General features: G+C 63.8%; 58 protein-coding genes and 1 tRNA gene (1 of these 59 only partly in view). 34 read left to right on the top strand and 25 right to left on the bottom strand.

Annotated elements, in window-relative coordinates; genetic code table 11:
• The 14 genes from AACZ65_RS15185 to AACZ65_RS15120 all read left to right on the top strand — a co-directional run.
• Window positions 1–574 carry the 3' portion of a sirohydrochlorin chelatase gene (locus tag AACZ65_RS15185; RefSeq protein ID WP_339672239.1) on the top strand. 707 nt of this gene lie to the left of the window's left edge, so the window shows 574 of its 1281 coding nt (coding positions 708–1281); its start codon lies beyond the left edge, outside the window; it ends in the stop codon at window positions 572–574.
• 66 nt (window positions 575–640) lie between these two features.
• Window positions 641–1285, top strand: coding sequence for a precorrin-8X methylmutase (locus AACZ65_RS15180; RefSeq protein ID WP_339672237.1), 645 nt, complete (start codon window positions 641–643; stop codon window positions 1283–1285).
• Entirely contained in the window at window positions 1282–2493 is a 1212-nt protein-coding gene (gene cbiE, locus AACZ65_RS15175) for a precorrin-6y C5,15-methyltransferase (decarboxylating) subunit CbiE (protein ID WP_339672235.1), read from the top strand. Before AACZ65_RS15180 ends, cbiE begins: the two co-directional genes overlap by 4 nt.
• 53 nt (window positions 2494–2546) lie before the next feature.
• Complete coding sequence (cobI, locus tag AACZ65_RS15170) at window positions 2547–3248, top strand: precorrin-2 C(20)-methyltransferase (protein ID WP_339672233.1); 702 nt, start codon at window positions 2547–2549, stop codon at window positions 3246–3248.
• Complete coding sequence (cobJ, locus tag AACZ65_RS15165; protein WP_339672231.1) at window positions 3239–5056, top strand: precorrin-3B C(17)-methyltransferase; 1818 nt, start codon at window positions 3239–3241, stop codon at window positions 5054–5056. The genes cobI and cobJ overlap by 10 nt, the downstream gene beginning before the upstream one ends.
• Entirely contained in the window at window positions 5053–5826 is a 774-nt protein-coding gene (cobM, locus tag AACZ65_RS15160; protein WP_297542848.1) for a precorrin-4 C(11)-methyltransferase, read from the top strand. The genes cobJ and cobM overlap by 4 nt, the downstream gene beginning before the upstream one ends.
• Window positions 5827–6138: 312 nt before the next feature.
• Window positions 6139–6711: an XRE family transcriptional regulator gene (locus AACZ65_RS15155; protein WP_339672229.1), complete on the top strand. Its 573-nt coding sequence runs from the start codon at window positions 6139–6141 to the stop codon at window positions 6709–6711.
• 9 nt (window positions 6712–6720) lie between these two features.
• Complete coding sequence (locus AACZ65_RS15150) at window positions 6721–7341, top strand: LysE family translocator (protein WP_339672227.1); 621 nt, start codon at window positions 6721–6723, stop codon at window positions 7339–7341.
• Entirely contained in the window at window positions 7341–7712 is a 372-nt protein-coding gene (locus AACZ65_RS15145) for a GFA family protein (protein WP_339672225.1), read from the top strand. Before AACZ65_RS15150 ends, AACZ65_RS15145 begins: the two co-directional genes overlap by 1 nt.
• A gap of 11 nt (window positions 7713–7723) precedes the next feature.
• Window positions 7724–10168: an FAD-dependent oxidoreductase gene (locus AACZ65_RS15140; protein WP_339672223.1), complete on the top strand. Its 2445-nt coding sequence runs from the start codon at window positions 7724–7726 to the stop codon at window positions 10166–10168.
• On the top strand, window positions 10165–11235 hold the full coding sequence (locus tag AACZ65_RS15135) for a zinc-binding dehydrogenase (RefSeq protein WP_339672221.1): 1071 nt from the start codon (window positions 10165–10167) through the stop codon (window positions 11233–11235). Before AACZ65_RS15140 ends, AACZ65_RS15135 begins: the two co-directional genes overlap by 4 nt.
• Window positions 11232–12128, top strand: coding sequence for a homocysteine S-methyltransferase family protein (locus AACZ65_RS15130; RefSeq protein ID WP_339672219.1), 897 nt, complete (start codon window positions 11232–11234; stop codon window positions 12126–12128). The genes AACZ65_RS15135 and AACZ65_RS15130 overlap by 4 nt, the downstream gene beginning before the upstream one ends.
• A 30-nt stretch (window positions 12129–12158) precedes the next feature.
• A complete protein-coding gene (locus AACZ65_RS15125; RefSeq protein ID WP_339672217.1) occupies window positions 12159–14606 on the top strand; it encodes an FAD-dependent oxidoreductase in 2448 nt (815 codons plus the stop codon).
• A gap of 98 nt (window positions 14607–14704) precedes the next feature.
• Window positions 14705–15349, top strand: a complete 645-nt coding sequence (locus AACZ65_RS15120; RefSeq protein ID WP_339672216.1) for a pseudouridine synthase — start codon at window positions 14705–14707, stop codon at window positions 15347–15349.
• 175 nt (window positions 15350–15524) lie between these two features.
• Here the strand turns inward: AACZ65_RS15120 and AACZ65_RS15115 are convergent, their stop codons facing one another.
• Window positions 15525–16031: a PRC-barrel domain-containing protein gene (locus AACZ65_RS15115; RefSeq protein ID WP_339672214.1), complete on the bottom strand. Its 507-nt coding sequence runs from the start codon at window positions 16029–16031 to the stop codon at window positions 15525–15527.
• Between the two features lie 228 nt (window positions 16032–16259).
• Between AACZ65_RS15115 and AACZ65_RS15110 the strand changes: the two genes are divergently transcribed.
• Both AACZ65_RS15110 and AACZ65_RS15105 read left to right on the top strand, forming a co-directional pair.
• Window positions 16260–16445, top strand: a complete 186-nt coding sequence (locus AACZ65_RS15110; RefSeq protein WP_037273534.1) for a PLDc N-terminal domain-containing protein — start codon at window positions 16260–16262, stop codon at window positions 16443–16445.
• A 270-nt stretch (window positions 16446–16715) separates the two neighbouring features.
• On the top strand, window positions 16716–18293 hold the full coding sequence (locus AACZ65_RS15105) for a phospholipase D-like domain-containing protein (protein ID WP_339672211.1): 1578 nt from the start codon (window positions 16716–16718) through the stop codon (window positions 18291–18293).
• Here AACZ65_RS15105 and AACZ65_RS15100 read toward each other — a convergent pair.
• Entirely contained in the window at window positions 18290–19345 is a 1056-nt protein-coding gene (locus tag AACZ65_RS15100; protein ID WP_037273539.1) for an AI-2E family transporter, read from the bottom strand. The two genes, AACZ65_RS15105 and AACZ65_RS15100, sit on opposite strands and share 4 nt — an antisense overlap.
• Window positions 19346–19409: 64 nt before the next feature.
• The gene (locus AACZ65_RS15095; RefSeq protein ID WP_339672209.1) at window positions 19410–20141 is read right to left on the bottom strand and encodes a Crp/Fnr family transcriptional regulator; all 732 of its coding nucleotides are present in this window, start codon (window positions 20139–20141) and stop codon (window positions 19410–19412) included.
• Window positions 20142–20223: 82 nt separating this feature from the next.
• Between AACZ65_RS15095 and AACZ65_RS15090 the strand changes: the two genes are divergently transcribed.
• On the top strand, window positions 20224–20619 hold the full coding sequence (locus AACZ65_RS15090) for a hypothetical protein (protein ID WP_339672207.1): 396 nt from the start codon (window positions 20224–20226) through the stop codon (window positions 20617–20619).
• 24 nt (window positions 20620–20643) lie between these two features.
• Here AACZ65_RS15090 and AACZ65_RS15085 read toward each other — a convergent pair whose 3' ends face one another.
• Together AACZ65_RS15085 and AACZ65_RS15080 are read right to left on the bottom strand one after the other, a co-directional pair.
• Complete coding sequence (locus tag AACZ65_RS15085; protein WP_339672205.1) at window positions 20644–20985, bottom strand: phage holin family protein; 342 nt, start codon at window positions 20983–20985, stop codon at window positions 20644–20646.
• 3 nt (window positions 20986–20988) lie between these two features.
• The gene (locus AACZ65_RS15080) at window positions 20989–21318 is read right to left on the bottom strand and encodes a DUF883 family protein (protein WP_037273548.1); all 330 of its coding nucleotides are present in this window, start codon (window positions 21316–21318) and stop codon (window positions 20989–20991) included.
• 171 nt (window positions 21319–21489) lie between these two features.
• Here AACZ65_RS15080 and AACZ65_RS15075 point away from each other — a divergent pair, with 171 nt between their 5' ends.
• Window positions 21490–21660 carry a DUF1328 domain-containing protein gene (locus AACZ65_RS15075; RefSeq protein ID WP_009817562.1) on the top strand — a complete coding sequence of 57 codons (171 nt, stop codon included), beginning with the start codon at window positions 21490–21492 and terminating at the stop codon, window positions 21658–21660.
• A gap of 53 nt (window positions 21661–21713) precedes the next feature.
• On the opposite strand, the gene AACZ65_RS15070 is transcribed toward AACZ65_RS15075, so the two are convergent.
• Window positions 21714–22532: a response regulator gene (locus AACZ65_RS15070; protein WP_339672198.1), complete on the bottom strand. Its 819-nt coding sequence runs from the start codon at window positions 22530–22532 to the stop codon at window positions 21714–21716.
• Between the two features lie 112 nt (window positions 22533–22644).
• Here AACZ65_RS15070 and AACZ65_RS15065 point away from each other — a divergent pair, with 112 nt between their 5' ends.
• The 4 genes from AACZ65_RS15065 to AACZ65_RS15050 all read left to right on the top strand — a co-directional run bounded on the left by AACZ65_RS15065 (window position 22645) and on the right by AACZ65_RS15050 (window position 25356).
• Window positions 22645–22815, top strand: coding sequence for a NepR family anti-sigma factor (locus AACZ65_RS15065; protein WP_339672196.1), 171 nt, complete (start codon window positions 22645–22647; stop codon window positions 22813–22815).
• Complete coding sequence (locus AACZ65_RS15060; RefSeq protein ID WP_052115337.1) at window positions 22815–23378, top strand: RNA polymerase sigma factor; 564 nt, start codon at window positions 22815–22817, stop codon at window positions 23376–23378. Before AACZ65_RS15065 ends, AACZ65_RS15060 begins: the two co-directional genes overlap by 1 nt.
• A complete protein-coding gene (locus AACZ65_RS15055) occupies window positions 23375–25132 on the top strand; it encodes a histidine kinase dimerization/phosphoacceptor domain -containing protein (protein WP_339672193.1) in 1758 nt (585 codons plus the stop codon). Before AACZ65_RS15060 ends, AACZ65_RS15055 begins: the two co-directional genes overlap by 4 nt.
• Before the next feature lie 83 nt (window positions 25133–25215).
• Window positions 25216–25356, top strand: coding sequence for an entericidin A/B family lipoprotein (locus tag AACZ65_RS15050; RefSeq protein WP_008283225.1), 141 nt, complete (start codon window positions 25216–25218; stop codon window positions 25354–25356).
• Window positions 25357–25437: 81 nt separating this feature from the next.
• Here the strand turns inward: AACZ65_RS15050 and AACZ65_RS15045 are convergent, their stop codons facing one another.
• A complete protein-coding gene (locus AACZ65_RS15045; RefSeq protein ID WP_339672191.1) occupies window positions 25438–26034 on the bottom strand; it encodes an exopolysaccharide biosynthesis protein in 597 nt (198 codons plus the stop codon).
• A gap of 271 nt (window positions 26035–26305) precedes the next feature.
• On the opposite strand from AACZ65_RS15045, the gene AACZ65_RS15040 reads away from it, so the two are divergent.
• Entirely contained in the window at window positions 26306–26833 is a 528-nt protein-coding gene (locus AACZ65_RS15040) for a hypothetical protein (RefSeq protein WP_037273562.1), read from the top strand.
• A gap of 177 nt (window positions 26834–27010) precedes the next feature.
• Here AACZ65_RS15040 and AACZ65_RS15035 read toward each other — a convergent pair.
• Window positions 27011–27086, bottom strand: a tRNA-Lys gene (locus AACZ65_RS15035).
• A 108-nt stretch (window positions 27087–27194) separates the two neighbouring features.
• Between AACZ65_RS15035 and dapF the strand changes: the two genes are divergently transcribed.
• The 5 genes from dapF to AACZ65_RS15010 all read left to right on the top strand — a co-directional run bounded on the left by dapF (window position 27195) and on the right by AACZ65_RS15010 (window position 34318).
• On the top strand, window positions 27195–28028 hold the full coding sequence (dapF, locus tag AACZ65_RS15030; protein WP_339672188.1) for a diaminopimelate epimerase: 834 nt from the start codon (window positions 27195–27197) through the stop codon (window positions 28026–28028).
• Complete coding sequence (gene mtaB, locus AACZ65_RS15025) at window positions 28025–29284, top strand: tRNA (N(6)-L-threonylcarbamoyladenosine(37)-C(2))-methylthiotransferase MtaB (protein WP_339672186.1); 1260 nt, start codon at window positions 28025–28027, stop codon at window positions 29282–29284. The genes dapF and mtaB overlap by 4 nt, the downstream gene beginning before the upstream one ends.
• Window positions 29285–29477: 193 nt before the next feature.
• On the top strand, window positions 29478–30656 hold the full coding sequence (locus AACZ65_RS15020; RefSeq protein WP_339672278.1) for an aminotransferase class I/II-fold pyridoxal phosphate-dependent enzyme: 1179 nt from the start codon (window positions 29478–29480) through the stop codon (window positions 30654–30656).
• An 18-nt stretch (window positions 30657–30674) separates the two neighbouring features.
• Window positions 30675–33632: a DNA translocase FtsK 4TM domain-containing protein gene (locus AACZ65_RS15015; protein WP_339672184.1), complete on the top strand. Its 2958-nt coding sequence runs from the start codon at window positions 30675–30677 to the stop codon at window positions 33630–33632.
• 80 nt (window positions 33633–33712) lie between these two features.
• Entirely contained in the window at window positions 33713–34318 is a 606-nt protein-coding gene (locus AACZ65_RS15010; protein WP_339672182.1) for an outer membrane lipoprotein carrier protein LolA, read from the top strand.
• Window positions 34319–34343: 25 nt separating this feature from the next.
• On the opposite strand, the gene AACZ65_RS15005 is transcribed toward AACZ65_RS15010, so the two are convergent.
• Window positions 34344–34946, bottom strand: a complete 603-nt coding sequence (locus AACZ65_RS15005) for a lytic transglycosylase (RefSeq protein WP_339672180.1) — start codon at window positions 34944–34946, stop codon at window positions 34344–34346.
• Between the two features lie 190 nt (window positions 34947–35136).
• Here AACZ65_RS15005 and hspQ point away from each other — a divergent pair, with 190 nt between their 5' ends.
• Complete coding sequence (gene hspQ, locus AACZ65_RS15000; protein ID WP_339672178.1) at window positions 35137–35463, top strand: heat shock protein HspQ; 327 nt, start codon at window positions 35137–35139, stop codon at window positions 35461–35463.
• A 39-nt stretch (window positions 35464–35502) separates the two neighbouring features.
• Here hspQ and AACZ65_RS14995 read toward each other — a convergent pair whose 3' ends face one another.
• From AACZ65_RS14995 to AACZ65_RS14985, 3 genes are all read right to left on the bottom strand, one after another.
• Window positions 35503–37080 (bottom strand): gamma-glutamyltransferase family protein, encoded by a 1578-nt coding sequence (locus AACZ65_RS14995; RefSeq protein WP_339672176.1) that lies wholly within the window; start codon window positions 37078–37080, stop codon window positions 35503–35505.
• 320 nt (window positions 37081–37400) lie between these two features.
• On the bottom strand, window positions 37401–37847 hold the full coding sequence (locus AACZ65_RS14990) for an ATP-binding protein (RefSeq protein WP_245875173.1): 447 nt from the start codon (window positions 37845–37847) through the stop codon (window positions 37401–37403).
• A 47-nt stretch (window positions 37848–37894) separates the two neighbouring features.
• Window positions 37895–38233, bottom strand: coding sequence for an STAS domain-containing protein (locus AACZ65_RS14985; protein WP_339672173.1), 339 nt, complete (start codon window positions 38231–38233; stop codon window positions 37895–37897).
• Window positions 38234–38327: 94 nt separating this feature from the next.
• On the opposite strand from AACZ65_RS14985, the gene AACZ65_RS14980 reads away from it, so the two are divergent.
• A complete protein-coding gene (locus AACZ65_RS14980; protein WP_339672171.1) occupies window positions 38328–39500 on the top strand; it encodes an acetyl-CoA C-acyltransferase in 1173 nt (390 codons plus the stop codon).
• A 6-nt stretch (window positions 39501–39506) separates the two neighbouring features.
• Here the strand turns inward: AACZ65_RS14980 and AACZ65_RS14975 are convergent, their stop codons facing one another.
• Window positions 39507–39971 carry a GNAT family N-acetyltransferase gene (locus AACZ65_RS14975; RefSeq protein WP_339672169.1) on the bottom strand — a complete coding sequence of 155 codons (465 nt, stop codon included), beginning with the start codon at window positions 39969–39971 and terminating at the stop codon, window positions 39507–39509.
• 132 nt (window positions 39972–40103) lie between these two features.
• On the opposite strand from AACZ65_RS14975, the gene AACZ65_RS14970 reads away from it, so the two are divergent.
• Window positions 40104–40559, top strand: a complete 456-nt coding sequence (locus AACZ65_RS14970; protein ID WP_339672276.1) for a GAF domain-containing protein — start codon at window positions 40104–40106, stop codon at window positions 40557–40559.
• A gap of 31 nt (window positions 40560–40590) precedes the next feature.
• Here the strand turns inward: AACZ65_RS14970 and AACZ65_RS14965 are convergent, their stop codons facing one another.
• The 6 genes from AACZ65_RS14965 to AACZ65_RS14940 form a co-directional block, all read right to left on the bottom strand.
• Window positions 40591–41376 carry a carnitinyl-CoA dehydratase gene (locus tag AACZ65_RS14965; protein WP_339672167.1) on the bottom strand — a complete coding sequence of 262 codons (786 nt, stop codon included), beginning with the start codon at window positions 41374–41376 and terminating at the stop codon, window positions 40591–40593.
• Window positions 41373–43421: an acetate--CoA ligase family protein gene (locus AACZ65_RS14960; protein WP_339672165.1), complete on the bottom strand. Its 2049-nt coding sequence runs from the start codon at window positions 43419–43421 to the stop codon at window positions 41373–41375. Before AACZ65_RS14960 ends, AACZ65_RS14965 begins: the two co-directional genes overlap by 4 nt.
• Window positions 43422–43692: 271 nt before the next feature.
• Window positions 43693–44853 (bottom strand): acyl-CoA dehydrogenase family protein, encoded by a 1161-nt coding sequence (locus AACZ65_RS14955; RefSeq protein ID WP_339672163.1) that lies wholly within the window; start codon window positions 44851–44853, stop codon window positions 43693–43695.
• A 1-nt stretch (window position 44854) separates the two neighbouring features.
• Window positions 44855–46264: a carnitine 3-dehydrogenase gene (locus tag AACZ65_RS14950; RefSeq protein ID WP_339672161.1), complete on the bottom strand. Its 1410-nt coding sequence runs from the start codon at window positions 46262–46264 to the stop codon at window positions 44855–44857.
• Window positions 46264–47025 (bottom strand): SDR family oxidoreductase, encoded by a 762-nt coding sequence (locus AACZ65_RS14945; protein ID WP_339672159.1) that lies wholly within the window; start codon window positions 47023–47025, stop codon window positions 46264–46266. Before AACZ65_RS14945 ends, AACZ65_RS14950 begins: the two co-directional genes overlap by 1 nt.
• Window positions 47022–47936: a 3-keto-5-aminohexanoate cleavage protein gene (locus AACZ65_RS14940; protein ID WP_037273596.1), complete on the bottom strand. Its 915-nt coding sequence runs from the start codon at window positions 47934–47936 to the stop codon at window positions 47022–47024. The genes AACZ65_RS14945 and AACZ65_RS14940 overlap by 4 nt, the downstream gene beginning before the upstream one ends.
• A 78-nt stretch (window positions 47937–48014) precedes the next feature.
• Here AACZ65_RS14940 and AACZ65_RS14935 point away from each other — a divergent pair, with 78 nt between their 5' ends.
• On the top strand, window positions 48015–48962 hold the full coding sequence (locus tag AACZ65_RS14935) for a GlxA family transcriptional regulator (RefSeq protein WP_339672155.1): 948 nt from the start codon (window positions 48015–48017) through the stop codon (window positions 48960–48962).
• A gap of 6 nt (window positions 48963–48968) precedes the next feature.
• Here the strand turns inward: AACZ65_RS14935 and AACZ65_RS14930 are convergent, their stop codons facing one another.
• The 4 genes from AACZ65_RS14930 to AACZ65_RS14915 form a co-directional block, all read right to left on the bottom strand.
• The gene (locus AACZ65_RS14930; RefSeq protein WP_245875174.1) at window positions 48969–49454 is read right to left on the bottom strand and encodes a periplasmic heavy metal sensor; all 486 of its coding nucleotides are present in this window, start codon (window positions 49452–49454) and stop codon (window positions 48969–48971) included.
• 17 nt (window positions 49455–49471) lie between these two features.
• A complete protein-coding gene (locus tag AACZ65_RS14925) occupies window positions 49472–49834 on the bottom strand; it encodes a hypothetical protein (protein ID WP_339672153.1) in 363 nt (120 codons plus the stop codon).
• Entirely contained in the window at window positions 49818–50411 is a 594-nt protein-coding gene (locus AACZ65_RS14920; protein ID WP_339672151.1) for an RNA polymerase sigma factor, read from the bottom strand. The genes AACZ65_RS14925 and AACZ65_RS14920 overlap by 17 nt, the downstream gene beginning before the upstream one ends.
• Window positions 50412–50485: 74 nt before the next feature.
• Window positions 50486–50977: an EF-hand domain-containing protein gene (locus AACZ65_RS14915; protein WP_339672149.1), complete on the bottom strand. Its 492-nt coding sequence runs from the start codon at window positions 50975–50977 to the stop codon at window positions 50486–50488.
• Between the two features lie 221 nt (window positions 50978–51198).
• Here AACZ65_RS14915 and AACZ65_RS14910 point away from each other — a divergent pair, with 221 nt between their 5' ends.
• Both AACZ65_RS14910 and AACZ65_RS14905 read left to right on the top strand, forming a co-directional pair.
• Window positions 51199–51588 (top strand): DUF983 domain-containing protein, encoded by a 390-nt coding sequence (locus tag AACZ65_RS14910; RefSeq protein WP_297542996.1) that lies wholly within the window; start codon window positions 51199–51201, stop codon window positions 51586–51588.
• A gap of 21 nt (window positions 51589–51609) precedes the next feature.
• Window positions 51610–52302 (top strand): NUDIX hydrolase, encoded by a 693-nt coding sequence (locus AACZ65_RS14905; protein ID WP_339672147.1) that lies wholly within the window; start codon window positions 51610–51612, stop codon window positions 52300–52302.
• Between the two features lie 154 nt (window positions 52303–52456).
• On the opposite strand, the gene AACZ65_RS14900 is transcribed toward AACZ65_RS14905, so the two are convergent.
• Together AACZ65_RS14900 and AACZ65_RS14895 are read right to left on the bottom strand one after the other, a co-directional pair.
• On the bottom strand, window positions 52457–53359 hold the full coding sequence (locus tag AACZ65_RS14900; RefSeq protein ID WP_339672145.1) for an EamA family transporter: 903 nt from the start codon (window positions 53357–53359) through the stop codon (window positions 52457–52459).
• A gap of 33 nt (window positions 53360–53392) precedes the next feature.
• On the bottom strand, window positions 53393–54123 hold a 731-nt coding region (locus tag AACZ65_RS14895), incomplete at its 5' end, for a ribose-phosphate pyrophosphokinase (protein WP_339672143.1).

Raw genomic sequence — 54123 nt, 5'->3', positions numbered from 1 at the left:
CTATCTCGGGGACCACCCCAAGGTTCTCGAAACCTTTGCCGAACGTGTGACAGAGCAACTGAGCGCCGTGCCGCCGCCCAATTGTGGCACCTGTCAGTATCGCACGCAAATCCTCGCCATTGAAGGCGGGGCGGTGCAACGCATCACGCCCGAACAGCGCGCCGCCTTGGCCGAGGCGCGGGGCACCGGGCATCCGGCGTTTGGTGATGTGCCGCCGCCGACCTGCGTCATGTGCAAATACCGGACCCAGATTCTGGGCTTCGAGGCCGAGGTTGGGGCGGTGCAGGAAAGCCATCATCACCATGTCGAAGGGCAGGGCGCCTCTGCGCCCGGCTCGAACGTGGCCGATTGCATGCTCTGCGATACCTTCTGCACGGGGCTATGCCGGTTGGAGGCGCAGGCCAAGCACCACCATGACCATGATCACGGGCATCACCATCACCACGATCATGATCATGATCATGCACATGACCACGGGCATGATCACCATCATGATCACGACCACCACCACGCGCCCTATCCCCATGCCCGCCATCCGCATGGGCCAGAGAGCGCGCGGCGGACCAAGGCCTAGGCTCGGCTTCTTCTTGGTGAAAATACTCCCGCCGAGGGCTCTTACGCTCCCGGTATTTGCAAAGGCATGACAGTGCGCCCATATGAAAAAAACCCCTCTGCCATCTACGAGATGAGCTTTGCCACAGTGCGCCAAGAGGCGCGGCTCGATCGGTTTGGCCCCGGCATGGAGGCGCTTGCGATCCGGCTCATTCATGCCTGCGGTATGGTCGAGGTGGCGGATCGTCTGGCGTTTTCCAGCGGGGCCTATGCTGCGGGCCATGCCGCCTTGCAGGCCGGTGCGCCGGTGTTTTGCGATTGCGAGATGGTGGGCGCGGGCATCATCCGCCGCTACCTGCCGCAAGACAACGAGGTGATCGTCACGTTGAATGACCCGCGCGTGCCGGGAATCGCTGCGGGGATTGGCAATACGCGCTCGGCGGCGGCGGTGGAGTTGTGGGCGGAACGGCTGGAGGGTGCCGTGGTGGCGATCGGCAATGCGCCGACCGCGCTTTTTCATCTCCTCGAATTGCTCGACGAGGGCGCGCCGCGCCCGGCGCTGATCCTGGGCTTTCCCGTGGGGTTCGTTGGCGCGGCTGAGAGCAAGGCGGAACTGGCGGACAATCCACGCGGCTGCGACTTTGTGACCCTGCGCGGGCGGCGCGGCGGATCGGCGATGGCGAGCGCGGCGGTCAATGCCCTTGCCGCAGGCTTGCCAGAGGTGCGCGCATGACCGGCAACGTGGACACTTGGCTGCATATCGTTGGCATTGGCGAGGATGGGATGGCCGGGCTCTTGCCCGCAACCCGCGCCATTGTCGAGGCCGCAGAGGTGATCGTGGGCGGCGAGCGGCATCACCACTTGTCCGAGGCCGTGACGGCAGAGCGCATCGCCTGGCCCTCGCCGTTTGATGCGCTAACCGGCCTTCTGGCAGGGCTGCGCGGGCGGCGTGTAGTGGTTCTGGCCACGGGCGACCCGCTGTGGTTCTCGGTCGGCGCGCGGATCGGGCGTTCTTTGCCGCCCTCCGAGATTGTCTATCATCCGCAGCTTTCGGCGTTTCAGCTTGCTGCGGCAAGGATGGGCTGGAGCATGGCGGATCTTGAGACGCTGACGGTGCATGGGCGCCCCGTCGAGCAGATGATCGCCTTCATTCAACCCGATGCGCGGCTCTTGATCCTGACCACGGGCGCCGAAACGCCCGGGCAGATCGCCAAGTTTCTGACCGAACGGGGGTTTGGTCAATCGCGGATGACGGTCCTGGCCAATATGGGCGGGGCCGAGGAGGCGCGGTTTGATGGGCTGGCCGAAAGCTGGGCGCATGTGGTGCCGCCGTTCAACACGCTGGCAGTGGACTGTGTGGCCGCCCCCGAGGCCGCGTTGTTGCCCCGCGTGCCGGGACTGGCGGATGATCTCTTTCAACACGACGGCACCATGACCAAACGCGAGGTGCGCGCCGCCACGCTGGCCAAGTTGATGCCGATGCGTGGGGCGCTGTTGTGGGACATCGGCACCGGCTGCGGTTCGGTTGCGGTAGAGTGGATGCGCGGCTCGCGCTATGCTCGCGCGATTGGCATCGAGCCGCGCGCGGATCGCCGCGCGATGGCGGCAGCGAATGCATTGGCGCTTGGTGTGCCGCGACTGGAGTTGATCGAAGGTCGTGTGCCCGAGGCGTTGACCGGGCTTGAGGCCCCGGATGCAGTTTTCATCGGCGGCGGGCTGTCGGAGGCAGTGTTCGAGGCAGCTTGGGGCGCGCTGCGGCCTTTGGGACGTTTGGTGTGCAACGCCGTCACCTTGGAGAGCGAGGCGGTGTTAGTGGCGCTCTACAAGCAACACGGCGGCGAGTTGGTGAAATTGCAGGTCAATCGCGCAGAGCCAGTGGGGGGGCTGACGGGTTGGCGGCCACTCATGCCGGTCACGCAATGGAGCCTGGTGAAGCGATGAGCGGTGGGCGTCGGAATTGAGCATCTTTGGAACGATGAAAGGCGCGCGCGCGCATGGCCGGTAAGCTCTTTGGCGTAGGCCTCGGACCGGGCGACCCCGAGCTGATGACTCTCCGGGCGCATCGGCTGATTTCGGCTGCGCGCGTGGTGGCCTATCCGGCATTGGCGGGAGGTGAGAGTTTTGCCCGCGCGATTGCCGCCGGAGCGATTGCGCCGGGCACGCGCGAGATCGTGATGGATGTGCCGATGACGGTCGAGCGTGCGCCCGCACAAGCGGCCTATGATCGAGGCGCGGCCGAGATTGCCGGGGCCTTGGATGAGGGGCAGGATGTGGTATGCCTCTGTGAAGGGGACCCGTTTTTCTATGGGTCTTTCATGTATCTCTTTGCCCGCCTCAGTGGGCGCTATGAGGTCGAGGTTGTGCCCGGCGTCACCTCGATCGCCGCCTGCGCGGCGCGGGCGGGGCGGCCCTTGGTGGCGCGCAACGAGCGGCTGACAGTGCTGCCGGGCCCGTTGCCCGAGGCGGAGTTGCGGGCGCGGATCGAGGGGGCCGAAAGCGTAGCCATCATGAAAGTGGGGCGGCATCTCTCCAAGATCCGGGCGGTGATCGACGATCTGGGGCTGACCGCGCATGCCGTCTATGTCGAACGCGCGAGCCTGCCCGAAGAGGTGGTCTGCCCGCTGGCGCAAGTGCCTGAAAAGGCGCCATATTTTTCAATGATTCTGCTCACGAAAGGGGCCGATCCATGGCTGTGAGACCTGTTGTTCTGGCGCTGAGCCGCTCTGGTGAGGCGGTGGCACATCGCGTGGCTGATCTGATCGGCGGCGATGTGCATGGCCGCGAGGGGCGTGTGGACCAAGCGGCGGCCTGGTTTCCCAATGCGCTCGATCATGCGCGTGACCTCTTTGCTGCCGGGGTGCCGGTGGTGGGGGTCTGTGCCAGCGGTATCCTGATTCGGGCGGTCGCGCCGATGTTGAGCGACAAGCGGGGAGAGCCGCCTGTGGTTTCGGTGAGCGACGATGGCTCGGTGGTCGTGCCGCTCTTGGGGGGGCACCGCGGGGCAAACCGGCTGGCGGCGGTGATTGCCGAGGGTCTAGGCGCCGTTGCGGCGGTGACGACGGCAGGCGATGTGGCGATGGGCGTGGCCCTCGATGCGCCGCCCATGGGCTACCGTCTGGCCAATACCGAGGATGCCAAGGCGGCGATGGCGGCGATGCTGGCGGGTGAAGGTGTCAGTGTCACTGGAGAAAATATATTTGACATCAAAGAGATGGGTGGCTCTGTCGAATTGGTGGTGACTGAGGCATCGGTTGCGGGCAATGATCGGCGGCTCGTCTATCATCCGCAGCGTTATGCGCTTGGTCTTGGTTGCGCGCGGGGCTGCGAGACCGAGGAACTTTGGGATCTGGTCTGTCGGACCTTGGACGAGGCCAATATTGCGCCGGGGGCGGTGGCCTGTGTGGCGTCGATTGACCTCAAGGCTGACGAAGGTGCCATGAATGCTGTGGCGCGGCGGTTGGGTGTGCCCTTCCGCCTGTTCACTGCGGCGGAGCTGGAGGCCTTTGCAGGGCAGTTGGCGAACCCGTCCGAAGTGGTTTTTGCCGAGGTTGGATGCCATGGCGTGTCCGAGGGTGCGGCACTGGCATGTGGTGGGCAACTTGTTGTAGAAAAACGGAAAACTGCCAATGCAACCTGTGCGCTGAGCCGGTCCGAGGCGGTCATTACCGAGATGCCGGGGCGCGCGCGCGGGCGTTTGAGCGTGCTGGGCATTGGCCCCGGACAGGCAAGTTGGCGGACGCCGGAAGTCTCTCGTCTGGTGGCGGAGGCGGACGAGTTGGTGGGCTATGGCCTCTACATCGACCTCTTGGGTCCATTGGCAGCGGGGAAGAGTCGCAGCGATTTTCCGCTGGGAGGCGAGGAGGCGCGGTGCCGTTATGCGCTGGAACAGGCAGGGCAGGGAAAGAACGTTGCGCTGATTTGTTCAGGAGATGCAGGTATTTACGCGATGGGGGCGCTGGTTTTCGAGCTCTTGGATCGCGGGCCGGAAGCGCAGGGGGTGAGTGACGCGGCGCGGCGGGTGGAGGTTGTGTGCTCGCCCGGTGTGTCGGCGCTGCAGGCTGCGGCGGCGCGGGCGGGGGCCCCTCTTGGGCATGATTTCTGCACGATTTCGCTGAGTGACCTATTGACGCCGCGCGAAGATATCATTCGGCGATTGAATTCTGCGGCAGAGGGCGATTTCGTGATCGCTTTCTACAATCCGGTGTCCAAGACGCGGCGGACTTTATTGTCCGAGGCGCGGGATATTTTGCTCAAACACCGTCCGGCGGATACGCCTGTGCTCTTGGCAAGCTCGCTGGGGCGACCGGAAGAATCCTTGCGATACAGGCGCTTGGCCGATTTGCAGGTGGATGAGGTGGATATGTTAACGGTTGTTCTGGTCGGGTCGTCCAACAGCCGTCTGGCGCAGTTGGGCGAGGGGCCGCGCATGTTCACGCCGCGCGGCTATGCGCGCAAGATTGACGGCGATCTGGCCGAGGTCAGAATAGGGAAGGCATTGAAATGACTGTCTATTTCATCGGTGCAGGGCCGGGCGATCCCGAGCTTTTGACCAAGAAGGCGGAGCGCATCATCGGGCAATGCCCCGTTTGCCTTTATGCCGGGAGCCTTGTGCCGGCCGAGGTTGTGGCCGGGGCACCTGAGGGAGCGCTGGTCATGGACACCGCGCCGATGACGCTGGAGGATACCCACGCGGTCATTTTAGAGAGCCATAACAAGGGTTTGGACGTGGCGCGGGTGCATTCGGGCGATCCGTCACTCTATGGTGCGATTGCGGAACAAATTCGTAAACTCCGGGCTGATGGCATTGATTATCAGATCATTCCGGGGGTTCCGGCCTATGCGGCGGCGGCGGCGGCGCTGGGGCAGGAATTGACCGTGCCAGAAATCGCGCAAAGCATTGTTTTGACGCGGGTTTCCATGAAATCCACGTCGATGCCCGAGGGCGAGACGCTGGAGAATTTCGCGCGGACGGGTGCCACGCTGGCGATTCACCTTGGTATCCGTAACCTACGGGAAATACACAGAATTTTGGCGCCCTACTATGGCGATGACTGCCCCGTGGTGGTGGCCTACCGGGTGGGCTGGCCGGATCAGATGTTTATCCGGGGCACGCTTGCGGACATTCACGCCAAGGTCCGGGCCGAGAAGATTACCCGTACCGCATTGATTCTGGTGGGAAAAGTTCTGGGCGAGATTGCTGATTTCAAGGATAGCGCGCTCTATGATCCGGGGGTGCCGCATGTGCTGCGGCCCAAGGTGGCGGCGAAGGTGTAGACCTTACGATTCGTAAGGTTTGTAAGGGGATTTTGTAAGGTCGGCGGTTTTCTTCGCGCGGAACAAGGCCGAAGGCCGCCGCGCGATCGCCGACCCGCCCCCCGGGGCGGCGATTGGCTGAGGTTTTGGCACCCACGGACGTAGGGCAGGCTTTGCCGAGATAAACTGCCCCTCACATGCGTCGGATCGCCACCCCGCGGGTCGGCGACCGCGCGGCTTAAGGAAAGCCGATGCATTCATGAAATTTCATTTGATTTTTTCACGGAATCGGAGCAGCGTGAAAATCGAGCGGAAATTTTCACGAGACCTTCCATGCAGCAGAGTCAGATCGACGGGATGCGCAGCCTTGGTGCGGACCTGCGCGCCCTGCGCAAGGCGCGCGGGCTGACGCTGGCAGCACTGGCCGAAATGCTGGGGCGGTCGGTCGGGTGGCTGTCTCAGGTCGAGCGCGATCTGTCGGAACCGTCGATCAGCGATCTGCGGCAAGTGGCCGAGGTGTTGGGTGTGCCGATGTCATTGCTCTTTGGCCATGCGAGCGCGCCCGCCGAGGAACAGGGCTATGTGGTGCGCGCGGGCGCACGGCGGCCGATGGGATCGGGCGAGGAAGGGTTGATCGAGGAGTTGCTCTCGCCGGACCTGACAGATGATTTCGAGGTGATCCATTCGACATTCCGCCCCCGGTCCAAGATGCAGCGCCCGGCGCAGCGCCCGACGCAGGAGGTGGGCTATATCCTGTCCGGGCGGCTGGACCTGAGTATTGGGGAGCGGAAATTTACTGTCGGTCCCGGTGACAGTTTCCGGTTTCGCGGCGAGCCCTATGGCTGGGCCAATCCCTATGACATCCCTTGCGTGGCGATCTGGGTGATCGCCCCGCCGGTGTATTGAGGGCGCGCCATGAGCTATCACGCCTGGACCGTCTTTGCGCTCTTCTGGGTGGTGTTTGTCACCACGCCGGGGCCAAATGCGGTCAATTGCATCACCAACGGTATGACCATCGGGTTTCGGCGCAGCCTCTGGGGGGTGTTGGCGATCCTGACGCAAGCGACGCTGTTCCTGAGCCTGTCGGCAGCGGGGATCACGGCGCTGATCGCGGCCTCGCCACTGGCGTTTCAGGTGGCCAAGCTGATCGGGGCGGGGTTCCTGATTTACCTCGGGGTGCGCGGTTGGATCCTGGCGCGGCGACCTGTTGAGGCGGGGGAGGCCCCGAAAGGCTCGGTCTATTGGCGGGCGCTGGCGATTGCCACGATCAACCCCAAGAGTGTGGCGGGCTATCTGGCGGCGTTTTCGCAATTCGTGCAGCCCGACGTGCCGATTGGCGCGCAGATGTGGGTGATATTCCCCACGGCGCTGAGCCTGACGACGCTGAGCTATGTGGGCTACACCGCGCTTGGGGCGGGGCTTGGCCGGGCTGCGCTGGGGGCTGTGTTCAATGTCTGGCTGCGGCGGGGGATGGCCGCCTGTTTCGTGATCTATGGCGTGGCTCTGGGCAGCGCCGCAACACCGGGGAGAGGATGATGCACAAGGGATCGTGTCTGTGTGGAGATGTGACATTTACGGTGAATGCGGCACCGAAAGGCGCGAGCGTGTGCCATTGCGGGCAGTGCCGCAAGCAATCGGGGCATGTCTGGGCCTCGGCCTATGTGGCGCGGTCGGATTTGAGCATTTCGGGACCCGTGAGCTGGTACGCGGCGAGCGACATCGCCAAGCGCGGCTTTTGCCCCAAATGCGGCTCGTTCCTGTTCTGGGCCGCTCACGCGGAGGACACCATGAGTTTCGCGCTGGGGGCGCTGGAGGCACCGACCGGACTGCGCTTGGAGAAGCACATCTTTGTCAAGGACAAGGGTGATTATTACGACATCGCGGACGGCGTGCCGCAGAAGGACTGAGGGAGAGGGACATGGCGGAATTTCCGGGCACGGCGCGGGTCGTGATCATCGGCGGGGGCGTGGTGGGTGCGTCCTGCCTCTATCATCTGGCCAAGGCGGGGTGGAGCGATTGTTTGCTGCTCGAAAAGAACGAGTTGACCGCTGGCAGCACATGGCATGCGGCGGGCAATGTGCCGACCTTCTCGACCAGCTGGTCGGTGATGAACATGCAGCGCTATTCCACCGAGCTTTATGCACGCCTTGGCGCGGAGGTGGATTATCCGATGAATTACCACCAGACCGGCTCGATCCGTCTGGCGCATAGCCGCGAGCGCATGCAGGAGTTTCAGCGCGCGCGGGGGATGGGCAAGTATCAGGGGATGGATCTGGAAATCCTCGGGGTGGACGAGATCAAGGCGCGTTACCCGTTTCTGGAGACGCATGACCTGCAAGGCGCGCTCTATGATCCCAATGACGGCGATATTGATCCCGCACAGGTGACGCAGGCGCTGGCCAAGGGCGCGCGGGACATGGGCGCGACGATCCTGCGGTTCACGCCTGCCACGGGCGTGCGGCGTGAGAATGGGGAATGGATCGTCGAGACCGAGAAGGGCGAAATTCGCTGTGAGTATGTCGTGAACGCCGCCGGGTATTACGCGCAGCGGGTGGGCGAATGGTTCAAGCCTTACGGTGGGCGCACGGTGCCGATGATGGTGATGAGCCATCAGTATCTACTGACCGATGAAATCCCGGAACTGGAGGCGTGGAGCCGGGAGCAGGGGCACAAATTGCCGCTCTTGCGCGATGTCGACAGCTCTTACTACCTGCGGCAGGAAAAATACGGTCTGAACCTCGGGCCCTATGAGCGCAATTGCAAGGCGCATTGGGTGAAGCCTGACGATCCGATGCCGGAGGATTTCAGCTTTCAGCTCTACCCCGACGATCTGGAGCGGCTGGAGTGGTATATCGAGGATGCGATGGCGCGGGTGCCGTTGCTGGGGCAGGCGGGGATTTCCAAGGTCATCAACGGCCCCATTCCCTATGCGCCCGATGGTCTGCCGCTGATTGGCCCGATGCCGGGGGTGCCCAATGCGTTCGAGGCCTGTGTCTTTACCTTTGGCATCGCGCAGGGCGGCGGCGCGGGCAAGGTGCTGGCGGAATGGGTGACGGAAGGCGCGACCGAATGGGACATGTGGGCCTGTGACCCGCGCCGCTATACCGATTACACCGACCGGGACTATTGCATCGCCAAGGGGATGGAGGTGTATGGGCATGAATATGCCATGCATTTCCCGTGGCACAGATGGCCCGCGGCGCCGGATCGCAAGGTGAGCCCGGTGCATGACAAGGTGAAGGCGCTTGGCGGCGTCATGGGCGTCTACAATGGTTGGGAGCGGGCGAACTGGTTTGCCAAGCCCGGCGACGACACCTCGGAGGCCGCGACGCAGACCTGGGACCGCGCGGGTCCGTGGGAGGCGCGCATTCGCGAGGAATGCGAGGCGGTGCGCGATGCCTGCGGCGTGCTCGATCTGCCGGGGTTCACGCGGCTCTGGATCGAGGGGGCGGGGGCAGATGACTGGCTGCGCGGCTTTGTGACGGGGGGATTGCCCAAGGTGGGGCGGATGAACCTTGTTTATGTGGCCGACAAGCGCGGGCGGATCGTGACGGAGTTTTCCTGCATCCGGCTGAAGGAGGACAGTTTCGTGCTGATCACGGCGGCCACCGCGCAATGGCATGACGGCGAATTGGTGCGAAAGGCGCTGCCCGAGGGGCTGAGCCTGCGCGAGACCACGACGGAGCGCGATGCGCTGCTCCTGGCGGGGCCGAAAAGCCGCGAGATTCTGGCGGGGCTGACTGATGCCGATCTGAGCCTGCCGTGGTTGAGCCATCAGCATGCGACCATCGCGGGGCAAAAGGCGTTTCTGGCGCGGGTGAGCTTTACCGGCGAATTGGGCTGGGAAATCCATGCCGAGAATGCGGCGATCCCGGCGATCTATGAGGCGTTGATGGCGGCGGGGGTGAAACCCTTTGGCATGTTCGCGCTGAATTCCTTGCGCATCGAGAAGGGCTATCGCGCGTGGAAAGGTGATCTGAGCACCGATTATTCGATGCTGGAGGGAGGGCTGGACCGGTTCGTCAAACTGGACAAGCCGCAGGATTTCCCTGGCAAGGCGGCGATTTTGGCCGAGAAGCAGCGGGGCGTGAAGAAACGCTTTGTCACGCTGATCGTCGAGGCCAAGGCAGCGGATGCGCCCTATATGTCTACGCTCTGGCATGACGGGCAGATCGTGGGCGAAACCACGAGCGGGGCCTGGGGCTATCGCGTGAATGCCAGCGTGGCCCTGGGCATGTTGCGCGCAGATCTGGCGGTGCCGGGAACCGAAATCGAGGTGGAGATTTACGGGGAACGCTGCCGCGCGGTGGTGCAGCCCGACGCGCCCCTCTGGGATCCGGAGAATGAGCGGTTGCGGGCATGACCCTGCCTGAAACCATGTGCGGCGTGCATCTCACCCGTCATGGCGGACCTGAGGCCTTGGCGTGGCGCGCGGATATTCCGGTGCCACGGCCCGGCCCCGGCGAGGTGCTGGTGCGGGTGCGGGCGGCGGCTGTCAACAACACCGACATCAACACCCGCGAGGGGTGGTATGCGGCAGAGGTGACAGTGGCCACCGGCGAGACTGCGGACGGTGTGGAGAGCGGCGGCTGGGCGGGCGCGCTGGCGTTTCCGCGTATTCAGGGCGGTGATCTCTGTGGCGAGGTGGTGGCGCGCGGGCCGCAGGTCGAAACGCCTGCGCTGGGCGCGCGCGTCACGTGCCCGATCAACATTCCGCGCCCGACCGAGGAAAATCCGGTCGGATTCATCGCGCTCGGGTCCGAGATCGACGGCGCCTTTGCGCAATACTGCCTGATGCGCGCCGATGACCTCTATGACGTGAGCGATGTGCCGCTCTCGGATATCGAGCTTGCGGCTCTGCCATGCGGTTTTGGCACGGCGCTGGGCCTGTTGGACCGGGCGGGTGTGGGGCCGGGGCAAGAGGTGTTGATCACCGGCGCCTCTGGCAATGTCGGCCTTGCGGCAGTGCAGCTTGCGGCGGCGATGGGCGCGCGCGTGACGGGGATTGCAGCCGCCGCCAAGGCGGCGGTGTTGCGCGAGGAAGGCGCGGCAGAGGTGATCGCGCGCGACGCGCCCTTGCCGCAGGATCGCTATGACGCGGTGATCGACCTTGTGGGCGGCGCGGGCGTTGCCGCGCTGATTGATGCGTTGCGCCCCGGCGGGCATTATGCCGTGGCCGGTGCCGTTGCCGGACCGATGATCACGGTTGATCTGAGGCGCATTTATCTGCGCGACATCACGCTGCATGGCTGCACCTATCAGGCGCCGGAGGTGTTTGCCCGGTTGATCGAGATGGCGCGCGCGGGGCGCGTGCGCCCCCGCATTGCCGACACCTACCCGTTGCGCGACATCGCCCGCGCGCAGGCGGATTTTCAGGCCAAGACCCATGCTGGGAAATTGGTGCTTTTACCCCCGGAGGACAAAGAATGACCGAAATCACGCTGCTCGATGGCTCTATCGGGCAGGAATTGGTGAAACGCTCGGGCGACCGGGCGACGCCGCTCTGGTCGACGCAGGTGATGATTGACCATCCCGGGATCGTCCGGTTGGTGCATGACGATTATTTCGCGGCGGGGGCCACGGTGGCCTCGACCAATACCTATGCGGTGCTGCGCGACCGGCTGACGCGCGTCGGATTGCAGGATGAGGTGGCGCGGCTGACCGATGTGGCGGTATCGGCAGCGGTGGCGGCACGCGATGCCCATGGCTCGGGCCGGGTGGCCGGAGCGATCGGGCCTCTGGTGCAGTCCTATCGGCCTGACCTCTGCCCGCCCGCCGCAGAAGCCGCCGCTCTCTACGCCGAGAATGTGGCGCTGCTCAGGGATCGGGTGGACCTGATCCTGCTGGAAACCATGGCCTCGGTCGATCAGGCGCGCGGCGGCTTGATGGCGGCGGGGCAGAGCGGCCTGCCGGTCTGGCTGGGGGTCACGGTGATGGATGATGACGGAACGCGGCTGCGTTCGGGCGAGGCGTTGGGCGATCTGGCCCCGTTGGTGGCCGAGTTTGCGCCCGAGGCGGTGTTGATCAACTGCACGCGGCCTGAATCGGTGGCGGCGGGGCTGGAGATCGTGCGCGGGTTCGGCGTGCCTTTCGGGGCCTATGCCAATGGCTTTACCTGCATCAGCGCTGGCTTTCTGGGGGCGGCGCCCACGGTGGATGCGCTGGAGCAGCGCAGCGATCTGAGCCCGGACGCCTATGCCGATTTTGCCATGGGCTGGGTCGCGCAAGGGGCCAGCATCGTGGGCGGTTGCTGTGAAGTGGGGCCTGCGCATATCGCGGAACTGGCACGGCGGCTGCGCGCGGCCGGGCATGACATCGTCTGAGACTTTCATCGTTATATCATGGGGTTATGAATGACCGATCTTCCAACTCAGGCCCGTGTGGTCATCATCGGCGGCGGCGTCGTGGGCTGTTCCGTGGCCTATCATCTGACCAAGCTCGGTTGGCAGGATGTTGTCCTGCTGGAGCGCAAGCAATTGACATCGGGCACCACCTGGCATGCGGCCGGGCTGATCGGGCAATTGCGTGCCTCGGCCAATATGACGCGGCTCGCGCGGTATTCGGCAGAGCTCTACACCGGGCTTGAGGCCGAGACCGGCGTTGCCACCGGGTTTCGGCAAGTGGGATCGGTGTCGGTCGCGCTGACGGGGGAGCGGCTGGAGGAACTCAAGCGCAATGCCGCGATGGCGCGCGCCTTTGGCGTGCCGGTCGAGGAGATGAGCCCGAGCGAGATCAAGCTGCGCTATCCGCATCTCAATCTTGACGGCGTTACGGGCGGGGTCTGGTTGCCCACGGACGGGCAGGCGGACCCCGCGAATATCGCGCTGGCGCTGGCCAAGGGCGCGCGCAACCGCGGCGCGCGGGTGCAGGAGCGGGTCAAGGTCACGGGGATTGCCCGCGCCGGGCGGCGCGTGACCGGGGTCGACTGGCAGGGCGAGGACGGCAGCGCGGGCCATATCGCCTGTGAGATGATCGTCAATTGCGCGGGCATGTGGGGGCATGAGGTGGGCCGGATGGCGGGCACCAATGTGCCGCTGCATGCCTGTGAGCATTTCTATATCGTGTCCGAGCCGATTGCGGGATTGACGCAATTGCCGGTCCTGCGGGTGCCCGATGAATGCGCCTATTACAAGGAAGATGCCGGCAAGATCATGCTGGGCGCATTCGAGCCGGTGTCAAAGCCCTGGGGGATGAATGGCATCCCCGAGAGTTTCGAATTTGACCAGCTGCCCGAGGATTTCGACCATTTCGAACCGATCCTGGAGGCGGCGGTGAACCGGATGCCGATGCTGGCCGAGGCGGGAATTCACACCTTCTTTAACGGTCCGGAAAGTTTTACCCCCGATGATGCCTATCATCTGGGGCTCTGCCCCGAGATGGACAATGTCTGGGTTGCCGCCGGGTTCAATTCCATCGGCATCCAGTCGGCCGGGGGGGCGGGCCATGCGCTGTCGCTCTGGATGGATGCGGGAGAGCGGCCATTTGATCTGGGTGATGTGGATGTGGCGCGGATGCAGCCCTTTCAGGGCAACAAGCGCTATTTGTTCGAGCGGTCCACCGAGACGCTGGGCCTGCTTTATGCCGATCATTATCCGTATCGGCAAAAGGCCACGGCGCGCGGTGTGCGGCGCACGCCGTTTCATGCGCAGCTCTTGGCCCAAGGTGCTGTCATGGGCGAACTGGCGGGCTGGGAGCGGGCCAATTGGTATGCAGAGGCCGGGCAGGAGCGGGAGTATCGCTATAGCTGGAAGCGGCAGAACTGGTTTGAGAACACGGCGGCGGAGGTGCGGGCCATTCGCGGGGCCGTGGGCATGTACGATATGTCGAGTTTCGGCAAGCTGCGGGTCGAGGGCCGCGACGCCGAGGCGTTTTTGAACCATGTCTGCGGGGCGGATATGTCGGTGGCGCCGGGACGGATCGTCTATACGCAGTTCCTGAATGCCAAGGGCGGTATCGAGGCCGATGTGACGGTGACGCGGCTGAGCGAGAGCGCCTATCTGGTGGTGACACCGGCGGCGACGCGGCTGGCGGATGAAACCTGGCTGCGGCGGCATGTGGGGGAGCGCGCGGTCGTGATCACCGATGTGACGGCGGGCGAGGGCGTGCTGGCCGTGATGGGGCCGAAGGCGCGCGACCTCATGCGCGCGGTCTCGCCCGATGATTTCTCGAACGCTGCGCATCCCTTTGGGCAGGCCCGGCAGATCGAGATCGGCATGGGCGTCGCGCGGGTGCATCGCGTGTCCTATGTGGGCGAGTTGGGATGGGAGATCTATGTGAGTGCCGATATGTGCGGCCATGTGTTCGAGGTGCTGCATGCGGCGGGGGCGGACCACGGGCTGAAACTCTGCGGGATGCACGCGATGGACAGTTGTCGCATCGAAAAGGCGTTCCGGCATTTCGGCCATGACATCACCTGCGAGGATCACGTGTTGGAGGCGGGGCTTGGCTTTGCCGTGGCCACGGGCAAGGCCGATTTCATCGGGCGCGAGGCCGTTCTGGCCAAGCGCGAGGCGGGGTTGGAGCGGCGGTTGGTGCAGTTTCGCCTGACGGACCCCGAGCCGATGCTCTATCACAACGAGCCCTTGCTGAGGGACGGCGAGATCGTGGGCTATCTGAGTTCGGGCGCCTATGGGCATCATCTGGGAGGGGCGATGGGCCTCGGCTATGTGCCCTGCGCGGGCGAGAGTGCCGAGCAGGTTCTGGCCTCGGGCTATGAGGTCGATGTGGCCGGGGTCAGGGTGAAGGCGGAGGCGTCGCTCAGGCCGATGTATGATCCCAGATCCGAGCGTGTGAAGGCATGAGGCGGAGTGGGGGGCCAGCCCCCCACACCCCCCGAGGTATTTTGGGCCAGATGAATGTGGGAGTGGTCATGGCGGGGCGGGTCGTGTAAGGCGCGGCCATGAGTGACTATGATCCGCCGACCGATCCGCTTGAGGTGCTGCATGACGATCACGAGATCGTCGTGGTGAACAAGCCTGCGGGCCTATTGAGTGTGCCGGGCAAGGGCGAGCATCTGGCCGATTGCCTGATGGCGCGGGTGCGCGATGTGTTTCCCACCGCGCTCTTGGTGCATCGGCTGGATCGCGACACCTCCGGCGTGATGATCTTTGCGCTGACGCCCCATGCGCAGCGGCATCTGGGGCTGCAATTCGAGAAGCGGCAGACGCGCAAGACCTATGTGGCGCGGGTCTGGGGGCGGATGGAGCCGGAAACCGGCGTGGTCGATCTGCCGCTCATCGTGGATTGGCCCAAACGCCCGTTGCAAAAGGTCTGTCACGAGACCGGGCGCGCGGCCTTGACCGAATGGCGGGTGCTGCGCGCGGGGGACGAGGAGAGCCGGGTGCGGCTGAGCCCCAAGACCGGGCGGAGCCATCAGCTGCGGGTGCATATGCTGGCGCTGGGCCATGTGATTTTGGGCGATCCGCTCTATGCGAGCGGGGCGGCGCGGGATTTTCCGCGCCTGATGCTGCATTCCGAGGAATTGCGGCTGCGCCATCCGGACGGCGGTGCCGGGGTCAAGTTTCGGGCGGCGGCGCCGTTCTGAGGCCGATGTGGGTCACGGTGTGACATAGCTCCAATGCGGTGGCCAGATGCGCCGCCCGTCGATGAATCGGCCCCGTTTGGGTTTCGCGTGAACACGGTTTATGAAGGCCTCCGCGTCAAGAAAAAGGGCCGGGCAAAGATGCCCGGCCCGATCAAGAGAGGATGTTGCGAGGGGGTTAGCCTTGCCATTCTTTCATGGTCTCGAAGTCCTCGACCGTGAGGCTGGTCGTGGCTTGGATGGACGACGTCACGCTGTCCGCGTCATGGCTGAGGGTGATGTCGTCAAAGTCTACGGCGACCGGCTTTTCGCCCAGCCCGAGAAAGCCGCCAACATCGACGATCACATGCTCGACCTGACCATCATCGGTCACGACAATGTCCGAGATTTCGCCGACATGCTCGTCTGCGCTGTCATAGAGTGCCACGCCTTGAAGATCCTCGGCGGTGAGGGCCGCGCGCTCGTCGCCGGACAGTTCCGGCATGGTTGCGGCGTCGGCAGTGCTGGTTGTGTCCGCCGTGGATCCAGCATTGGCCTCTGGGTTCGCCTTGGTCCCCGACTGGCCGGTCGTCATGTCAGAGGACTCGGTCGCGCTTGGGGCGGTCTGATCGGTGGTGTCCGACTGCGCCAGAACCGGCATTGCGCTGAGTGCGACGATTGCGGTGGTTGCGAGAATGCGTTTCATGGATGAGCTCCTTTGTCCTGCATTGATGAGAGGCCGCAGAGAGGCGGCCCTCTGTCAATCCAACCGTCAGAGGCGCGCAAGGTTTCAAAGAATGGTCAAAATATACTTGTGAACCTGAAGGAACTTTGACGGCTGTCGCGCGTTTTCCGGGGACGTGCCCCCGCCTGCTGCGGGCTGGCCTCTGCGGGGTCCAGATGTGGCGCGCCCTGCAAGATTGGAGTTTGGAACATGCTTGAGATTACTGGCATTGGCGGGATCATTCTGTTGATCCTCGATATTTGGGCTATCATTTCGGTTGTGGGGTCGGGGGCGACCACGGGCAAGAAGGTGCTTTGGGTGGTGCTGGTCCTGTTGCTGCCGCTTTTGGGCTTTATTCTGTGGCTCTTGTTCGGGCCGCGCTCTGGCCGGGTGTAATGCCGTCTTTATGCCAAGGCCGAGGGCATCTCGTCTTTGGGCCGTCGTGCTTTTTCAGGGAACCGAACGGGGGAAGGCGCGTTACAAGACCATGGTCAACGTGATGCGCTGACCGTCCGGAGCCTGACTGTCATCCCCCAGATGCAAGCCAAGCTCTGCCGCACCCGGCCCGTGTCCCTGGGGTGCGTGCCCCCGCCTGTCCCGGCGGGGGCATTTACGACAGATCGTCCGGGAGACCGGCCTTGGATTCAACCTCTGATCGGCAGGACCATGACCCAGAGCAGGCCCGCGCAGGGTGATACAGCGGCAGATGCGATCACAGACCTCAAGGTTCTGATTACCGCGGAAGAGGCGTATCCGGCTTTGGAGCGCGCCTTTCTGCAGGCGCAGACCGAGATTTCGGCCTGTTTCCGGGTGTTTGACCTGCGGACGCGATTGCGCTCTGCCGAGGCGCGCGCAATCGGTGCCACGTGGTTTGATCTTTTCGTTCACACGCTTGATCGCGGGGTGTCGATCCGTCTGCTGGTCTCCGATTTCGATCCGATCGCGGCGGTGCATCTGCACCGGTTGGCATGGCAAACCCTGCGTCAGATCGCGGCGGTACGGGAAATGGCGCAGCCAGAGGCGCGGCTCGACTTTACCGTGGCGCTGCATGAGGCCAAGAGCGGGCTATTGCCGCGCGTGCTGTTCTATCCGCTGGTGCGGATGAAACTCCGCGAGATGGTGGACCGCTGGTGCCACATGACCAAACCGGAACGCGAGCGGTTCCGGGTCGAGACGCCGCGCTTGCGCAGCCTTTGCCGTGTGGATGCGCGGGATCAGCTCTGTTTTCCGCTGCGGTTGATGGACCTGCACCCGGCGACGCATCATCAGAAGCTGGCGGTGTTCGACCGCCGTCTGGTTTATATCGGCGGTCTCGATCTTAATGAGCGGCGGTATGATACCAAGCGCCATCGCCAAGAGCCGAACCAGACCTGGCATGATGTGCAGGTTCTTGCGACGGGCCCGGTTGCCGAGGCAGCACAGGCACATCTGGAGGGGTTTCTGGCGGCGGTTGCGCGTAAATCCGCGCCGCCGCCCTCTGTGCCGGGATTCTTGCGCACGCTGTCGCGCCGCCGGTTGAGCGCGCCGATGCGGTTGTCACCGCATACGGTGCTGCGCGAGATAGAGCGCGCGCATATCGCGGCGATCGCCAAGGCGGAGCGGCTGATTTATCTGGAAACGCAGTATTTTCGGTATGTGCCGCTGGCGCGGGCGCTGGCGCGGCGGGCCCGGCAATGCCCGGACCTGCGCCTGATCCTTGTTTTGCCAGCAGCCCCTGAGGAGGTGGCGTTTTCCAGTGATCCGGGCCTTGATGGGCGGTTTGGCGAGCATCAGCAGGCGCGCGCGCTGGCCTATCTCAAGGCGGCGTTCGGGCCTGAGCGGTTGGTGATCGCGTCGCCGGTGCAGCCACGCGCCAGCGACAGCGCCGCGCGCGATGCGCTGGAGGGCGCGCCGCTGATCTATGTGCATTCCAAGGTTTCGATCTTTGATGAGGCGGAGGCGATAGTTTCTTCTGCCAATCTCAACGGACGCAGCATGAGATGGGACACCGAAGCGGGGCTGCATGTGACCCGGAGCGATCAGGTGGCCGAGCTTCGGGCAAGGGTCATGGGCTGTTGGTTGCCAAAGGAGGCGGATGCATCGTTTCTGGATATCGAAACGGCCTTTGGTGCGTGGCAGGACATGGTCGGTGGAAATAGTGTGTTGCCGCCCCGGCATCGTGCGGGATTTCTGGTGGATTACGATTCCGATGTTGCCAAGGCGATTGCCATGCCCTTGCCGGGCATGCCCGAAGAGGTGGTTTAAGGCCCGCTCTCGTGTGGTTTGCCGTCAACTGCGAAGATGTCGAGCAGGGCCAGGGCGATGACCAGAACCGGAATGGCGATGATGCCGCCAATGGGACCCCACAGCCAGAGCCAGAATACCAGCGATACGAAGATCAGGAGCGGGTTTACAGAAATGTGGCGTCCGACGAGGGCGGGCGTTGCGAACTGGGCCTCAAGCATGTTGAGCGCCAGAAAGATCGCAGGCGGCGCCAGAACCATCAGGTCGTCAAAGGCCACGATGCCCGCGACAAGCAGCCCCGCAGTTACGGTCATCGGCCCGACGTAGAGCACGAAATTAAGCAAGGCCGCGACCATGGCCCAGACGAAAGGCCCCGGCAGGTTGATCAGCAAGAGCGCCCCGCCCAAGGCCGCGCCAAGGCCGGCATTTATACTGGAAATCGCGAGAAAATAGCGGGCCACCAGCCGCTCGGCATTGGTAAAACGGCGGAGAAGGTCGGCGGTATCGTCCGGGGTGCCGATCCATAGCGAGAGCCACGCATACATGCCTTTACGGGTCAGCAAAAAGAAGAAAAGCGTGCCGCAAAAGACCAGCACCTGCGCCAGAACCAGAGGGGCCATGAAGAGTGCACTTGTGATACTTGGTATGCTGCCGCCTTCCCCAGTGTCCTTTGCGGGGTTTGGAGCGGCCCCAAGTGCGGCCTCGACCTCTCGGTTGATTTCTTGCAGGCCGCGAATGAGGTTGCTGAATTCTGCGATGATCGAGCGGAGTTCGTATTGGATGCGCGGCAGTTCTTCGGCGATCTGCCAGATCACGGGTTCGGCCAGGATGGCCAGGATGCCAATGGCCGAGACCCCGAGGATCAACACGGTCGAGGCGGCGAGACCTGGGGAAAAGCCGATCCGTTCGAAGACATCCGTGACAGGGGCGAGCATGACCCCGGTGACGATGGCCAAGGTCATCGGTGCGAAGATATCAGCGCCGATCTTGAGGGCGGCAAAGCTGAGGATGAGTGCGATCACGATCACCGCCATGCGAAGAGTCGGATCATCGTTGACGGATAATCTGTGCATGACGATGAGAACGCATGAGCGCGCGATTGGTTCCGTGGCGCAGGAAATTGACCCTGTGACGGTTTTAGATCAGCGGGCGGGTCATTGGCGTGCGGTCGCGGTCAAGTTGCGCAATAGCGCAAAGACGGTCACGGTCATGGACCGTCAGACGACCGTTCTGCCATGTGGCCGCCCCCTGTTCGCGCAGGCGTTTGAGCATCTTGTTGACATGCACCACCGAGAGGCCAAGTGCGTCGGCGAGATCCTGTTGCCGGTAGGGCAGGGGCATGTCCGCGCCACGGGTCAGGCCAATCGCCGCGCCGCGATCGAAGAGACGCATAAAGGCGCGCGCGATGCGCTCGATCCCGCTCATATGCCCGAGGATCGCGAGGCTCTCGCCCAGAAGGTGCTCTTCGACGGCGGCAATCCAGGTCAGGTCATAGGCGCGGTCGGGATGGTCGCGAAACAAGGCCCAAAGGCGTTTGCGGTCAAAGACGCAGAGTTTCATATCTGTTGTCGCCTCGACGGAATGTTGCATTTCCTGCATCACCCCCGCTTGTAACCCGATGAAATCGCCGGGCATCACGAAGTTGATGACCTGTCGTTCGCCCGAGAGCAGGGTCTTGTAGCGAAGGCCCATGCCGCTGAGGGCGGTGTAGAGCTGCGGGCTGTTGGAGGCCTCCATCATCAGGGTGGAGCCGCCTTCAACCTCAAGCTCGCCGGTTTTGAAACCCTGCATGAAGGCCACCTCAGTGTCCGTCATTGGCGCAAAGATGGCGCGGCTGCGCAGCGGGCAATTCTGACAATCTGTAACCATGCGAAAACTCCGTCGAGATGTCATAGTTTAATGCAGAAGGTCGGATTATGTTCCAGAATGAGGGATGTTTGGACCTGATACGATGAAAGAGCCCCTTATGCCCTATGATGAGACGACGCCGCCGGAGCCGCCGGTCTATATCGTCTTGGACAGCAACATATTGATTGCAGAGGATCTTTGTGGCGCACTTCAGGCGGTGGGCCCCTGTCGTGTTCTCAATGTGCCGCACCCGGATGAGTTGATTCGCGTGCTCGACGGAGAGACGCGTATTTCGGCGGCGTTTCTTGAAATGCGTTATGATCAGGTGGTGGAGGCGGCGCTTGACCGCGCGCTCGCCCGGCGGGGTGCACGGATCGTGCTGACCATGGGCGAAGACGACGAGATCAAAGTTGCCAAGCAAGGCTGGGCCATGCTTGTGCGTCCCTTTACCGATGACATGGTGCGCGGTGTGTTGCCCCCCTTGGTCAAGGGTGCGTGACGCGCTGAGGTCTGGTAAAGGGTCTTAGGGGCGTGGCGCGCGTGCGGCGCGACCGGCCTGCAAGCCGACGGCAAAGGCCTCGGCGACCTGCAGCAGCGGTTCTCTGGCAGCGGGGTGCGGCGGGGCGGTCTCTGCGTCGGTTGAGTGACTGCCAAAGGCCAGGAAGCACATGCCAAGGAGCAAATAGAGCCCCCCAATCACGGCATGGGCGATAAGCGCGCTCTGATATGTGGCGATCAGAATCCAGAGCGCCACGGTCAGAAAGGCCAAGCCCGCCATACCAAATATTACACCTGCCACGGTAAAGGCCGCCGCACGCGCCGCATGGCGCGCCCGACGGCGGATGTCAGAGACAAGGCCGCTCATCGGTTATTTCCGGCCTGTCAGGAACCCGAGCAAAAAGCCCACCCCCACCGCAAGGCCAACTGCGGCCGCGGGCTGGTTGCGCACGGCATCGGCCGCCTGTTGGCCCATGTCCTCGGCGCGGTGCTGTGCGGCGTGCAGCTGTTCGGAGCTGGCGTCGCGCAGCTGTGACACCTTGCGGCGTGCGCCATCCACCGCCGCATCGCGGGTAGTCCCGCCAAGGCCTGCGAGGGTTTTCGAAATGGCCGAAATATCCTCTCGCAGTGTCGAAATCTGCTGGGAGAGGTGATCCATTTCGTCTTGCGGCGATGTGTCGGCGGATTTTGCCTGTGCCATTGGGGCGTCCTTTCATGTTGTTTCATAATGCTCAACGCAGGCGGGCGCGCGATGTTCCGGGCATTCTGGAAAAAAGCGTTTTTGAGGGAAAAGACGGTGCTGCGGGAACCAAACAGGGCTGTGCCCGTTGGGTTAGCAATCGAAACCTTGTTGCTTTGAAAGGAGATTCCGATGCTTTATTGGGCACTTGTCTTTTTGGTGGTCGCGCTGATCGCCGGTGTTTTGGGGTTTGGCGGCGTTGCCTCGGCCTCGGCGGGGATTGCGCAGATCCTGTTCGTGATCTTTCTTGTGTTGTTTGTCGTGGCGATGATCGCACGCGCCTTGCGTGGCCGCGCGCCGTGAGTGAGACGGCATAGGACCCCGCGCCCATCGCGCGGGGTCTTCTTCTGGTCAGATCAGCCCTGAAGTGTTTCGGTGCTGGCAAAGAACATGGCTTGGCTCACGGCGGATTGCACCTGTTCCTCGCTATAGGGTTTGGTGATCAGAAAGGCCGGTTCCGGCCGTTCGCCGGTCAACAGGCGCTCGGGGAAGGCGGTGATGAACACGATGGGCCGTTCCCCCAGTTCCTTGAGGATGTGATTGACCGCGTCGATGCCGGATGATCTGTCGGCCAGCTGAATGTCGGCGAGGATCATGTCGGGCGGGTCGCGACGGGCGAGTTTCACGGCCTCATCGCGGGTGCGGGCGATGCCGGTAACATCATGGCCCATATCTTCGACAATGGCGCGAATATCCATGGCGATGATCGCCTCATCCTCGATGATCATGATCCGTCCGCTGATCGCGTTGGTCATTTCGGTGCGCGCGATGGTCAAGAGCGTGCTGACCTCCTCCGCCGTGCCGCCGATGATCTGGGCGATTTCGGACACGCGAAACCCTTCGATGCTGTGCAGCAACAGCGCCTCGCGGGTGTTCGGGGTGAGGGTGGACAGCCGCCATTGCGCGCGCGCCTCGGGGGAAGAGGCACCGTCAGCCTCGGCAATGGGAGCGCCGGAGGACATCCATATCTGATGAAAGGCGTGGAAGAGCGCAGGTTTTGGCGCGAGGCCGCTATTGAAGACAGTGCGATCCTCAAGCAAGGCCTCGAGCGTGGCGAGCGCGTAGTGATCGCCTGTCTGCTGATTGCCGGTCAGGGCGCGTGCATAGCGCCGCAGATAGGGGAGGTGTTCAGCGATCTGAGTGCTCAGATCCGGCTGGGGCGTTGTGTCCGTCATGTCTGTCCTCAAAAAATGCATCCTTTGAGGGAACCAAACGCCGAGCTGCGTGTTATGTTCCCGACCGGGTGCAGAAAAGTGCCGTTCTCTTCATGGCAGATGAATAGGCGAAATGGAAAAGAATCGCAGGACCAAGAAATTGACTCAAACGATCGACGAGAATCTCCGGCGTGCCTATGCGGACACGGCCAAGGAGCCCGTACCGGACCGCTTTATCAAGCTGCTGGAGCAGTTGCGCGAGCAAACGGACGAGAAGCAAAAGCCGTCTGGTGACGACTCGTGATGGATGATCAGACGCCCCGAATGGACCCGCGCGACGAATTGATCGGGCATTTGCCTGCAATGCGCGCCTTTGCCCTGAACCTGACGCGCAATTCCGCGACGGCGGATGATCTGGTGCAGGACGCGGTGGTCAAGGCGTGGGGAAATTTTGACAAGTTCAAGCCCGGCACCAATCTGCGCGCGTGGCTGTTCACCATTCTACGCAACACCTATTATTCCCTATATCGCAAGCGTCGCCGCGAGGTTGAAGACCCCGATGGCAAGATGGCTGGTCAATTGTCGGAGAAGCCCGCGCATGACGGGCATCTGGCGATGACGGATTTCCACGCGGCCTTTGCGCAATTGACGGACGAGCAACGCGAGGTTTTGATCCTGGTGGGGGCCGAAGGGTTTTCCTATGAGGAGGCCGCCGAAATGTGCGGCTGTGCGGTGGGCACGATCAAGAGCCGAACCAATCGCGCGCGCAAGCGGTTGGCGGAGTTGATGCATCTGGATGATGAGGACGAGTTGGAACTGACCGATTCCGCGACGATGGCCGTCGTAACCGGAACCTCTGTTGCATGAGGTCGCGACTGGCCGCGCTGAGCGGGCTCTGGACGCCTAATCTGGCGCTGCAATTGGGTATTGGGCTGAGCCTTGCCATTCTGCCGCTTGGGTTTGTGTCGGTCTATCAGACCTACAAGGTTCTGGAAGAACGGCAGGCCCTGTCGGAAACCGCGCTCTTGGAGCAGACCCAGCAGGCGGTGTCGGAGAGCCGCGACATCATCCAATCCGCGCTGAGCACGGCCGAGACTCTGGCGATCACGGTGTCGGTCTTTGATACCGAGGAGGAGACCTGCGATGCGGTGATGGCGCGGGTTGTGGAAGAGAGCCCGATCTATAGTTTTGCGGGGTTTGTCGATGACACGCTCTCGCTGGTCTGTGCGTCGAATGGCGGGCGGCAAGATCTGAGCAATCTGGCGTCCATCCGTTCCGAGCTTACGGGGCGGCGGACCGAAATTCTGATGCATCCACTGGAATTCATCGGGGGGATTGCCACGGTCAGTGTTGCGGTGCCGGTATTCGCGGCGGGGCAATTTCGTGGAACGGTCTGGATCGCGGTGCCGATCAGTGCCTTGAATGACCAGCTGTCGACGGTGGTACCCGATGTCGATCTGGTGCTGTTTCAATCCGAGGGCGAGATTGTCGCCACTGCGGAATTTTCGGATTTTCGGCGCTCGGTTTTGCCTGCCTCACATGGGCTAGAGGACCTGGCCGACAGCGGGCGGCAGACGTTTCGCGACGTGAATCAGGATGGTATTACCCGCGATTTTGCGGTGGTGCCGATTGTGGGTGACCGGGTGCTGGCGCTGGGCAGTTGGGAGCCGCGACACAAGAGCGGATGGCTGCCGGGATATGAGGGCACCTTTGCGCTCTATCTGCCGCTGGCGATGTGGGTGATCACGATCATCGTGGCCTATATTGGGGTCAATCATCTGGTGATCCGGCATGTGCGCCGTCTGCGATCCTGGATGCGGCTATATGCGGCGGGACGCGGTGGCCTGGACAAGGCCCGGCTCGACAATGCGCCCGAAGAGTTGGAGGTGGTGGCCGAGGCATTTCGGGCGATGACGCGGCGGCTGTCAGAGCAGGAGCGGCGGCTGGAGGAAGACCTGAACGAAAAGACCGTGCTGTTGCGCGAGGTGCATCACCGGGTCAAAAACAATCTTCAGCTGATTTCAAGCATGCTCAACATGCAGATTCGCGCGACGGGCAGTCTTGAGGCCAAGCATCTCTTGCGGCGGGTGCAGGATCGGGTGATGGCGCTGTCGGCGATTCACCGATACCTTTATCTGGCGCGCAAGCTGTCGCTGGTGCGGGCCGACACGCTGCTTGAGGATATCATTCAGCAATTGGTTATCGTCGGAACCTTGGACGACAGGGGGCGGCAGATCGCGGTGACAACCGCGATGGAGCCTGTGGAAATCAGTCCGGATCAATCGGTGCCCCTGTCCCTCTTGACGACAGAAGCCGCGATCAACGCCGTGAAATATTGCGGCATGTCGCGTGGCACCGATGCCTGGATCAACATTGCGTTGAAATCGGTCTCGGAGGACAGTTTTTGCCTGAGCGTCGTAAACTCGCGTGCGCCAGATGGGCACACTGCGCAGGAGGCTGAGGTCACGCCGATTGATGGGTCGGGGCTGGGATCGAAGCTGATCGAATCCTTTGTGGCTCAGTTGAACGGCACGCTTGAGATTTCCCCGCAACCGGACCGGTATGAGCTGCATGTTGTCTTTCCGATGACATGGCCCACGCAGGACGAGGACGACGCCTGAGTTTGCCGGAAATATGCGTGGCAGACGGAACCTAATAGGGTGTTCTGCGTTGTCTTAGCACAAGAAATCAAACGGAGATCGCAATGACACGTGCAAAACTTTCCCTCATTTCGCTGCTCTTCATGGGCGTTCTGGCAGGCTGCGAGACGGTCGAGGGTGCCGGTCGCGATATCGAGGATGCCGGACAGGCGGTGACGGGTGCATCGCAGGATGTTCAGAGCTAACCGTTTGATCCGACCCTGTGAGACATATGAGGCGCGCATCTGGTGGATGGGCGCCTCAGTTGCATTCAGGGGGGGGCACGGTCAAGAAATCACGAGCGTTGCGACGCCGGTCGCAGCCCCGATGGCCAAGAGCATCCCGAGCAAGACCAAGAGACCGTCGCCGACAAACATGCCGACGGCGAGGGCGGTAATCACCACGCCCAAGATCGAAGAGGTGAAGGGGATCAGTTCGAGAAAAGGCATCACCGCGCCGAGGATCAGGCAGAAAAGCTGTGGCAGGATCACCAGCGGTTCTGTCACCAGAATGTGCAGACGCCGGCGCGTGACCCGGTCAAGCCAACGCGCGGGGATGCGGAACCAGCGATAGACCTCTCGCACCCGGCTTGTGCGCAGGCGGGCGGCGCGGCCCCAGTGTGGCAGCCAGAGCGATGAGCGGTGGACCATCTGCTGCAAAGACACCGCCGCGATGATGAGCCCGCACAGGGTGGTAAAGCCGGGCACCCCACTGAGCGGCGAAACCAGCGCCAAGGCAGGCAGGATCAGCAGGGGGGCGAAATTGGCCCGTCCGAGCGTATCCACGATATCCCCCACGCTGGTGTAATCCCCGGTCAGGGCATCCCACCCCTGCTCGACCAGATCGGCCGCTGTTTCATGATCTGGTGCTGCGTTCTTTGGCATGTTTGGCGCGGTGCTCCTGCTCTGGCCCGTATCGGGCCCGTATCTGACCCGTCGTCGTTGCCCGGTAGAATAACGCCGTAATGGCCATGTGGTTCCGGCGTTGGGGTGAGTTCGCGCGGCGCAGGTCCTGGCGGAGTATTCAGGTTTTTGGGAACCATACCAAAGGGCGCGCGTTCTTTGACCACATCACGCCACAAGGGCGTGCGTGTCACCGGCCCGCGGCACCTGATGCATAGCGGGTTTGATACGACCCATAGAAGGAGACTTTGCAATGAAACGGCTTCTCACGACAGCACTTTTCACCGGGATGACCTTGGCCAGCGTTGGCCCAGTACTGGCCATGGACAAGACCCTCTCGGGCCTTGATGTCAAGGTTGATCTCAGCGCCTACGCGGACAACAATGTCCTGAAATACTGGCCGACCCTAGAGGCGGACCTTGCCACGGCAATTGCGTCGAAAGTGACGCTGGACGATGCCGCCGACGCGCCAAGAATCGCGGTTGAGATCAACAAGGTGGCGATTGATGGCGATACAATCCTGCCGGATACCGGCGAGTTCAACCAGCTGGAGGGGACGGTTTCGACCTTTGAAGGGCTCAACGATGCCGTTGCCGTCAATGCCGATAGTCTGGAGAACCCCGACAAACAGATCGGCAGCTATGCGTTGCAAATGACGGCTGTCACCGGTGATGCCCCGGCCCCCGAAGGCTGGGTCACGATCGAGCCGTCGCAGGATGATTTCTATGCGGCGCTGGTCGATGCCTATGCAACAACCGTGGTCGAGCGTCTGGACGATTGATCCGGTCTATACCGGCAATAAGGGTCGTGGCGCAGGCCTGCGCCTCGGTCTGAGCCGGTAGGCCAAAAGCAAAAAGGGCGGCGGCATATCAGTCGCCGCTCTTGACCATTTCGGCGCTGTTGCACGCGCCGTGCACAGCCCATGGCATCGGGTTTCTTGAACCCATTTTCTGAGTAGTGGTGAGCCGTGCAGGATTCGAACCTGCGACCCACTGATTAAAAGTCAGTTGCTCTACCAACTGAGCTAACGGCCCACTAGACGCGCTATCTAGAAAGAGCGGGGCGGGGGGTCAACCCCGAAAGTGCAAGATAATTCTGCGATCTGCTGGATTCGTCTCTCGGGCCGGTTTATATGCGCGAGCATGAGCCAAGTGGACCATACCGGATTGCCCTTTTTCAAGATGCATGGGCTGGGAAACGATTTTGTCGTTCTGGATGGGCGCGCGCGCGATCTGGGGCTGACACCTGCGTTGATCATGGCCATCGCCGATCGGCATCGGGGAATCGGATTCGATCAGCTGGCAGTGATCACGCAGGACATGGGTGATGCGCATCTGACGTTCTACAATGCCGATGGCTCGACCTCGGCCGCCTGTGGCAATGCCACGCGCTGTATCGCGCGGCATCTGATGGCGGAAACCGGCAAGACGCGGCTCGATCTGAGCACGGCGCGGGGCGCGCTGGTGGCGGTGGATGCCGGGGCGGGGCTGACCTCGGTCAACATGGGGCAGCCGCAGCTTGACTGGTCCGAGATTCCGCTGGCCGAGGCGATGGATACGCTGGAACTGCCGATCGAGGGCGGGCCGGTGGCCACCGGCATGGGCAATCCGCATTGCACCTTTTTCGTCGCCGATGCCGAGGCGGTGCCGCTGGAGCAATTCGGGCCGCGCTATGAGCATCACCCGCTCTACCCTGAGCGGACCAATGTGCAGGTGGCCACGGTCATTGGCACGGATCACATTCGCATGCGCGTCTGGGAGCGGGGGGTTGGCGTGACGCTGGCCTCTGGCTCGTCGTCCTGTGCGACGGCGGTGGCGGCGGCGCGGCGTGGCCTTACGGGCCGTGCGGTGCGGATTGATCTCGATGGGGGCACGATCCATGTCGACTGGCGCGAAGATGGCGTCTGGATGACCGGAGAGACGGCGCATGTGGCAAGCGGCGTGTTCACGCCTGCGTTTCTGGCGGTCCACCGATGACCGAAGCGCCGAAATTTACCACGCTCGGCTGTCGGCTCAACGCCTATGAAACCGAGGCGATGAAGGAATTGGCGGGCCAAGCGGGCCTGGGCAACGCGGTTATCGTCAACACCTGCGCGGTGACATCCGAGGCGGTGCGCAAGGCGCGACAGGAAATCCGGCGCTTGCGGCGCGAGAATCCGGGCGCGCGGTTGATCGTGACCGGCTGCGCCGCACAGACAGAGCCCGAGACCTTTGCCGCGATGGCGGAAGTGGATGCGGTCATCGGCAACACCGAGAAGATGGCGGCGGATACATGGGCACGGCTGGCCGGGGATTTCATCGGCGAGACCGAGCGGGTCCTGGTCGATGACATCATGTCGGTGCGCGAAACGGCCGGGCATCTGATCGACGGGTTCGGCAGCCGCAGTCGCGCCTATGTGCAGGTTCAGAACGGCTGCGATCATCGCTGCACCTTTTGCATCATCCCGTTTGGCCGGGGCAATTCGCGCTCTGTGCCCGCCGGTGTCGTGGTCGAGCAGATCAAGCGGCTGGTGGGGGCGGGCTATAACGAGGTCGTGCTGACCGGCGTGGACCTGACAAGCTGGGGCGCGGATTTGCCCGCCGCGCCCCGCCTCGGTGATCTGGTGATGCGGATTTTGCGGCTGGTGCCGGACCTGCCGCGCCTGCGGATTTCGTCGATTGATTCCATCGAGGTGGATGAAAACCTGATGCAGGCGATTGCCACCGAGCCGCGTCTGATGCCGCATCTGCATCTGAGCCTGCAACATGGCGATGACCTGATCCTCAAGCGGATGAAGCGGCGCCATTTGCGTGAGGACGCCATTCGCTTTGCCGAGGAGGCGCGACGCTTGCGTCCCGAGATGACCTTTGGCGCGGATATTATCGCAGGCTTTCCGACCGAGACCGAGGCGGCATTCGAGAACTCGCTGCGGCTGGTTGAGGAGTGTCACCTCACGTGGCTGCATGTGTTTCCCTATTCCCCGCGCCCCGGCACGCCAGCCGCCCGGATGCCGCAGGTCAAAGGCCCGGAGATCAAGGCGCGGGCCGCGCGGTTGCGCGCGGCGGGTGAGGCGCGCGTTGCCGCCCATCTGGCCGAACAGCAGGGGCGCGCCCACGCGGTGCTGATGGAGGCCCCGCGCATGGGCCGTACCGAGCAATTCACCGAGGTGGTTTTCGAGAGCGACCGTCCCGAGGGACAGATCGTGCAGGCGCGCGTCACGGGCTGGCAGGGCGGGCAATTGACGGCGGCCTGAGCGCGCAAGGTCCGGCCAGAGCGCGCGGGGCTGGATAGCCGTGAGTATTTGCAGAACGATGAAAGCCGGGGGCCTTGCCAAAAATGCCACAATTCGGGGGCTAGGCCCTTGGTTTTGCTGGACCTGAGGGCAGGGCTTGGGTAGATTCAGGGAAACGGGACGCGAATGATCCCGAACCTTGAGGCAGTATCAGATGTTTCCCGAGCGGTTTGCGAACCTACCGGCCTATGCGTTTCCGCGCCTGCGGAGCTTGCTCGACGCCCATGCGCCGGGGGGCGAGGTCGTGCATATGACGATTGGCGAACCCAAGCACGCGTTTCCGCGCTGGATCGTTGATGTCATTGCGGAAAATGCCGATGGGTTCGGGTCCTATCCGATCAACGAGGGCATGCCCGCGCTGTTGCAGGCGGCGAGCGACTGGGTGGGGCGGCGCTATGGCGTGACGCTTGATCCGGCGAGCCGGATCATGGCGCTGAATGGCACGCGCGAGGGTCTCTATAACGCGATGATGGCGCTCAGCCCGGAACTGAAGGGCGGCAAGCGCCCGGTCGTGCTGGCGCCAAACCCGTTTTATCAGGTCTATATGGTGGCGGCGCTGAGCGTGGGGGCGGAACCGGTTTTCCTGAACGCCACCCATGAGACCGGGCATTTGCCGGATTTCGCGGCGCTGCCCGAAGAGGTTTTGAACCGGGTCACGGTGGCCTATCTCTGCTCGCCCGCCAATCCGCAAGGCACGGTGGCAAGCCGGGAGTATTGGGCCGATCTGATCCGGCTGGCGGAGCGGTATGATTTCCGCATTTTCGCCGATGAATGTTATGCCGAGATCTACCGTGACACGCCCCCGGTGGGTATTCTGGAGGTCGCGCAGGAGATGGGTGCGGACCCAGAGCGGATCGTGGCCTTTCACAGCCTGTCGAAGCGGTCGAACCTGCCGGGGCTGCGCTCTGGCTTTGTCGCCTCTGGCCCCAAGAACATCGCGCAGATGAAGCAGTTGCGCAATTATGCCGGATCGCCCTTGCCGATGCCGTTGCAGCATGCGGCGGCACGGCTCTGGGCGGATGAGGCGCATGTGATCGAAAATCGCCGTCTCTATGGCGAGAAATACGCGATTGCCGATGAGATTCTGGGTAATCTGCCCGGCTATCGCAGCCCGGAGGCTGGATTCTTCCTTTGGCTGCCGGTTGAGGATGGCGAGGCGGCGACGCTGCGGCTCTGGCAGGAAACCGGCGTGCGGGTGCTGCCGGGGGCCTATCTGAGCCAGGAGGCGGGGGGGGTTAACCCCGGTCAAGGCTATGTTCGGGTCGCGATGGTGGCCCCCAAGGATGAGATGGCAGATGGTTTGAGACGGCTGCGTGCCTGTCTCTATGGATGACTGAGGACGAGGGACGAGATGGCATATCAGACGCGCGGGCGCGACCCCTTGCTGGACAGCAACATGGCTGAGGCAATCGAGAAACGCGGCAAGGAATTGCTGGGTCTCGTGCTGATGGCATTGGCGCTGATGGTGGCGGCGATGGTGGTCTCGTATACCCCCGACGATCCAAGCTGGATGTCGGCCACGGATGCGCCGGTGCAGAACTGGATGGGGCGGTTGGGCGCGTCGGTGGCGGCCCCGCTGTTCATGATCATCGGCTGGGGGTCCTGGGGCTTTGCCATCGTTGCCGGGGCTTGGGGCGCGCGGCTGGCGCTGCACCGGGGCCAGGAGCGGGCCATGGGGCGGCTCATTTTCGCGCCGATCTGGCTGGCGGTTCTGTCGCTCTATGCCGCGTCGCTGACGCCGGGGGCAGAGTGGGCGCAGACCCATAGTTTCGGTCTGGGCGGTCTTTTTGGCGATACGGTTCTGGGCGCGTTGCTGGGTATTCTGCCGGTGGGTGCGAGCGTGGGGCTCAAGCTCTTGTCGCTGGCGCTCGGAGTGGGCGTGCTGGTGATGGGCGCGTTTGTGCTGGGCTTCACGCGGGCGGAATTGCACCGGGTGGGCCGGTTTCTGCTGGTTGGGGTGATTCTGAGCTATGCCACTGTGATGAAGGCCATGGGCCGGGGTGCTGGCGGCGCGGCGCAGGCCGGGCAGGCCGTACAGGCGATGATGGCCGAGCGGCGCGCGCGCCGAGGTGAGGCGGCTGTTGAGCGGGCGGCTGTGCCGTTGCGGGCCGAGCCCGTGCTGGAGGGCGCGCGGGTGCGCCGGTCGGAGAGTGTGCCCCTCGTGACGGAGCGCTCCGCGCCGGTCGCGCCCAAGCCCGTGCAGCCGGTGGAGAAACCGGGTGGATTGCTGGCGCGGATGCCGATGTTGATGCGCAAGCCCGAGGTCATGCCCGAGCCAGAATTAGTGGAGGCCGCGACCTATGAGGGCGAGGCCGAGATGCCCGGCGATGATCGCATCCGGGCCAAGATTTCCGATGTGATCAAGGCGCGGGTGCGCCAGAGCCCGGCGGTGCGTATCGAGTCGGTGGCCCCGTTGACCAAGGGCCGGGGCCGTGGTCCTGATCCGCTGATCCTGAATACTGCGCCGCGCGGCGTGCTGCCGCCCGAGCCGCCGTTGACGGCGCGGCATGTGGTGCAAACGCCGCTGCGGGCCGAGCCGCTGTTGCGCGCTGCGGCACCGGGGAGCATGGCCGCACCCATGGTGGATTTGACCGAGGACGACGATTTCGACGCGATGATCGAGGCACTCGGGCAGGAGGATGTGCCCGAAATGACCGCGCCCGCGCCGCGGATTCCCGTGCCAGAGCCGCGCAAGGTGGTGCAGCACGCGCCGCGCAAGCCCATGCAGCCGTCTTCGCGGGCCATGGCCGAGGCGCAGCCGACGCTGAAGTTCGATACCCCGGCACAGCCGGTTTATGAATTGCCGCCGCTCAGCCTGTTGGCGGACCCCGAGCAGATTCAGCGCCATCATCTGAGCGACGAGTCGCTGGAAGAGAATGCGCGGATGCTGGAAAACGTGCTCGACGATTACGGCGTCAAGGGCGAGATCGTAAGCGTGCGGCCGGGCCCCGTGGTCACGATGTATGAGCTGGAGCCGGCACCTGGCCTCAAGGCAAGCCGGGTGATCGGCCTGGCGGACGACATTGCGCGGTCGATGTCGGCGCTGAGCGCGCGGGTGTCCACGGTGCCGGGCCGGTCGGTGATCGGGATCGAATTGCCCAATGACAACCGCGAAATGGTGGGTTTTCGCGAAATCCTGTCGAGCCGGGCCTATGGCGATGGCAATCAGAAGCTGCCGCTTGCGCTTGGCAAGGACATTGGCGGCGATCCGATTGTGGCTAATCTCGCGAAGATGCCGCACCTGCTCATTGCCGGCACCACCGGCTCGGGCAAATCGGTGGCGATCAACACGATGATCCTGAGCCTGCTCTACAAGCTGACGCCCGAGGAATGCCGGTTGATCATGATCGACCCCAAGATGCTGGAATTGAGCGTTTATGACGGGATTCCGCATCTGTTGTCCCCCGTCGTGACAGACCCGAAAAAGGCGGTGGTCGCGCTCAAATGGGTGGTGGCCGAGATGGAGGACCGCTATCGCAAGATGTCCAAGATGGGCGTGCGTAACATTGACGGCTATAACGGCCGGGTCGATGAGGCGCTGAAGAAAGGCGAGATGTTCAGCCGCACAGTGCAGACCGGGTTTGACGACGAGACCGGCGAGCCGGTGTTCGAGACCGAGGAATTCGCCCCCGAGAAGATGCCCTATATCGTGGTGATCGTTGACGAGATGGCCGACCTGATGATGGTTGCGGGCAAGGAGATCGAGGCCTGTATTCAGCGTCTGGCGCAGATGGCGCGGGCGAGCGGTATTCACCTCATCATGGCCACGCAGCGCCCGTCGGTCGATGTGATCACCGGCACGATCAAGGCGAATTTCCCGACGCGGATTTCGTTTCAGGTGACATCGAAAATCGACAGCCGCACCATTTTGGGCGAGATGGGGGCCGAGCAGCTTCTGGGTATGGGCGACATGCTCTATATGGCCGGGGGCGGCAAGATCACGCGCTGCCATGGCCCGTTCGTGAGCGATGAAGAGGTGGAGGAGGTGGTCAATCACCTCAAGGCCTATGGCCCGCCGACCTATGTGGGATCGGTGCTGCAAGGACCGGACGAGGACAAGGCCGAGAGCATCGATGCGGTGCTGGGTCTCTCGTCAGGCAGCGGGGCAGAGGGTGATGACCTGCTCTATGATCAGGCGGTGGCGATCGTGATCAAGGATCGCAAATGCTCGACCTCCTACATCCAGCGGAAACTGGCGATTGGCTATAACAAAGCCGCGCGCCTGGTCGAGCAGATGGAGGATGAGGGGGTGGTCAGCGCCTCGAACCACGTCGGCAAGCGCGAGGTGCTGGTTCCGGAGCCGCAATAGGCGGCGGCAGGTCGCTCAGCCACGAAAAATTTACGCCCCGCGCAGGTGCAATCCCGCGCGGGGCGTCTTATCTGAAGGGTATGAACAGGATGCGTTTTCTCATGGTCCCCGTCCTCTGGGCGGCGATGGCCCTCCCGGCGGCGGCGGAAAAGCTGTCCTTGCCGGAAATCTCAAATTACCTGAACGGTCTGCGGACGGCCCAAGGCGCGTTTACCCAGATCAACGAGGATGGAACGATCAGCACGGGGCGGATTCTGATCAAGCGCCCCGGTCGGGTGCGGTTCGAATATGACCCGCCCGAAGAAGCGCTGGTTGTGGCCGATGGCGATACGGTGGGCGTCATTGATCCGCGGTCGAATGACGGGCCGGTGGGGTATCCGCTCAACCGCACGCCGCTCAAGATCATCCTTGCGCGCAATGTGGATCTCACGCGCGAGCGGATGGTGGTGGGGCACGCGAGCGACGGCACCTCGACCACGGTGCGCGCGCAGGACCCGGCCAACCCCGAATATGGCAGCATTGACCTTGTCTTTACCGGCAGCCCGGTCGAATTGCGCCAATGGGTGATCCATGACGGCAGCGGTAGCCAGACCACGGTGGTTCTGGGGGATATGCAGCGGGATGTGCGGCTCAATGACGAGAGTTTCGTCATTCCCGGCAAGGATCGAATGCGGATAGACCGCTGAGCCCGCAAGGCGGGCTCTGCCTTGCTCAGATCAGGCCACGGCCAAGGGAACAGGTGCCAAGCTGCGCGCGGTAGGTCTGTGACCGCACTTCGACACTGTCGGCGACGCGCAGCAGCCACGGCTTGCTGTTGTAGCTGCCGCGGGCAAAGCCGGTGCGACCGTCATGGTAGGCAAGATACTGGTTGCGCGCATCCGTGAGCGGGATTCCAAGGCTCTGATTGGATTTGGCCATATACCAGCCCATGAAATCCGTGGCATCGGCGATATCGGTGCGGCGCGCGCCAAAGCGGCCCGTCTCGCGCTGATACTCTTCCCATGTGCCATCAAGCGCCTGGCTATAGCCATAGGCAGAGCTGACGCGACCCGTGGGAATCACCCCAAGGGTCCAGCGGAACGGCGTGCGCGCGTCGCTGATGAATTTGCTTTCCTGATAAATGGTGGCCATCTGCACATGCGCGGGCACGCCCCATCTGCGCTCTGTCGCGCGGAAGGCGCGGGCGTATTCGGGGCGCTCATTCAGAATGGCGCATGCGTGGTCCAGATTGCGCGGGGCGGTGCCATACCCATTGCCGCCGCCACAAGACGCCAGCACAAACAACACCATCAACGCGCGAAGAGTTCTGCTCATTTGCCTCTCGCTCTCTTTTTTTCAGGCAGTTTACCGGAAACTCTGGCCGGGGGAAATCACGAATTCGCAGGGTTTTTGGGGGTGGCGCTGTCACGCCTGCGTTCACAGACTGTTTCTCGCATGTTTCAGCCGACTGTTGGACAAACCACCCTTGAAAGGTTTACAATCCATAGGTAGGGGCAAACGCGATATGATTAAAACACGTGCAAAATATCATCTGGGCCAAGTGGTCCGTCACAAGAAGCACCCGTTTCGCGGGGTGATCTTTGATGTCGATCCGCAATTCTCGAATACCGAGGAATGGTATACCTCGATTCCCGAGGATAGCCGCCCATCCAAGGAACAGCCGTTCTATCACCTGCTCGCGGAAAATGAGCAGAGCTATTACGTGGCCTATGTGAGCGAACAGAACCTGGTGGCGGATTATTCCGGCGAGCCGGTGGGGCATCCCGATATTCCCGATCTCTTCGGACCGTTCGAGGACGGGCATTACCCGCTGCATTTTCAGCTGAATTGAGCGGGAAAAGGGTGGGTTTGCACCCACCCCAGAGGTCAATCAATAGCCAAGCGCGCAGCCATCCTTGCGCGGGTCGCTGCCTCCTTCGAGCACGCCGTCCTCGTGGATGTAGATGGCCTGCGCCCCGCCGATTGGGCCGGGCATACGCAGGATCTCGTGCCCCATATCGGCAAGGGTTTGCGCCACATCCTCGCCATAGCCGCGCTCGAGGTTGAGGCCGAGAGGATCGGCAAAGGCGCGCGGCGCGTCGATGGCGGATTGCGGGTCCATTCCGAAATCGCGCAGGTTCGACACAAGCCGCGCATGACCCGTCGACTGATAAGAGCCCCCCATCACGCCAAAGGGCATGGTCACGCGGCCATTCTCGGCCAACATGCCGGGGATGATCGTGTGCATCGGGCGTTTGCCGCCGCCGAATTCGTTGGGATGCCCCTCTTCCAGCGTAAAGCCCGCGCCGCGGTTTTGCAGCAGCACGCCGAATTTCTCGGAGGCAATGCCCGAGCCGAAACCGTGGAAGATCGAGTAGATCAGCGACACTGCCATGCGGTCGCGATCGACCACGGTGATGTAAATCGTGTCGCGGTGCACTGCCTCGGTCAGGGGTTTGGCGGCGGCCATGGCGCGCTTGGGATTAATCAGCGCGGCCAGTTTCGCCGCCGTTTCCGGCGCGAGCATGTGATCCAGTTTGCGCATGTGATCGGGGTCGGCAATGAAGCGGTTGCGCGCGTCATAGGCCAGTTTGGTGGCCTCGGCCTCGATATGCACGCGCTCTGCGCCAAACGGGTCCATGCCTGCAATATCGAAATGTTTCAGGATGTTGAGCAGCAGGATCGCGGTGGCGCCTTGGCCGTTTGGCGGATGCTCGACCAGGTTGGCGCCTTTGTAATCGCCGCGGACGGGGGTCGTGTAGTCGCAGCGCTGAGCGGCGAAATCTGCGGCCTGATGGGTGCCGCCCAAGGCATTGAGCGTGGCGATGATGTCGTCGGCCACTTCGCCTTCGTAATAGGCGGCGCGCCCCTCGCGGGCGACGCGGCGCAGCACCTCGGCCTGGCCGGGGGCGCGGAACATCTGGCCCGCCTTGAGGGGCGTGCCCGCGGGCATGAAATGGGTGAGGCCATGCCCCTGAAGCGCAGCGCCAGCGGTGGGCCAGTCAAAGGCCACGCGGGGGGCCACTGGCACGCCCTCTTCGGCGTAGCGGATGGTGGGGGCGAGCAGGGTATCGAGGCCAAGCCGCCCGTGATCGGCGCTGAGTTGGCAAAAGGCGTCGACGGCACCGGGGACCGTGACGGCATGCGCGCTCTGGAGCGGCACGGTCTCATGGCCTGCGGCGCGCAGAGCGGAGGCAGAGGCCCCAGCGGGCGCGCGGCCAGAGCCGTTGAGCGCGTGGATGGTGGGATCGCCCGGTTTGGTGAAGAGGACAAAGCAATCGCCGCCGATGCCGGTCATTTGTGGTTCGCAAATGCCCAAGAGGACCGCGCCTGCAATCGCCGCGTCCATGGCGTTGCCGCCGCGTTGGAGAATGTCGATGGCGGTCTTGGCCGCGAGCGGGTGCGAGGTGGCGCACATTCCGTTGGTGGCGAAGGTAGCCGAGCGGCCGGGCGTGTGAAAGTCGCGCATGGGGAGTCCTTGTGTCCGTGATGGGCGGACACTAAAGCGTTTCGGCTTTTCGTTGAAACACCAAAACGCTCTGAGAGCTTGAGTTGGCTCAATTTATAACAGAAAAATCGCGGGCCTTTTTCTGTAATCGCCTTGGGCCGCGCTCGCCGTTTTGTCTATCGGGGGGGAGGTAAGCCTCGACGCCGCGCGCTGGGTGGGGGCAATTACACGCGACGCCGAGGGAAGCCATATGCAGCTACAGGTTTTGTTATGCAGGGTCTCTGCGGCGTGAGTTGGCCGGGAATAAGGTAAGATTGCGGCGGCCTTTTCCTAGGGTTGTATCAGAGCCGGGAATGGCGGAGTTCCAAGCTCAGGTGGTTCCACCCTGCTGCGCGACGATAGTCGATCCGGTCGGCAAGATCGCGAATCAGGAACCAGCCAAATCCGCCCTCGGGCAAGGCGTCGCGCGCGACGTCATGCGCGGGCAGGGTGCCATCGGGGGGGCGTAGACCGGGCAGGGCCGTGCCGTGGTCGCTGAGCACACAGACAAGCCGGGCCTGGTCAAGCGCAAGGTCGAGGCGAATCTCGCCGGGGGCATCAGCCGGATAGGCATGTTCGACGATATTATTCAGCGCCTCGGCCAGTACGATTTCGACGGTGCCACGGTCCTCGTCCGTCAGGGCGCTGGCGTGCAGCCAGCTACGGATGCGCGCCAGAACGTCGCGCACCGCGAGATCCGATGCCGGGGTGCTGAGCGAGAGGCGCTGTGCTGCGGTCTCGGGGGTCACCGCGCGCGGCCTTTGACGGGGGGCAAGGGGTGCTCCATCTTGGCGCATTATCCTGTCGCGCGGGAATTGAGCCTGCGCAGATCGTCATGGATGGTGAAAACCGTGTCCATCCGCGTGAGGCGAAACACCTTGGCCACATCGGGGGTGAGGCAGGCCAGATCAAGCCGCCGGTCGCCGCCCATCTGTTTCATCGCGGCGACGATGGCGCCAAGACCGCTCGAGTCGACAAAGGTGACATTGCCCAGATCAAGCACAACGGGCCCCGCCCCCGCGGCGGTGGCGGCGCGCATGGCGTCCTTGAAACGAATGGCGGCGGCGGCGTCGATCCGCGCCTCGGCCACGGTGATGATGGTCAGGTCAGGATGGTGAGTGGCGTGCAAGTTCATGGTGCCTCCGGCGCGATACGTAGTAATACAGGGCACGCTAGACCCAATTCCTTACCATTCGGTATGCAGGATCAGGATTTGCGAGGAGGCAAAGATGCATGATGTGGTGATCGCAGGGGCGGCGCGCACGCCCATGGGCGGATTTCAGGGGGATTTCGATGGGGTGCCCGCGGCGGAGCTGGGGGGCGCTGCGATTCGCGCCGCGCTGTTGGATGCCGGGGCCGAAACCGTCGACGAGGTCTTGATGGGCTGTGTGCTGCCTGCGGGGCAGGGGCAGGCCCCGGCGCGGCAGGCAGGATTTCTGGGGGGCTTGGGCGAAGAGGTGCCCGCCACCACGCTCAACAAGATGTGCGGGTCAGGGATGAAGGCCGCGATGATGGCGTTTGACCAGATCGCGCTGGGCCATGCGCAGGTGATGCTCGCGGGGGGAATGGAATCGATGTCGGGTGCGCCCTATCTCTTGCCCAAGATGCGGGGGGGCGCGCGGCTGGGTCATGCGCAGGTGGTCGATCACATGTTTCTCGACGGGCTCGAGGATGCTTATGACAAGGGGCGTCTGATGGGCACCTTTGCCGAGGATTGCGCCGAGGCGTTTCAATTCACCCGCGAGGCGCAGGATGCTTATGCGCTGGCCTCGTTGCAGGGCGCGCTTGACGCCCAAGCCTCGGGGGCGTTCGCGCGCGAGATTACGCCGGTCACGGTGCGGGGGCGCAAGGGCGAGGTGGTCATTTCCGCAGACGAGCAACCGGCCAAGGCGCGGCCTGAAAAGATCCCGACGCTGAAGCCGGCGTTTCGCGCCGAGGGCACTGTGACGGCGGCCAATTCCAGCTCGATCAGCGATGGGGCGGCGGCGTTGGTGCTGGCCTCGCGCGGCGCGGCAGAGGCGCAGGGCTTGCGCATCCGCGCGCGGATCATGGGGCATGCCAGCCATGCACAGGCGCCGGGCCTCTTTACCACTGCGCCTGTGCCTGCGGCACGCAAGCTCTTGGACCGTCTGGGTTGGGACGTGAACGATGTCGATCTGTGGGAGGTGAACGAAGCCTTCGCCGTGGTGCCCATGGCCTTCATGCACGAGATGGGCGTGGCGCGCGAGCGGCTCAACGTCAATGGCGGTGCCTGCGCGCTGGGTCATCCGATTGGCGCCTCTGGCGCGCGGATCATGGTGACGTTGCTCAATGCGCTTGAGACGCGCGGGCTGCGGCGTGGCGTGGCCGCCATCTGCATCGGCGGCGGAGAGGGCACGGCGATTGCGATTGAACGGATGTGATCCGCTTCACGCCGCTTCGAGATCGCGCCGCATCGTGGCCATGCCCCGGCGGCGCGACAGTTCCTCGTATCCTGCCTTGCGGTAGAGATTGAGGGCCGGCGCGTTGTCGAGTTCGACCTTGAGCGTCATCGTCAGCGCGTTGAGCTGACGCGCGGCATCCTCGGCCATGGACAAGAGCACCTCGCCGGTGCCACCACGCATGCTTTCTTCGACAAAGACATAGGTGAGGTGGCGCACCTCGGGGCCGATGCCAACGCGCAGCGCGAAAAAGCCGACGTCGCGCCCGTCCTCATCCCGCAGATAGAAGGTCTCGTCTTCGAGATCGCCCACCCATTTCAGCGCCCATTCGCGCGCGTCAAAGGGATGGCTGGCCTGCGGATTGATAAGCGCGAGATCGTCCTTGTCGGTCAAAAGGCGCGCCAGCGGTTCCAGATCACGGGTCACGTTTCGGTGCAGACTCAGCCGGGGCATATGTCGTTTTCCTTATAGTCTATGTCGGATTCGCATTCGGGGCGCGTCTCTGCCATGGTCGGGCAGAGGATGCAACCCGATGGCGGCACGCAGCCTCTGGCCTTGGCGTGCGGGGCGTGGCATATGGCTGCCATGCGGATCGACTATGACCATATCGCCCGAACCATTGCCGCGCTCACCGAAGGGGAGAGCGACGCCGTTGCGCTGATGGCCACGGTGGTGTGCGAGGTGCATCACGCCGATGACCGGTTCGACTGGACCGGGTTTTACCGTGTCACGGCGCCAGAAATGCTCAAGATCGGGCCCTATCAGGGCGGGCATGGATGCCTGAGCATCCCGTTTTCACGCGGGGTGTGCGGGGCGGCGGCGCGCACGGGCGTGGTGCAACTGGTGCCGGATGTCGATGCCTTTGCAGGGCATATCGCCTGCGCGAGTTCCACGCGCTCGGAGATTGTCCTTCCGGTGCGTGACGGTGCGGGCCGACTGATCGCGGTTTTCGATATCGACAGCGATCAACCGGATGCCTTTACGCAAGAGGATGCGGCGCGTCTGGAAGAGATTCTGGCGGCTGTGTTCGGGCGGATTTGAGGCGCGTTACCTGCGCGTCAAACACCCGCCCTCAGCGCCCCTTCCATACCGGATCGCGTTTTTCGGCAAAGGCGCGCGCGCCCTCTTTCTGATCCTCTGAGGCATAGAGGATATCCACCGTCTCGAACTGTCGCCGGGTGATGCGGTTCATTGCATCCTGAAAGCGCATCGCCTCGGCTTCGCGCACGATTTCCTTGATCGCGGCATAGACAAGCGGCGGGCCATCGGCGATGGTCTGGGCCATGGCGCGGGCCTCGGCCATCAAGCGGTCTGCGGGGTGGATGTGGTTGATGAGGCCCCAATTCGCGGCCTCTTTTGCATCGAACCAGCGGCCCGTGATCAAAAGCTCCATGGCGATGTGGTAGGGGATGCGCTTGGGCAGCTTGAGGCTGGCGGCATCGGCCACGGTGCCCGAGCGGATTTCGGGCAGGGCAAAGGTGGCATGTTCGGCGGCCAGAATGATGTCTGCCGACAGCGCCAGTTCCAGCCCGCCGCCGCAGGCAATGCCGTTGATGGCGGCAATCACCGGCTTGTTCAGCCCGCGCAGTTCCTGCAGCCCGCCAAAGCCGCCGACGCCGTAATCGCTATCGGGCGCCTCGCCTTCGGCGGCGGATTTGAGATCCCAGCCGGGGCAAAAGAATTTTTCGCCTGCGCCGGTCAGGATCGCCACGCGCAGGGCGGGATCGTCGCGAAAGTCGCGGAATACCTCGCCCATGATGCGGCTGGTGGCGGCGTCGATGGCATTGGCGCGGGGGCGGTCCAGTGTCACCTCGAGCACGGCACCATTGCGTTCGATGCGAATGGGGGTGTCGGTCATGGTCTCTCTCCCTTGGTGATGAGCGCGTCCACCGCGACCGCGTCCGACGCGGTGCAGAGGAGCGGGTTGATTTCCACCTCTTCGAGGCAGGCGGCATGGGTGATGACATAGGCCTGCACGGCCATGACGGCCCGTATGATTGCCGATCTGTCCGTGGCGGGTTGACCGCGATAGCCGTTAAGGAGCGGTGCAAGGCGGAGCCGGTCGAGCGCGGCGTCGATCTCGGGTTCTGTCACGGGTAAGAGGAGCGAGACGGTATCGCGCAGGATCTCGGTGAGGATACCGCCCGCGCCCAGCGTCAGCACGAACCCATGCGCCGGGTCGCGCAGCACGCCGATCAAGAGTTCGGCGACGGGGGCCGCAATCATCTCTTCGATCAGCCAGCTTTTACAAGGCATGGCAATCGCCTTGGCTAGCGCCTCGGGGATCTCCCCGACCTCGCGGAGAAAGAGCACGCCGCCGGCTTCGGTCTTGTGCGCCAGCCCTTCGGCCTTGATGACCAGCGGGAGGGGCATGGCGGTGAGGATTTCCGAGAGTTCGGCGGCAGAGGTGGCGCGGCGGGCTTGCGGGATGCGCAAACCGTGGGCGGCGAGCGCGACCTTGGCCTCGGCCTCGGTCAGGGTGTGGGGCTGCGTGGGGGGTCCAGGCAAAAGCAGGGGGGCCGGCGTGGCGCGCGCCTGTCCCAGCCACGCGGCATGGGCGATGGCGGTGAGGCCGTCATCCAGCCCCAAGAGTGGGATCAAACCGCTTGCGATGGCGCGCTCGGCCATAGCCTCGGACAGGCAATCGGGCAGGGTCGCGATGAGCGCGAGCGGTTTGCCCACTCTGTGCCGCGCCTCTGCGCCCGCCTCGAATATGCAATCCCAGGCGGCGGGATCGCATCGGTCGGGGCGCGGAAAATCAGCGATCATCACACCGATGTCGGCGGGGCCCTCCAGCGCGGCAGCAAAGGTGGCGGTCATGGCGGGCACGTCGCCCCAGATGAACGTGTGGTAGTCGAGCGGATTGGCGAGCGCCACCCGTGGCCCGAGCGCGGCGCGCAGGGCGCTGGCCTGAGAGGGGGTGAGCGGTGGCAGGGTAATGGCATGGTCAAGGGCGGTGTCGGCCATCAGGCTGGCCTCGCCGCCCGAGCACGAGATCGAAGCCACGGCATTGCCGGGCAGGGGGCCCGCGAAATGCAGGAGTTTCAGGGTTTCCAGCATCTGAGGCAAAGAGGTGACCTGCGCGATGCCGAGCCGCGCCAAGAGCGCCGCCGCCCCCGCGCCGCTGCCCGCGAGCGAGGCGGTGTGCGATTGCGTGGCGGCGCGGGCCTGATCGGAGCGCCCTGATTTCAGAGCGACGATGGGCTTGCCAGCCGTGCGTGCGGCCGCGGCCAATGCCTCGAAGGCGCGCAGACCCCCCACCCCTTCGATATGCAGGCCAAGGGCGGTGACGCGGGGATCGTCCAATAGCGCGCAGCCGAGGTCCGCAAGGCCAAGCTGGGCCTGATTGCCCGCTGTCATGAGGTAAGCAATCGGCAGACCGCGCGCCTGCATGCTGAGGTTGATCGCGATGTTCGAGCTTTGCGTGAGGATCGCCACACCGCTCGTGCAGCGTTGCCCGCCATGTTGATCGGGCCAGAGGAGCGCACCGTCGAGATAATTGACGAAACCATAGCAGTTCGGGCCGATGATGGGCATATCGCCCGCAGCCTCCAGAAGCCGCGCTTGCATGGCCGCGCCATCGCCCAGCTCTGCCTCGGCCTCGAGAAAGCCCGCGGCAAAGCAGACGGCCCCGCCTGCGCCCATCGCGCGCAGCTCTGCCACGGTGGTAATCGTGGTCTCGCGGTTGACGCCGACAAAGACCGCATCGGGGACGCCGGGCAAGGTCTCAAGCGAGGTATAGGCGCGGGTGCCGCCGATTTCGGGTTTGGTGGGATGCACCGGCCAGACCGGCCCGGCAAACCCCATGGCCGCGCATTGCCGGATGAGATTGGCGCACCAGGTGCCGCCGCCGATCACGGCGATGGAGGCGGGACGCAGCAGGCGGGAGAGGTCTTGGGTCATGTGCGGGCACTCTGGAAAGGCAAGGGGCGCTGCCCCTCTGGCCCTGCGGGCCATTCACCCCGAGGTATTTTGGGCCAGATGAAGGGTTTGGTTAACGTTTCTGCGGCAAGCTGGTGCGGCGGTACAGGCTGAGGAGCCGATGACCGCGCCAGGTGAAGCCCCCGGCTCTGATCGGGCTGGGGGTGCGCCTCATTCATCTGGCTTAAAATACCTCGGGGGGTCCGGGGGGCGGCGCCCCCCGCCGGTTCGACGCCGCAGGCGGCGATACCGTTCATGCGCCCAGGGGCCGCAGCATCTCGCGGCTGATGATGTGGCGTTGGATCTCGGACGTGCCGTCCCAGATGCGTTCGACCCGTGCATCGCGCCAGAAGCGTTCTATCGGCAGGTCATCCATCAGCCCCATGCCGCCGTGGATTTGCAGCGTGGCATCGGTGACGCGGGCCAGCATTTCGGAGGCGTAGAGCTTGGCGCTGGCGATTTCGCGGTTGGCGGGCAGGCCCTGATCCAGCCGCCAGGCGGCGTTGAGGGTCAAAAGGTCGGCGGCGTCGATTTCGGTGATCATGTCGGCCAGTTGAAAGCTGACGCCCTGAAACTTGCCAATCGCCTGCCCGAATTGTTCCCGCTCTGCCGCGTAACTGAGCGCGTGGTCGAAGCAGCGGCGGGCGCGGCCCACGGCCATGGTGGCCACGGTGATCCGCGTGGCGTAGAGCCATTCGTTCATCACCGCGAAACCGCCATCGACCTCGCCCAGCACCTGCGCATCCGGCAGGCGGCAATCGTCGAATTCGAGCACCATGTTCTTGTAGCCGCGGTGACTGACGGATTTGTAGCCATCCCGGATGGTGAACCCCGGCGTGCCGCGATCCACGAGGAAGGTGGTGATCCGCTTTTTCGGGCCCTTGTCGGTCTGATCCTCGCCGGTGGCGACAAAGACGATGACGAAATCGGCGTGATCGGCACCTGAGATGAAATGTTTGGTGCCGTTCAGCACCCAATCGCCACCATCCCGCCGCGCCGCGCATTTCATGCCGCGCACATCCGATCCAGCGCCCGGTTCGGTCATGGCGAGCGCATCCATTCGCTCGCCGCGCACTGCGGGGTGCAGGTAGCGCTCGATCTGTTCGCCCTTGCAGGCCATCAGGATATTCTGGGGCCGCCCAAAGAAATGCGTGAGCGCCATGGAGCCGCGCCCCAATTCGCGCTCGACAAGGGCGAATTCGAGATGGTTCAGCCCTGCGCCGCCGACGGATTCAGGAAAGTTGCAGGCGTAAAAGCCAAGGTCGATGGTTTTCTGCTTGATGGCTTGGGCCACGTCGGGCGGCACCTCGCCAGTGCGTTCGACGAGGGCTTCATGTGGGTAGATCTCGTTCTCGACAAAGCTGCGCACCGTGGAGACGATCATCTCTTGTTCGTCGGTCAGTCCGAAGTGCATCTCAGGCCTCCTTGTGCAGTTTGGCAAGCGCCTCGATCCGCGTCAGCACATCGGCGCGTGGATCGCAGGATTTGCGGGAGGTGAGGTCGACATGCAGCATGAACTGGTCGGAGGTGGCCAGAAGCGCGCCGTCGCTCTCGCGTTTCATTTCGTGAAAGCAGCGGAGTTTCTTGCCTTCGCCTTGGGTCACGCGTGTTTCCACGCGGACATATTCGCCAGCATGGGCTTCGGCCAGAAAGCTGATGGTGTTTTCGACCGTGAAATAGCTGAGACCGCCCGCGATATAGTCGGCATCGGCCCCGACATGGGTCATCACCGCGTCGGCGGCATCGCTGAAAAGCTGGCCAAAGCGCCCCTCGTTCATGTGGCCGTTGTAATCGGTCCAGTCGGCGGGGATCACCCGGCGGGCGCTCGTGATGGGCGGACCGTCGGTGAGGGTGGTCTTGATCGTTTGTTGATGCGCGTTGATCAGCCGTCCCGCCGCATTGCCCTGTTGGCGCAGGGCGCGCAGCATGGCGACAAGGTTGTTGTCGCGCTTGCGTTCGAGTTCGCGAATGCTGAGGTGGCCGGATTGCGCGTCGGATTGATCGGCGATCATCTGGGCCAGCTCTTCGGTCAGTTCCGGCACGTCCATCAGTTTGGTCCAGGGCCAGGAGAGGCAGGGGCCGAACTGGTCGATGAAATGTTTCATGCCTGCTTCGCCGCCCGCGATGCGGTAGGTTTCAAACAGGCCCATCTGCCCCCACCGCAGGCCAAAGCCGTAGCGGATGGCGTTGTCGATTTCCTCGGTCGTGGCGATGCCATCCTTGATGAGCCAGAGCGCCTCGCGCCAGACGGCCTCGAGAAAGCGATCCGCGATATGGGCGTCGATTTCCTTTTGCACATGCAAGGGGAAATGGCCAAGCGAGGTGAGAATGTCCTTGGCGCGGGCGATGAGGGCGGGGGTATTTTTCTCTGTCGTGACCAGTTCGATCAGCGGCAAGAGATAGACCGGGTTGAACGGATGCGTCACCACGATCTGTTCGGGCCGTGTGGCGCAGCCCTGCAACTCCGAAGGCTTGAAGCCCGAGGTGGAGGAGCCGATGATCGCGGCCGGGTCGCAATGTTCCTGAAGGGTCTGAAAGACCTTGCGCTTGAGTTCGAGGCGTTCGGGCACGCTTTCCTGGATCCAGTCCGCGCCCTTGACGGTTTCGGACATGGTGGGATGAAAGCTGAGCTTGCCCTCTGGGGGGAGGGCCACGTCGTAGAGCATGGGCAGGGCGTGGCGGGCGTTATCCAAGACTGCGCCGATCTTGCGCGCGGCCTCGGGATCGGGGTCGAACACCCGCACATCCCAGCCGTTGAGAAGAAAGCGTGCGGCCCAGCCGCCGCCGATCACACCGCCGCCGATGATTGCTGCTGTTTTCGTCATCACACCATGCTCTCCGTATGTCCGTCCACGGCCAGAATCTGGCCCGTTACCTTGCTTGCGGCGGGGGAGGCGAGGAAAAGCGCCATATCCGCCAGATCATCCGCCGTGACCCATGTGCGCAGGCTGGTGCCGCGCGCGTAAAGGTTGCGCACCTCATCCTCGGTCCGGCCCGAGGCGCGGGCCTCCATTTCCACGACACGCTCCATCCGGGGGCCTTCGACCGCGCCGGGGGCAATTGCGTTGACGCGCACGCCTGCGGGGCCAAGTTCCATCGCCAGTGTCTTGGTCAGCCCAACCAGCCCCCATTTTGCGGCCACATAGGGCGTGCGGTAGGGCACGCCGTGGAGGCCGGAGGTGGAGGTGGTGATCAGGATCAGCCCAGATCCTTGCGCCCGCATTACCCGCGCCGCCCAGCGACAGGCGAGGAAGGCACCAAAGAGGTTGACGCCGACGCAGCCCTGCCACGCGGCGTAGTCCAGTTCCTCGATCCGGCCTGCGGGGCCGCCGGTGCCGGCATTGGCGCAGAGAACGTCGGCCCCGCCCCATGCGGCCTCGACATCGCCCAGAAAGGCGGTCATCTGCGCCTCGTCGGTCACATCGGCCTGATGCGCGATCATGGCGGGGTGGTCGGCCTGCATCCGCGCCACCGCCGCGCCATCGGCATCGCAAATCGCCACCCGGTCGTCGCGCGCGGCAAAGCGTTCGGCCAAGCGCCGCCCGATCCCCGACGCGCCGCCGGTGATCACGATGCGTTGGCTCATCCGCGCGGCGCCCGTTTGGTGAGGCGCAGTTTCTGGCGGACTTCGGCGGGGGTCATGAGGCGCGCGCCCAAGCCCTCGATGATGCCTTTCGCCTTTTCCACGAGTTGCGCATTGGTGGCCAGAACGCCACGGTCGAGCATGAGATTATCCTCGAGCCCCACGCGCACATGCCCGCCTGCCAGCACCGAGGCGGCGACATAGGGCATCTGGTGGCGACCCAGTGAAAAGGCGGAAAAGGTCCAGTTTTCCGGTACGTTGTTGACCATCGCCATGAAGGTGTTGAGATCGTCGGGCGCCCCCCACGGCACGCCCATGCACAGTTGCACCAGCGCGTCCGGTTCCAGAATGCCATCCTTGACCAGTTGCTTGGCGTACCAGAGGTGGCCGGTGTCAAACGCTTCAATCTCGGGTTTTACTCCCAATTCGGTCATCATCCGACCCATGGCCTGCAACATGCCGGGGGTATTGGTCATCACGTAATCGGCTTCGGCGAAATTCATCGTGCCGCAGTCGAGCGTGCAGATTTCGGGCAGACATTCGGCAACATGGGCCACACGCTCGGTCGCCCCTGCCATATCGGTGCCCTTGGGCGAGAGGGGCAGGGGGGATTCGACATCGCCAAAGATCATGTCGCCGCCCATGCCCGCCGTCAGGTTGAGCACAACATCGGTGTCGCTGTCGCGGATGCGGTCGGTCAACTCGCGAAAGAGCCTGGGATCGCGCGACGGCGCGCCGGTTTCGGGGTCGCGCACATGGCAATGCACGATTGCCGCTCCGGCCTTGGCGGCGGCAATCGCGCTCTCGGCGATCTCTTTGGGGGAGCGGGGGACATGCGGGCTTTTGTCCTGCGTGGCCCCCGATCCGGTAACGGCACAGGTGATGAAAACCTCGCGGTTCATGGTGAGCGGCATGGCATCCTCCGGTTTTGGTGTTGGCCCGAGCCTAGCGCGCTGGCGGACCGATTGAGTGTGCGGTATAAGACAATAATCATGCCGGAATGGACAAAATCATCAGGCGCCCCTGTGTGCATCGCGCTCCTGCTCTTTGACAGGTTCTCGAACCTGTGCCTTGCCAATTGTCTGGAGCCGTTACGCGCCGCCAATACGCTGGGGCCGCGGCGCGGGTTCGACTGGCAGATTCTCACGCTGGATGGGGGGCCTGCACGCTCGTCCAGCGGGATCGAGGTTCTGGCGCATGGCGGGCTGGGGGCGCTGACCCTGTGCGATTACCTCTTCGTGCTGGCGAGTTACGATCACGACCGGCACGACAGCGCCGCCACGCGGCGCGCGTTGCAAGGTGCGGCGCGGCGGGCGGGGGTGACGGTGGGGCTGGATGCCGGTCCATGGCTGCTGGCCTCTGCGGGGCTATTGGACGGGCGGCGGGCGACGGTGCATTGGGACCTGCTCGATGCCTTTACCGAGCGATTTCTGGCGGTCACACCGGAACGCGCGCGGGTGCTGCGCGACGGGGCGCGGATGACCTGTGCCGGGGCGATGTCGGCGCTTGATCTCACGCTGGGGCTGATCAGCGATCATCTGGGGATGGCGGTGCGGCTGGATGTCGAGGCGCTGTTCTTGCATGGCGATCCGCCTGTGACCCCGGCGCGCGAGGATGCGGCGGTGGGCGATCCGCTCTTGCGTCGGGCGTTGGGGCTGATGCGGGACAATGTCGAACGGCCGCTGTCGCTGAGCGATCTGGCGCGGCGGCTGTCGTGCCAGCCGCGCACGCTGGATCGGCGGTTTCGGGCGGGCCTTGGCGCACCGCCGGGGGCTGTCTATCGCCATCTGCGATTGGCAGCCGCGCGCAAACTGGTCGAGAATACGCGGCTGGGCATGGCGGAGATTGCGCTGCGGTCGGGTTATGAGTCGCCTGCGGCCCTGACCCGTGCACTGCGTCGGCAGTATGGCACCACGCCGCGCGCCTTGCGGCGCGGCTAAGGGGTTTCAGTCCTTCATGTGTTTCTCGCGTTTGGCGCGATACTCGGCAATCTGCGCCTCGAGCCGGTCGGCATAGGCGGCACGGTCGGCATCGGACATGGCGGCAAGATGCGTCAAGAGCACCTCTTGGCCCATCTCGAACCGTGCGGCAAAGCCGTCGCGTTGCGCGCGCATCTGTGCGGCCACGCGGTCCGCGTCAAAAGGCACGGCGCGCAGGTCGATGACGAGCGCGTCGAAACTTTCCCCGATACCGGGGGCCGTGTCAGCGCGCGCGCGCCACTTTTCGCGCATGGCGCGGCCAATCTCGCGGCGGTCCGCGTCCGAGAGTGCGCGGGTGAGAGGCCCCCCCGCCATGTCTAGCCGCGAGGGGTGATGCCCTGCGTGATCGCCGCCATGGCGCAGCGCCCAGCCCGCCGCCAGCCCCGCCACCGCGAGGTTGAGGGCCAGAGAGGCCACCAGTAGCGCCCGCACCCAAGGTTTGGGTCGGCTCATGCTCTGCTGCTCTGCCATCAGAAATCCCCTGCCAGTTCAAACACCGCTTCGGGTGTGATATCGACCAGATAGGCCGCCTCGGTGCCACCTGACACGCCCTCGGGCAGCGCGGTGCCGATCCAGACACCCGCCACAATGGCCGTGGTCAGCCCCGCCATCGCGGGCCAGCCGCCCAAGAGGCGGTAGAGTTGCTCCAAAAGACCGGCGCGCGGCGCCTCTGCGGCGGGCTGTGCGCGGCGGGTGATCCAGACCTGTTCGGCCTCGGCATCGCCAAGGACGCGCGCCAGCAAGTCCGGTGAGGGCGCGGGCGGATGGGCGCGGGCGGCGTCGAAGAACGCGCCAAGCCCGCCAAGATCCTGATCCTTATCGCTCATCGGCATATCCCAACTCCTCTTGTCGCCCCGCCAGAAGCGCGCTGAGCGCGCGCTTGCCGCGTGAGGTCAGACTTTCGACCGCCTCGACGGTCACGTCCATGATGTCGGCGATTTCGGGGTTCGCCAACCCTTTGATATGGCGCAGAACCACCGCTTGCCGCTGCCGTTCGGGCAGCTGATTCAGCGCGGATTGCAGCGCGTCGGCGCGGGCGCGGTCGTGCATCCGGTCTGCGGCGCTGGCCTGCCCATCCGCAGGCTCGGGGATGGCGTCAAGCGGCACGGAGCCGCCGCGCGCGCGCCTGCGCCGGTCGATGCAGAGATTGGCCACCACGCGGTAAAGCCAGGTGCTGACCTTGGCCTCACCCGCGCGCCAGACGGGGGCCTGGCGCCAGAGCCGCAAGAGCGCCTCTTGGGCCACATCCTCGGCCTCGGTGCGGTTGCCCAAGAGGCGGTAGGCATGTGCCATCACGCGCGGTGTAAGGCGCAGCGTGAGGATGCGTGCCGCCACGGCATCGCCATCGGCGAAACGCGCCAGAAGCGCGTCGTCAGGCAGATCTTCCGTGGCGTCGAATGGCATGCGCATTGCCTTCTAGGGTATCCTTCAGACTGGCCCCTGACCAGAGGCCCGGCGCGGGGTGTTCCCCGCGCCGCCCGATGTCACTCGCTTGCCTTCTTGTCCTTCATCATGCCGTGGTGCTGGCCATGGTTGCCGCGCATTTCCGTGAATTCCTCTTTGGAAATCGCGCCATCGGCATCCGCATCCATCATTTCGAACATCTTGCCCTTGTTGCGGGCCTTCATTTCGTCGGGGCTGAGCTTGCCATCCTTGTTCGCGTCATGCCGCTCGATCATGTGATCGGCATAGGCGGCCATGCGTTCGGCCTGACGTTCCGTCATGCGCGCGATCAATTCGTCCTTGGAGAGCGCGCCATCGCCATCGGTGTCGGCCCCTTCGAACCGCGCCTGCATATGGGCGCTCATTTCTTCGGGCGTGATCTTGCCATCGGCATCGGCGTCCAGCTCTTCAAAGCTGTGGTGCATGCCCATGCCTTTGCCCATCTTGCCCATATGGCTGTCGGCCTGTGCCACGCTCAGCCCGCCGGCCAGAATTGCGGTTGTCAGGCCCAGCATCAGAACGGTCTTGTTCATCGTCTCGATCTCCTTCGGGGTTTGATCTGATCTCGTGAAACCCCACTCATCCGGGCGTTTCCAAGGTCTCTAACGCGGGCGTCGGGCCGTTCCGTCGCGGGTGCCAGAATTATTTGCAGGCAGGAGTCCGTCTTTGCGACATCGCGCCGCAAGGACGGTCTGTCACCTTTCCTCTATCTGCCCTTTGCGCCATGTTTGCGCAAACGCTTAGCGAGGCCCTTATGCGCGATACGACTATAGTTCCCACTGAACGTGACCTCTGGCCCGCGCTGCGCCGGGGATTCGCGCGCAAATGTCCGAATTGCGGCAGTGGTCCGCTTCTGAGCAGCTATCTCAAGCTGCGCGATACCTGCCCGGTCTGCCGCGAAGACCTGAGCCATGCGCGTGCCGACGACGGCCCGGCCTATCTGACGATTCTGATCGTTGGGCATCTGATGGCACCGCTTCTGCATATTGCGTTTGTGCAGTTTCGGCCCGAGCCTTTGGTGCTCTTCACGATATTTGCTATTGGCACTATCGCGCTGTCGCTCTACCTTTTGCCCCGGTTGAAGGGGGCCATTGTGGCCTTTCAATGGGCGCGGCTGATGCATGGGTTCAAAGAGAGCCACTAGCCCCGTCACAAAGGGGCAAGCATGACCGTGATAGACAAGACCGCCATTCGCGACGCCGCGACCGTGATCGTATTGCGCGACCCTGAGCGCCCGCATGTCCTGATGGGGCAGCGTGGGGCTGAAGCGGCCTTCATGCCCAATAAATTCGTCTTTCCCGGTGGGGCGGTGGATGCGGGCGACGCGGATATTCCGCTGGCGCGCTCCCTGCCGCCTCTGTGTGCTGCGCGCCTGACCGAGGATTGCGACCGCGATTTGAGCCATGCGCTTGCCGCAGCAGCCATCCGGGAGCTGTGGGAGGAAACCGGGCTGGCGTTGGGCATGCCCGGTGCCTGGCCGGGGGCGGTTCCCGACGATTGGGCGGGTTTTGCCGCGCGCGGCCTGGTGCCGGTGGCCGACCCGCTGCAATTCGTGTTTCGCGCCATCACCCCGCCGGGGCGTCCGCGCCGGTTCGATGCGCGGTTCTTTCTGGTGCATGCCGAGGCTTTGGCCGGTGATTCCGATGATTTTTCCGCCGCCTGCGAGGAATTGAGCCATTTGCAGTGGATCCCGCTGGAAGAGGCGCGCGGGTTTGACCTGCCGTTCATCACCGAGGTGGTGCTGGCCGAGGTCACAGCGCGGGCGCATGACCGCACTCCGCCCGCCTCGGTGCCTTTCTTTCGCAATGACGACGAAGAGAGCCTGTTTTTGCGGCTGAAGGGGGCGGCGGCTGGGTGAAAGGGAGCGCCGCCGCGCGATCGCTGGGCCGTCCCGCGGACCAGCGATTTTGAGAGGTAGCGCCTCACGGTGAGGTCATACGGACTTGGCTGGCATAAAGTGGCAGTCATTTCCGTTGCGTCGCTAGTCCCCGGCCCAACGACCGCGCGGCCCCCTACCTGAGCGCCACCACCGCAATCACCGAGAGGGTGATCAGCGCAATCCCCCACCCTTCGCGCCGGGTAATCCGCTCGCCAAAGAAGAGCACCGAGGCGAGCAGCGAAAAGATCACCTCGACCTGTCCCACTGCGAACACCATCGCCGCGTTTTGAAGCGTGAAGGCGGTAAACCAGCACAGGCTGCCCGCCATGCCGGTCAAGCCCATCCAGACCGCCGTGCGCCGGGCCGCGATGACACGCCCGACCTGTCCGGGTTCGCGCCACATCAGCCAGAGCGTGAGTGCGACGGCCTGCATCACCGTCACCATCATCAGCGAAAGACCGGCGCGCAGGAGCGGGTCCGCACTGGCGATCTCAAGAGTGGCGCCGCGATAGCCCACGGCAGAGACCGCGAAGAACGCCCCCGATGCCAGCCCGAGTGCCGCCGCGCGATTGCCAAAGCGCCGCCACCAGCGGCCTTCGAATCCCGGCGTTTCTGACAGGATCAGCACCCCGATCAGCCCCAGGACGATCGCACCAAGGCCCAGCCACGTGATCCGGTCGCCCAGAATGACGAGACCGACGAGGGCGGTCTGCACCACTTCGGTTTTCTTGAAGGTGATACCCACCGCGAAATTACGCTCGGAAAAGAGGGCGACCACGCACCATGTCGCGAGAATCTGCGCGAGCCCGCCCGCCACGGCATAGGCCCAGAAGAGCGGGGTGTAGCCCGGCCAAGTGGCACCGGTTGCAGCCAGATAGCCCAACGAGAGCGCCACAACGAAGGGTGCGGAGTAGAAGAACCGCGCCAGCGTTGCACCACCGGCGCTGAGCGCGCCCATGCTGAGATGCTTTTGCAACATGAAGCGCAGCGTTTGAAACGCTGCCGCCGCGATAGAGAGAAAGATCCAAGGCTCCATGCCGGTCACGCGCCGCGCGTGGGCGCGGGGAGCTTAGCCGCCAAACTGACCTTCATAGACCGGCTCAAGCGTCGGCGTATCAAAGAGTGAGGACACGCTGGTGCCGTTCCAGATGTTGAGGATGGCCTGAGCAAAGACGGGCGCCGTCGGAATGATGCGGATGTTGGGCGTGGCTTTGACCGCCTCGGTGGGCAGGATCGTGTCGGTGATGACCATGGATTTGAGGACTGATTTGGTGATCCGTTCGACCGCCGGGCCGGACATGACGCCGTGGGTGGTATAGGCATGCACCTCGCGCGCGCCATTTTCCAACAGCACCTCGGCGGCCTTGCACATGGTGCCGGCGGTGTCGCACATGTCATCGACGATGATGCAGATCTTGTCGGTCACATCGCCGATCACGGTCATTTCCGCCACTTCGCCCGCCTTTTCGCGGCGCTTGTCCACGATCGAGAGGGGGGCGGTGATGCGCTTGGCCAATTCGCGCGCCCGCGCCACACCGCCCACATCCGGCGAGACGATCATCACATCCTGCATCCGGCCCTTGAACTGGGTCATGATGTCCAGCGCAAAGATCGGCGAGGCATAGAGGTTATCCACGGGAATGTCGAAAAACCCCTGAATCTGGGCGGCGTGCAGATCCATGGTCAGCACCCGTTCGATCCCCGCCTCGACGATCATATTTGCCACCAGCTTGGCCGAAATGGGCGTGCGCGCCTTGGAGCGGCGATCCTGACGGGCATAGCCGAAATAGGGGATCACGG

This window comes from uncultured Roseovarius sp., assembly GCF_963972555.1.
GTDB lineage: Bacteria > Pseudomonadota > Alphaproteobacteria > Rhodobacterales > Rhodobacteraceae > Roseovarius > Roseovarius mucosus.
This window is presented reverse-complemented; position numbering and strand designations above follow the sequence as displayed.

Coding starts and splice junctions, on each gene's coding strand:
- AACZ65_RS15045 (WP_339672191.1), bottom strand. CDS start 26,034: ATGCCAAAGAACGCAGCACCAGATCATGAAACAGCGGCCGATCTGGTC.
- cbiE (WP_339672235.1), top strand. CDS start 1,282: ATGACCGGCAACGTGGACACTTGGCTGCATATCGTTGGCATTGGCGAG.
- AACZ65_RS15085 (WP_339672205.1), bottom strand. CDS start 20,985: ATGAGCGGCCTTGTCTCTGACATCCGCCGTCGGGCGCGCCATGCGGCG.
- mtaB (WP_339672186.1), top strand. CDS start 28,025: ATGACCGAAGCGCCGAAATTTACCACGCTCGGCTGTCGGCTCAACGCC.
- AACZ65_RS14965 (WP_339672167.1), bottom strand. CDS start 41,376: ATGACCGACACCCCCATTCGCATCGAACGCAATGGTGCCGTGCTCGAG.
- AACZ65_RS15065 (WP_339672196.1), top strand. CDS start 22,645: ATGGAAAAGAATCGCAGGACCAAGAAATTGACTCAAACGATCGACGAG.
- AACZ65_RS15020 (WP_339672278.1), top strand. CDS start 29,478: ATGTTTCCCGAGCGGTTTGCGAACCTACCGGCCTATGCGTTTCCGCGC.
- AACZ65_RS15105 (WP_339672211.1), top strand. CDS start 16,716: ATGACCCAGAGCAGGCCCGCGCAGGGTGATACAGCGGCAGATGCGATC.
- AACZ65_RS14930 (WP_245875174.1), bottom strand. CDS start 49,454: ATGAGCCGACCCAAACCTTGGGTGCGGGCGCTACTGGTGGCCTCTCTG.
- AACZ65_RS14935 (WP_339672155.1), top strand. CDS start 48,015: ATGCCGGAATGGACAAAATCATCAGGCGCCCCTGTGTGCATCGCGCTC.
- AACZ65_RS15040 (WP_037273562.1), top strand. CDS start 26,306: ATGAAACGGCTTCTCACGACAGCACTTTTCACCGGGATGACCTTGGCC.
- AACZ65_RS15010 (WP_339672182.1), top strand. CDS start 33,713: ATGAACAGGATGCGTTTTCTCATGGTCCCCGTCCTCTGGGCGGCGATG.
- AACZ65_RS14900 (WP_339672145.1), bottom strand. CDS start 53,359: ATGGAGCCTTGGATCTTTCTCTCTATCGCGGCGGCAGCGTTTCAAACG.
- AACZ65_RS14975 (WP_339672169.1), bottom strand. CDS start 39,971: ATGCCCCGGCTGAGTCTGCACCGAAACGTGACCCGTGATCTGGAACCG.
- AACZ65_RS14995 (WP_339672176.1), bottom strand. CDS start 37,080: ATGCGCGACTTTCACACGCCCGGCCGCTCGGCTACCTTCGCCACCAAC.
- AACZ65_RS15120 (WP_339672216.1), top strand. CDS start 14,705: ATGAGTGACTATGATCCGCCGACCGATCCGCTTGAGGTGCTGCATGAC.
- AACZ65_RS14905 (WP_339672147.1), top strand. CDS start 51,610: ATGACCGTGATAGACAAGACCGCCATTCGCGACGCCGCGACCGTGATC.
- AACZ65_RS15090 (WP_339672207.1), top strand. CDS start 20,224: ATGAAAGAGCCCCTTATGCCCTATGATGAGACGACGCCGCCGGAGCCG.
- AACZ65_RS15095 (WP_339672209.1), bottom strand. CDS start 20,141: ATGGTTACAGATTGTCAGAATTGCCCGCTGCGCAGCCGCGCCATCTTT.
- AACZ65_RS15180 (WP_339672237.1), top strand. CDS start 641: ATGACAGTGCGCCCATATGAAAAAAACCCCTCTGCCATCTACGAGATG.
- AACZ65_RS15005 (WP_339672180.1), bottom strand. CDS start 34,946: ATGAGCAGAACTCTTCGCGCGTTGATGGTGTTGTTTGTGCTGGCGTCT.
- AACZ65_RS14955 (WP_339672163.1), bottom strand. CDS start 44,853: ATGCACTTCGGACTGACCGACGAACAAGAGATGATCGTCTCCACGGTG.
- AACZ65_RS15050 (WP_008283225.1), top strand. CDS start 25,216: ATGACACGTGCAAAACTTTCCCTCATTTCGCTGCTCTTCATGGGCGTT.
- AACZ65_RS15125 (WP_339672217.1), top strand. CDS start 12,159: ATGACCGATCTTCCAACTCAGGCCCGTGTGGTCATCATCGGCGGCGGC.
- hspQ (WP_339672178.1), top strand. CDS start 35,137: ATGATTAAAACACGTGCAAAATATCATCTGGGCCAAGTGGTCCGTCAC.
- AACZ65_RS15130 (WP_339672219.1), top strand. CDS start 11,232: ATGACCGAAATCACGCTGCTCGATGGCTCTATCGGGCAGGAATTGGTG.
- AACZ65_RS14925 (WP_339672153.1), bottom strand. CDS start 49,834: ATGCCGATGAGCGATAAGGATCAGGATCTTGGCGGGCTTGGCGCGTTC.
- AACZ65_RS14970 (WP_339672276.1), top strand. CDS start 40,104: ATGCGGATCGACTATGACCATATCGCCCGAACCATTGCCGCGCTCACC.
- AACZ65_RS15070 (WP_339672198.1), bottom strand. CDS start 22,532: ATGACGGACACAACGCCCCAGCCGGATCTGAGCACTCAGATCGCTGAA.
- AACZ65_RS15075 (WP_009817562.1), top strand. CDS start 21,490: ATGCTTTATTGGGCACTTGTCTTTTTGGTGGTCGCGCTGATCGCCGGT.
- dapF (WP_339672188.1), top strand. CDS start 27,195: ATGAGCCAAGTGGACCATACCGGATTGCCCTTTTTCAAGATGCATGGG.
- AACZ65_RS14910 (WP_297542996.1), top strand. CDS start 51,199: ATGCGCGATACGACTATAGTTCCCACTGAACGTGACCTCTGGCCCGCG.
- AACZ65_RS14920 (WP_339672151.1), bottom strand. CDS start 50,411: ATGCGCATGCCATTCGACGCCACGGAAGATCTGCCTGACGACGCGCTT.
- AACZ65_RS15100 (WP_037273539.1), bottom strand. CDS start 19,345: ATGCACAGATTATCCGTCAACGATGATCCGACTCTTCGCATGGCGGTG.
- AACZ65_RS15015 (WP_339672184.1), top strand. CDS start 30,675: ATGGCATATCAGACGCGCGGGCGCGACCCCTTGCTGGACAGCAACATG.
- AACZ65_RS15055 (WP_339672193.1), top strand. CDS start 23,375: ATGAGGTCGCGACTGGCCGCGCTGAGCGGGCTCTGGACGCCTAATCTG.
- AACZ65_RS14940 (WP_037273596.1), bottom strand. CDS start 47,936: ATGCCGCTCACCATGAACCGCGAGGTTTTCATCACCTGTGCCGTTACC.
- AACZ65_RS14960 (WP_339672165.1), bottom strand. CDS start 43,421: ATGACCCAAGACCTCTCCCGCCTGCTGCGTCCCGCCTCCATCGCCGTG.
- cobI (WP_339672233.1), top strand. CDS start 2,547: ATGGCCGGTAAGCTCTTTGGCGTAGGCCTCGGACCGGGCGACCCCGAG.
- AACZ65_RS15155 (WP_339672229.1), top strand. CDS start 6,139: ATGCAGCAGAGTCAGATCGACGGGATGCGCAGCCTTGGTGCGGACCTG.
- cobJ (WP_339672231.1), top strand. CDS start 3,239: ATGGCTGTGAGACCTGTTGTTCTGGCGCTGAGCCGCTCTGGTGAGGCG.
- AACZ65_RS15150 (WP_339672227.1), top strand. CDS start 6,721: ATGAGCTATCACGCCTGGACCGTCTTTGCGCTCTTCTGGGTGGTGTTT.
- AACZ65_RS14945 (WP_339672159.1), bottom strand. CDS start 47,025: ATGAGCCAACGCATCGTGATCACCGGCGGCGCGTCGGGGATCGGGCGG.
- AACZ65_RS15145 (WP_339672225.1), top strand. CDS start 7,341: ATGCACAAGGGATCGTGTCTGTGTGGAGATGTGACATTTACGGTGAAT.
- AACZ65_RS15110 (WP_037273534.1), top strand. CDS start 16,260: ATGCTTGAGATTACTGGCATTGGCGGGATCATTCTGTTGATCCTCGAT.
- AACZ65_RS14915 (WP_339672149.1), bottom strand. CDS start 50,977: ATGAACAAGACCGTTCTGATGCTGGGCCTGACAACCGCAATTCTGGCC.
- AACZ65_RS15140 (WP_339672223.1), top strand. CDS start 7,724: ATGGCGGAATTTCCGGGCACGGCGCGGGTCGTGATCATCGGCGGGGGC.
- AACZ65_RS15060 (WP_052115337.1), top strand. CDS start 22,815: ATGGATGATCAGACGCCCCGAATGGACCCGCGCGACGAATTGATCGGG.
- AACZ65_RS14980 (WP_339672171.1), top strand. CDS start 38,328: ATGCATGATGTGGTGATCGCAGGGGCGGCGCGCACGCCCATGGGCGGA.
- AACZ65_RS14985 (WP_339672173.1), bottom strand. CDS start 38,233: ATGAACTTGCACGCCACTCACCATCCTGACCTGACCATCATCACCGTG.
- AACZ65_RS15080 (WP_037273548.1), bottom strand. CDS start 21,318: ATGGCACAGGCAAAATCCGCCGACACATCGCCGCAAGACGAAATGGAT.
- cobM (WP_297542848.1), top strand. CDS start 5,053: ATGACTGTCTATTTCATCGGTGCAGGGCCGGGCGATCCCGAGCTTTTG.
- AACZ65_RS14950 (WP_339672161.1), bottom strand. CDS start 46,264: ATGACGAAAACAGCAGCAATCATCGGCGGCGGTGTGATCGGCGGCGGC.
- AACZ65_RS15135 (WP_339672221.1), top strand. CDS start 10,165: ATGACCCTGCCTGAAACCATGTGCGGCGTGCATCTCACCCGTCATGGC.
- AACZ65_RS15115 (WP_339672214.1), bottom strand. CDS start 16,031: ATGAAACGCATTCTCGCAACCACCGCAATCGTCGCACTCAGCGCAATG.